At 49.2% G+C, this 57,268-nt stretch carries 46 protein-coding genes, 3 tRNA genes, 4 pseudogenes and 1 other annotated feature (1 of these 54 running past the window's edge); of the genes and pseudogenes, 40 read left to right on the top strand and 13 right to left on the bottom strand.

The genetic code is table 11. The annotated features are described in order from the left end of the window. Positions 1-572: 572 nt before the first annotated feature. From glmS to glf, 9 genes are all read left to right on the top strand, one after another. The gene (gene glmS, locus DWZ16_RS02980; RefSeq protein WP_107000865.1) at positions 573-2,414 is read left to right on the top strand and encodes a glutamine--fructose-6-phosphate transaminase (isomerizing); all 1,842 of its coding nucleotides are present in this window, start codon (positions 573-575) and stop codon (positions 2,412-2,414) included. A gap of 33 nt (positions 2,415-2,447) precedes the next feature. Beyond that, positions 2,448-3,362: a nucleotidyltransferase family protein gene (locus DWZ16_RS02975; protein ID WP_107000864.1), complete on the top strand. Its 915-nt coding sequence runs from the start codon at positions 2,448-2,450 to the stop codon at positions 3,360-3,362. A gap of 31 nt (positions 3,363-3,393) precedes the next feature. Next, complete coding sequence (locus DWZ16_RS02970) at positions 3,394-4,983, top strand: hypothetical protein (RefSeq protein WP_107000863.1); 1,590 nt, start codon at positions 3,394-3,396, stop codon at positions 4,981-4,983. Between the two features lie 8 nt (positions 4,984-4,991). Next, the gene (locus DWZ16_RS02965) at positions 4,992-5,975 is read left to right on the top strand and encodes a glycosyltransferase family 2 protein (protein ID WP_107000862.1); all 984 of its coding nucleotides are present in this window, start codon (positions 4,992-4,994) and stop codon (positions 5,973-5,975) included. Positions 5,976-5,992: 17 nt separating this feature from the next. Beyond that, positions 5,993-7,306: a glycosyltransferase family 4 protein gene (locus DWZ16_RS02960; protein WP_118293319.1), complete on the top strand. Its 1,314-nt coding sequence runs from the start codon at positions 5,993-5,995 to the stop codon at positions 7,304-7,306. 7 nt (positions 7,307-7,313) lie between these two features. Continuing rightward, complete coding sequence (locus DWZ16_RS02955; RefSeq protein ID WP_118522249.1) at positions 7,314-8,321, top strand: hypothetical protein; 1,008 nt, start codon at positions 7,314-7,316, stop codon at positions 8,319-8,321. Positions 8,322-8,653: 332 nt separating this feature from the next. Then, the gene (locus DWZ16_RS02945; protein ID WP_233430220.1) at positions 8,654-9,622 is read left to right on the top strand and encodes a MarR family transcriptional regulator; all 969 of its coding nucleotides are present in this window, start codon (positions 8,654-8,656) and stop codon (positions 9,620-9,622) included. Beyond that, the gene (locus tag DWZ16_RS02940; RefSeq protein WP_107000858.1) at positions 9,622-10,389 is read left to right on the top strand and encodes a hypothetical protein; all 768 of its coding nucleotides are present in this window, start codon (positions 9,622-9,624) and stop codon (positions 10,387-10,389) included. The genes DWZ16_RS02945 and DWZ16_RS02940 overlap by 1 nt, the downstream gene beginning before the upstream one ends. A gap of 265 nt (positions 10,390-10,654) precedes the next feature. Further along, positions 10,655-11,767, top strand: coding sequence for a UDP-galactopyranose mutase (gene glf / locus DWZ16_RS02935; RefSeq protein WP_107000857.1), 1,113 nt, complete (start codon positions 10,655-10,657; stop codon positions 11,765-11,767). Positions 11,768-12,313: 546 nt separating this feature from the next. Here the strand turns inward: glf and DWZ16_RS02930 are convergent. Genes DWZ16_RS02930 through DWZ16_RS02920 form a run of 3 tightly spaced genes read right to left on the bottom strand, consistent with a single transcriptional unit; the run spans position 12,314 to position 16,722 of the window. After that, a complete protein-coding gene (locus tag DWZ16_RS02930; protein ID WP_243021904.1) occupies positions 12,314-13,426 on the bottom strand; it encodes an alginate O-acetyltransferase AlgX-related protein in 1,113 nt (370 codons plus the stop codon). Positions 13,427-13,437: 11 nt separating this feature from the next. Further along, on the bottom strand, positions 13,438-15,981 hold the full coding sequence (locus tag DWZ16_RS02925) for a sensor histidine kinase (protein WP_118522247.1): 2,544 nt from the start codon (positions 15,979-15,981) through the stop codon (positions 13,438-13,440). Positions 15,982-16,026: 45 nt separating this feature from the next. Continuing rightward, positions 16,027-16,722 (bottom strand): response regulator transcription factor, encoded by a 696-nt coding sequence (locus DWZ16_RS02920; RefSeq protein WP_022360531.1) that lies wholly within the window; start codon positions 16,720-16,722, stop codon positions 16,027-16,029. A 444-nt stretch (positions 16,723-17,166) separates the two neighbouring features. On the opposite strand from DWZ16_RS02920, the gene DWZ16_RS02915 reads away from it, so the two are divergent. The 9 genes and pseudogenes from DWZ16_RS02915 to DWZ16_RS02875 all read left to right on the top strand — a co-directional run bounded on the left by DWZ16_RS02915 (position 17,167) and on the right by DWZ16_RS02875 (position 26,134). After that, on the top strand, positions 17,167-18,129 hold the full coding sequence (locus DWZ16_RS02915; RefSeq protein WP_118522246.1) for a beta-ketoacyl-ACP synthase III: 963 nt from the start codon (positions 17,167-17,169) through the stop codon (positions 18,127-18,129). Between the two features lie 131 nt (positions 18,130-18,260). Then, a complete protein-coding gene (acpP, locus tag DWZ16_RS02910) occupies positions 18,261-18,494 on the top strand; it encodes an acyl carrier protein (RefSeq protein ID WP_022360533.1) in 234 nt (77 codons plus the stop codon). Next, a complete protein-coding gene (gene fabK / locus DWZ16_RS02905) occupies positions 18,494-19,420 on the top strand; it encodes an enoyl-[acyl-carrier-protein] reductase FabK (RefSeq protein WP_022360534.1) in 927 nt (308 codons plus the stop codon). The genes acpP and fabK overlap by 1 nt, the downstream gene beginning before the upstream one ends. Before the next feature lie 17 nt (positions 19,421-19,437). Beyond that, positions 19,438-20,370, top strand: a complete 933-nt coding sequence (gene fabD, locus DWZ16_RS02900) for an ACP S-malonyltransferase (protein WP_118522245.1) — start codon at positions 19,438-19,440, stop codon at positions 20,368-20,370. Next, positions 20,364-21,104 (top strand): 3-oxoacyl-[acyl-carrier-protein] reductase, encoded by a 741-nt coding sequence (gene fabG / locus DWZ16_RS02895; RefSeq protein ID WP_118471598.1) that lies wholly within the window; start codon positions 20,364-20,366, stop codon positions 21,102-21,104. The genes fabD and fabG overlap by 7 nt, the downstream gene beginning before the upstream one ends. A gap of 159 nt (positions 21,105-21,263) precedes the next feature. After that, a pseudogene (gene fabF, locus DWZ16_RS02890) lies at positions 21,264-22,507 on the top strand (beta-ketoacyl-ACP synthase II). 124 nt (positions 22,508-22,631) lie between these two features. Then, a complete protein-coding gene (gene fabZ, locus DWZ16_RS02885) occupies positions 22,632-23,054 on the top strand; it encodes a 3-hydroxyacyl-ACP dehydratase FabZ (protein WP_022359380.1) in 423 nt (140 codons plus the stop codon). 20 nt (positions 23,055-23,074) lie between these two features. Next, positions 23,075-24,966 (top strand): annotated as a pseudogene (gene accD / locus DWZ16_RS02880) (acetyl-CoA carboxylase, carboxyltransferase subunit beta). Positions 24,967-25,027: 61 nt separating this feature from the next. After that, positions 25,028-26,134: an NAD(P)H-dependent flavin oxidoreductase gene (locus DWZ16_RS02875; RefSeq protein ID WP_107000849.1), complete on the top strand. Its 1,107-nt coding sequence runs from the start codon at positions 25,028-25,030 to the stop codon at positions 26,132-26,134. 117 nt (positions 26,135-26,251) lie between these two features. On the opposite strand, the pseudogene DWZ16_RS02870 reads toward DWZ16_RS02875, so the two are convergent. Continuing rightward, positions 26,252-28,125 (bottom strand): annotated as a pseudogene (locus DWZ16_RS02870) (ABC-ATPase domain-containing protein). A 280-nt stretch (positions 28,126-28,405) separates the two neighbouring features. On the opposite strand from DWZ16_RS02870, the gene DWZ16_RS02865 reads away from it, so the two are divergent. The 4 genes from DWZ16_RS02865 to DWZ16_RS02850 all read left to right on the top strand — a co-directional run bounded on the left by DWZ16_RS02865 (position 28,406) and on the right by DWZ16_RS02850 (position 31,072). Continuing rightward, on the top strand, positions 28,406-29,047 hold the full coding sequence (locus DWZ16_RS02865; protein ID WP_118468868.1) for a nucleoside recognition domain-containing protein: 642 nt from the start codon (positions 28,406-28,408) through the stop codon (positions 29,045-29,047). A gap of 164 nt (positions 29,048-29,211) precedes the next feature. Then, on the top strand, positions 29,212-29,748 hold the full coding sequence (locus DWZ16_RS02860; protein WP_118522244.1) for a spore maturation protein: 537 nt from the start codon (positions 29,212-29,214) through the stop codon (positions 29,746-29,748). Between the two features lie 238 nt (positions 29,749-29,986). Next, on the top strand, positions 29,987-30,433 hold the full coding sequence (locus tag DWZ16_RS02855) for a MarR family winged helix-turn-helix transcriptional regulator (protein WP_022358468.1): 447 nt from the start codon (positions 29,987-29,989) through the stop codon (positions 30,431-30,433). A 105-nt stretch (positions 30,434-30,538) separates the two neighbouring features. Then, positions 30,539-31,072, top strand: a complete 534-nt coding sequence (locus DWZ16_RS02850) for a GerMN domain-containing protein (protein WP_022358467.1) — start codon at positions 30,539-30,541, stop codon at positions 31,070-31,072. A gap of 73 nt (positions 31,073-31,145) precedes the next feature. Here the strand turns inward: DWZ16_RS02850 and DWZ16_RS02845 are convergent, their stop codons facing one another. Next, complete coding sequence (locus tag DWZ16_RS02845) at positions 31,146-32,990, bottom strand: DUF885 domain-containing protein (protein ID WP_118522243.1); 1,845 nt, start codon at positions 32,988-32,990, stop codon at positions 31,146-31,148. Between the two features lie 222 nt (positions 32,991-33,212). Here DWZ16_RS02845 and metG point away from each other — a divergent pair, with 222 nt between their 5' ends. Genes metG through rsmA form a run of 3 tightly spaced genes read left to right on the top strand, consistent with a single transcriptional unit; the run spans position 33,213 to position 36,889 of the window. Beyond that, entirely contained in the window at positions 33,213-35,204 is a 1,992-nt protein-coding gene (metG, locus tag DWZ16_RS02840) for a methionine--tRNA ligase (protein WP_118468863.1), read from the top strand. A gap of 21 nt (positions 35,205-35,225) precedes the next feature. Continuing rightward, the gene (locus DWZ16_RS02835; protein ID WP_107000843.1) at positions 35,226-35,993 is read left to right on the top strand and encodes a TatD family hydrolase; all 768 of its coding nucleotides are present in this window, start codon (positions 35,226-35,228) and stop codon (positions 35,991-35,993) included. A 38-nt stretch (positions 35,994-36,031) separates the two neighbouring features. Continuing rightward, positions 36,032-36,889: a 16S rRNA (adenine(1518)-N(6)/adenine(1519)-N(6))-dimethyltransferase RsmA gene (gene rsmA, locus DWZ16_RS02830; protein WP_118522242.1), complete on the top strand. Its 858-nt coding sequence runs from the start codon at positions 36,032-36,034 to the stop codon at positions 36,887-36,889. A 92-nt stretch (positions 36,890-36,981) separates the two neighbouring features. Here the strand turns inward: rsmA and DWZ16_RS02825 are convergent, their stop codons facing one another. From DWZ16_RS02825 to DWZ16_RS02815, 3 genes and pseudogenes are all read right to left on the bottom strand, one after another. Next, a complete protein-coding gene (locus tag DWZ16_RS02825; RefSeq protein WP_022358462.1) occupies positions 36,982-37,782 on the bottom strand; it encodes an ABC transporter ATP-binding protein in 801 nt (266 codons plus the stop codon). Further along, positions 37,776-38,695: pseudogene (locus DWZ16_RS02820) on the bottom strand (ABC transporter permease). The gene DWZ16_RS02825 and the pseudogene DWZ16_RS02820 overlap by 7 nt, the downstream one beginning before the upstream one ends. Positions 38,696-38,927: 232 nt before the next feature. Further along, positions 38,928-39,908 carry an ABC transporter substrate-binding protein gene (locus DWZ16_RS02815; RefSeq protein WP_243021903.1) on the bottom strand — a complete coding sequence of 327 codons (981 nt, stop codon included), beginning with the start codon at positions 39,906-39,908 and terminating at the stop codon, positions 38,928-38,930. Positions 39,909-40,097: 189 nt separating this feature from the next. Continuing rightward, positions 40,098-40,348: a binding site (T-box leader), on the bottom strand. Positions 40,349-40,634: 286 nt separating this feature from the next. Here DWZ16_RS02815 and DWZ16_RS02810 point away from each other — a divergent pair. Further along, positions 40,635-40,707 (top strand) — tRNA-Phe (locus DWZ16_RS02810). A 22-nt stretch (positions 40,708-40,729) separates the two neighbouring features. Next, positions 40,730-40,800: transfer RNA gene (locus tag DWZ16_RS02805), tRNA-Gly, on the top strand. 183 nt (positions 40,801-40,983) lie between these two features. Here DWZ16_RS02805 and DWZ16_RS02800 read toward each other — a convergent pair. From DWZ16_RS02800 to DWZ16_RS02790, 3 genes are all read right to left on the bottom strand, one after another. Then, the gene (locus DWZ16_RS02800) at positions 40,984-42,117 is read right to left on the bottom strand and encodes an SLC13 family permease (protein WP_107000838.1); all 1,134 of its coding nucleotides are present in this window, start codon (positions 42,115-42,117) and stop codon (positions 40,984-40,986) included. 101 nt (positions 42,118-42,218) lie between these two features. Continuing rightward, positions 42,219-42,291: transfer RNA gene (locus DWZ16_RS02795), tRNA-Gly, on the bottom strand. Positions 42,292-42,387: 96 nt separating this feature from the next. Further along, positions 42,388-43,071 (bottom strand): YitT family protein, encoded by a 684-nt coding sequence (locus DWZ16_RS02790; RefSeq protein ID WP_243021902.1) that lies wholly within the window; start codon positions 43,069-43,071, stop codon positions 42,388-42,390. 139 nt (positions 43,072-43,210) lie between these two features. Here DWZ16_RS02790 and DWZ16_RS02785 point away from each other — a divergent pair, with 139 nt between their 5' ends. Together DWZ16_RS02785 and DWZ16_RS02780 are read left to right on the top strand one after the other, a co-directional pair. Further along, positions 43,211-44,101 (top strand): DMT family transporter, encoded by an 891-nt coding sequence (locus tag DWZ16_RS02785; RefSeq protein WP_118522241.1) that lies wholly within the window; start codon positions 43,211-43,213, stop codon positions 44,099-44,101. Positions 44,102-44,238: 137 nt separating this feature from the next. Continuing rightward, entirely contained in the window at positions 44,239-45,048 is an 810-nt protein-coding gene (locus DWZ16_RS02780; protein WP_107000835.1) for a hypothetical protein, read from the top strand. A 297-nt stretch (positions 45,049-45,345) separates the two neighbouring features. Here DWZ16_RS02780 and DWZ16_RS02775 read toward each other — a convergent pair whose 3' ends face one another. Together DWZ16_RS02775 and DWZ16_RS02770 are read right to left on the bottom strand one after the other, a co-directional pair. After that, positions 45,346-46,056, bottom strand: a complete 711-nt coding sequence (locus tag DWZ16_RS02775; RefSeq protein ID WP_118469028.1) for a response regulator — start codon at positions 46,054-46,056, stop codon at positions 45,346-45,348. 1 nt (position 46,057) lies between these two features. Next, complete coding sequence (locus tag DWZ16_RS02770) at positions 46,058-47,323, bottom strand: DUF4118 domain-containing protein (RefSeq protein ID WP_118469030.1); 1,266 nt, start codon at positions 47,321-47,323, stop codon at positions 46,058-46,060. Between the two features lie 295 nt (positions 47,324-47,618). Between DWZ16_RS02770 and DWZ16_RS02765 the strand changes: the two genes are divergently transcribed. The 11 genes from DWZ16_RS02765 to DWZ16_RS02720 all read left to right on the top strand — a co-directional run. Next, on the top strand, positions 47,619-48,491 hold the full coding sequence (locus DWZ16_RS02765; RefSeq protein WP_022358671.1) for a methionyl aminopeptidase: 873 nt from the start codon (positions 47,619-47,621) through the stop codon (positions 48,489-48,491). A 424-nt stretch (positions 48,492-48,915) separates the two neighbouring features. Beyond that, a complete protein-coding gene (locus DWZ16_RS02760) occupies positions 48,916-49,857 on the top strand; it encodes an AEC family transporter (protein ID WP_118522240.1) in 942 nt (313 codons plus the stop codon). A gap of 335 nt (positions 49,858-50,192) precedes the next feature. Then, a complete protein-coding gene (locus tag DWZ16_RS02755) occupies positions 50,193-50,501 on the top strand; it encodes a hypothetical protein (protein ID WP_107000830.1) in 309 nt (102 codons plus the stop codon). Positions 50,502-50,520: 19 nt separating this feature from the next. Further along, positions 50,521-50,835, top strand: coding sequence for a hypothetical protein (locus DWZ16_RS16495; protein ID WP_412694271.1), 315 nt, complete (start codon positions 50,521-50,523; stop codon positions 50,833-50,835). A gap of 17 nt (positions 50,836-50,852) precedes the next feature. Next, positions 50,853-52,535, top strand: a complete 1,683-nt coding sequence (locus tag DWZ16_RS02750; RefSeq protein WP_412694270.1) for a V-type ATP synthase subunit I — start codon at positions 50,853-50,855, stop codon at positions 52,533-52,535. A 2-nt stretch (positions 52,536-52,537) separates the two neighbouring features. Further along, entirely contained in the window at positions 52,538-53,005 is a 468-nt protein-coding gene (locus DWZ16_RS02745; RefSeq protein WP_022358667.1) for a V-type ATP synthase subunit K, read from the top strand. 45 nt (positions 53,006-53,050) lie between these two features. Continuing rightward, positions 53,051-53,644, top strand: a complete 594-nt coding sequence (locus tag DWZ16_RS02740) for a V-type ATP synthase subunit E (protein ID WP_118469034.1) — start codon at positions 53,051-53,053, stop codon at positions 53,642-53,644. A 27-nt stretch (positions 53,645-53,671) separates the two neighbouring features. Further along, positions 53,672-54,646, top strand: coding sequence for a V0D/AC39 family V-type ATPase subunit (locus DWZ16_RS02735; RefSeq protein WP_118522239.1), 975 nt, complete (start codon positions 53,672-53,674; stop codon positions 54,644-54,646). Beyond that, a complete protein-coding gene (locus DWZ16_RS02730; RefSeq protein WP_118522238.1) occupies positions 54,639-54,959 on the top strand; it encodes a V-type ATP synthase subunit F in 321 nt (106 codons plus the stop codon). Before DWZ16_RS02735 ends, DWZ16_RS02730 begins: the two co-directional genes overlap by 8 nt. Before the next feature lie 24 nt (positions 54,960-54,983). After that, entirely contained in the window at positions 54,984-56,753 is a 1,770-nt protein-coding gene (locus tag DWZ16_RS02725) for a V-type ATP synthase subunit A (RefSeq protein ID WP_107000825.1), read from the top strand. Further along, positions 56,754-57,268, top strand: partial view of a V-type ATP synthase subunit B gene (locus tag DWZ16_RS02720; RefSeq protein WP_022358662.1) — the start only. Its footprint extends 859 nt past the window's final position; the window shows 515 of its 1,374 coding nt (coding positions 1-515); the start codon lies at positions 56,754-56,756; its stop codon lies off the right edge, out of view.

Below are 57,268 nucleotides of genomic sequence, written 5' to 3'. Positions count from 1 at the left end.
AAACTTGATTATTCGAGAAAAACGTTTTATATATAGATATTATTTTATTCGATACGCTGAACCAAATATTTTCAACAAACAAAGACTCAAAAAGTCTTATTTATACTATCTATAAAGATTTGCAGCCATTATTAGAGAATGATTTACATTATTGGTTGCAAAGAGCAAAAAGTATATATAGAACCCAAGACAATGTTGAGAGCTTTGAAGAAGCGTATACGTATGCTAAAAAAGCTATATAGATGGTAAAGGAGCTTTGGTAGTAAAAGCAGCTCTTACTACAGCACTTATTTCGTGCGCAATAGCAGAAAAAAAGCCTGAAAAGGACAAAATGGGTTATTATATAGAATGTGTTTTCTTAGCTCATACGGCGGTTTTTTCGGATTATTTTCATTTATATCCAACATACTTAAATTCGGAATTACCGATAGGAAAGAACACGACAAGTGAACGAAGAATAACTGAAGCGTGTGAATATATATGTAAAAATTGCGAACAATCGGGGTGTGAAAGAGAAAGTAGGGAACTGCTGGAGTATTTTGAACGAAAAGAATATATAGGAGAAAAATATAATGTGCGGAATAGTAGGATACACAGGAGATAAACAGGCAGCGCCCATTCTTCTTGCCGGATTAGAAAAATTAGAGTATAGAGGATATGATTCAGCTGGTTTGGCGGTTAGAAAAGGGAAATCATTGCCGGAAATCGTAAAGGCGAAAGGTAGGCTGATTGCTTTAAAAGAAAAAACAAATGCTGGAAAAGCAATACATGGAAACTGCGGAATTGGACATACCAGATGGGCGACCCACGGTGAACCGTCAGAATTGAATGCACATCCTCATGCAACGGAAGATAGAGAGGTTGTAGGTGTTCATAATGGAATTATTGAAAATTATCAGGAGTTAAGAGAAAAACTGATAAAGAAGGGATACTCCTTTTATTCTGATACGGATACGGAAGTGGCTGTAAAGTTGGTTCATTATTATTATGAAAATTATGGTCAGAATCCGATTGATTCATTAGCAAGAGCTATGACTAGAATTCGTGGTACCTATGCACTGGCTTTTATGTTTAAAGAATATCCAGAAGAAATATATGTAGCCCGTCAGGATAATCCAATGATATTGGGGCAGGGAGTGGGAGAAACATTTGTAGCGTCGGATGTACCGGCGCTTCTTCCATATACGCGCCAGGTTTATTATATTGGGAATCAGGAAATGGCTCGTTTGCATAAAGGAGAGATTACTTTTTACAATATCGACCAGGAAGTGATTGAAAAAGAACTGATTGAAATTAAGTGGGATGCAGAGGCTGCAGAAAAAGGCGGATATGAGCATTTCATGATGAAAGAAATTTATGAGCAGCCAAGAGCAGTTCGTGATACAGTCAATGCAGTTTTAAAAAATGGGAGAATTGATTTATCAGATGCAGGTTTAGATGAAAAAACAATCCGTTCAATTGGACGAATTTATATTGTGGCGTGTGGTTCTGCGTATCATGCAGGAGTGGCGATGCAATATGTAATGGAAGAATTGGCAAGAATTCCGGTACGTGTGGAACTGGCTTCTGAATTTAGATATCGGAATCCAATTTTGGAAGAGAATAGTTTTGTTATTATTATTAGTCAGTCGGGGGAAACAGCAGATAGTTTGGCAGCTTTGCGTTTGTCAAAAGAGCAGAAAATCCCAACACTTGCGATTGTGAACGTAGTCGGTTCAACGATTGCGCGTGAGGCAGATCATGTATTTTATACATTAGCTGGACCGGAGATTGCGGTAGCAACGACGAAAGCGTATAGTGCACAGCTGATTGCCGGGAATTTGTTGTCGATTCAGTTTGCTTATGCAAAAGGAAAACTGGATGAAAAGAGATATAAGGAACTAATAGAAGCGCTTCAGAAGCTTCCAGAACAAATTCAAAAAGTGCTGGATGATGAAAAAGAGCGAATTCAGTGGTTTGCTTCAAAATATGCAAATGCGAAAGATGTATTTTTTATCGGCCGCGGCATTGATTATGCTGTCGGCATGGAGGGAAGTTTAAAATTAAAAGAGATCAGTTACATTCATTCTGAGGCATATGCAGCAGGAGAGCTAAAGCATGGAACAATTAGTTTGATTGAAGATGGGATTTTAGTAGTCAGTGTATTAACGCAGAAAGAACTATATGAAAAAATGATCAGCAACATGGTTGAAGTGAAGTGCCGTGGAGCTTATCTTGTAGCAGTGACAATGGCAGGAAATTATAAAGTAGAAGATACAGTAAATTTCGCTTTGTATATTCCAGAAACAGAAGAGTGCTTTACACCGAGTTTAGCAGTGATTCCGTTGCAACTTTTGGGATATTATGTAAGCGTTTCGAAAGGTCTGGATGTGGATAAGCCGAGAAATTTGGCGAAGAGCGTAACGGTGGAATAGGGGGAGAGTAATGGATTATTTGCGGAGGAACATATGAATACAACCCTCATCATCATGGCTGCTGGCATCGGTTCCCGTTTCGGAACCGGTATCAAGCAGCTTGTAAAGATGGCTCCCAATGGGGAGATTATTATGGACTTTTCGATTTACGATGCAAAAGCAGCTGGATTTACCAAAGTTGTTTTTGTGATTCGAAAAGCAATCGAAGCGGAATTTAAAGAAGTGATTGGAAATCGCTTATCGAAAGTTATGCCAGTAGAATATGTCTATCAGGAATTGGAAGATTTACCGGATGGATATGAGGTTCCAGCAGGGCGCGTGAAACCATGGGGAACTGGACAGGCAATTTTAGCTTGCAAGAATGTAGTAAAAGAGCCATTTGTGATTATTAATGCAGATGATTATTATGGAAAAGAAGCATTTATAAAGCTTCATGATTTCTTGATTTCCGAGAATGAGAATAAAGAGAAGATGAACCTTGCCATGGCTGGATTTTCTTTGAAGAACACGCTGAGTGAGAACGGAGCTGTAACTAGAGGTGTCTGTGTGGCAGATGCAAATGGATATCTGGAGAAAGTGATTGAGACAACGGGAATTCAGATAGTGGATGGAAAAATACAGTGCGATAATGCGGAAGTCAGCAAATGGATTACATCAGATGCAATGGTATCTATGAATATGTGGGCGGGATATCCGGATTTTTTGCGGTATATAGATGAAGGATTTGCCAGATTCCTTGATACATTAGGGGAAAATTCAGAGAAGAAAGAATATCTTCTCCCGAATATTGTGGCGGAATTGCTGGAAAAGAATTTGGCGGCTGTAAAAGTCCTGAATACATCGGATAGATGGATTGGTATTACATATAAGGAAGATATAGAACCGGCACAGGAGAAGTTTCGATTTATGATGAAATCTGGCATATATCCGATGCAGTTATGGGAGTAGTAATGTATAAAAAATTAAGAAGGTTTAGATTATGAATTTTTTTGAGAAGTTGAAATTATTAAAAAAGAATAATGCTACTGAAATGAATTACAAGATGTTATTTCAAAACATTATAAAGGGTATATATCTGTCCGTATTTTTGATAATAATTTTAATTTGTGTTTTTTTCCCTAAGATTGAATATGCAAATAAATCTCTTTGTGCGAATTTTTTGTCGCCATGGGTGCTAATGTTTTTGGGAACGATTTTTTTTGCTGTAGTATATACTGTGGCAAATTGTTTTAACTTTAAAAACAGTAAAAAAACTATGATAGTCGTTTCGATACTGTTTTTCTTTTTGAACCTTTTTTGTGTGTATAATTATTATTTTTATACAGGGTGGGATTCTTCCGAATTAATAAATTTTTCTAATTCATATATACACCATCAAAATGCAAATGATTATCAATGGTATTTTTCAAGATACCCTAATAACCTGTTTTTGGCAGAAATTTTCTCTATAATCCGATTTGTGGCACATAATATAGGATTCCATGATTATGAATATTTTGCTATTTTGACAGTTCAATGTTTTTTAAATGCCGTAACAGGCTATTTATTATTTCATATAATTAAGTATTTATTTGATGATACAAAAATTTCGCTGTTTGGGTATGTTGTTTATGTTCTTTTGGCTGGAATATCTCCATGGATTTCTATACCGTATTCGGATTCTATGGCATTGATATTTCCTACGTTGATTTTATATCTTTATATTCATAATAAAAAGAAGAATTCTATGTTAGTGTGGTTCTTCATAGGTCTTTGTTCAACGGTGGGATATAAAATAAAACCTCAAACATTTATCGTTTTTATTGCAGTTATTTTAGTTGAAACATTTTGCGTTGCAGGAAAGAGAGAATTGAAAAAAAGTTTCTTGAATGATTTGATTGCTATTTTTGGCGCTTTCATGGGGCTGTGTATAATTAAAGTTGGAATTTCGGCGATGAATTTTCCGGTTGATAAAAACATGTCTTTTGGAATTGCACATTATTTTATGATGGGTATGAATCCTGCTGATATGGGAAATTTTTCTGATAAGGATGTTGAATTTTCTGCATCATTTTCAACTTGTGCAGAAAGAAACGCAGCAGATTTGTATGTGGCAATTAATCGTATTAAAAATATGCATGTACTAGGCTTGGTGCAGCAATTTGCGCGAAAAATATTATCCAATTATTATAATGGTACATTTAGCTGGGCTGCAGAAGGTGGATTCTTTTTGGAAGTATTTCCTCCGAAAGCGACACCAATATGTGAGTTTTTGCGTGGTTTGTATTATACGGGACAATATGGAGACATCGGAAAATACTATATTTTATGGTCAAATTTTGAACAGATGATATGGTTGACAATTATATTTTTAAATGTGTTTGCATGGCATGCAACTAAAAACAATCGTGTATGTGTGATTATGTTAAGCATCTTAGGGCTGACACTGTTTGAATTAATTTTCGAAGCACGTGCAAGATATTTATTCACATATATTCCACTATATATTATATTGTCTCTCTATGGATTCCAATATATAAGATCAAGATTAAATACTTTTAGAGAACGATATAAAAGATCGGAAAGGTAAAATTTAAAATGAATACCATATTATACATTATTATTCCTTGTTACAATGAGGAAACAGTTCTTCCAATTACATCAAAGATGTTTTTGGATAAGCTGACTTCTTTGATTCAGTCTAATACGATTTCTAACAGCAGCCGTATCCTTTTTGTGAATGATGGAAGTAAGGATAAGACATGGGAAATCATTTGCAATCTGGCAAAACAAGATGAACATTTTATAGGAATCTCTCAGAGCCGTAACCGAGGCCATCAAAATGCGGTTCTTGCGGGTTTGATGGAAGCGAAAGATAAATGTGATATTACAATTTCCATTGATTGTGATGGTCAGGATGATATTAATGCTATGGACGAGATGGTGGAGCAGTATAAGCAGGGATGTGAAATTGTCTATGGCGTCAGAAGTAAACGTGATACAGATACATTTTTTAAACGTTTTACAGCAGAAGGATTTTATAAACTTTTAAACTGGATGGGTGCGGAGGTTGTCTATAATCATGCGGATTATCGCCTTGTCTCAAGTCGGGTGTTAAAGGAGTTTGCTAATTTCAAGGAGGTAAATCTTTTTTTGCGTGGGATGTTTCCGCTGGTTGGCTTTAAGAGCACAAGTGTTTATTATGAGCGTCATGAAAGAATTGCAGGAGAAAGCCATTATCCATTAACGAAAATGTTGAGCCTTGCGTTTGATGGTATTACGAGCTTGAGCATAAAACCTATTCGAATTATTACAGCGCTTGGTACGGTGATTGCAGGACTCAGTTTTCTTGGAGTTATTTGGTCGATCGTGATGCGTTTCATGGGAAATGTAGTTGCCGGATGGTCGAGCATGACATGTATTATTTGCTTGATTGGCGGAGTGCAGCTGGTTTGTCTAGGGATTTTAGGTGAATATATCGGAAAGATTTATATGGAAGTCAAGCATCGGCCGAGATATATTATTAGTGAACGGACAGAAGTAAAAGATACTTCTAATTCACATAAGAAGGTTCACTATTAAGTCTGGGGGGTGCCTGAATGGAGAGACAGGAAATGGAAGGAAAGCAGCGCAGGAAGGCTCTTCTGGTTACCCATGTCAGCGGCTTTGTCCCGCAGTTTGAGATGAACAATGTCCATATTTTACAGAAAATGGGATACGAGGTTCATTATGCCTCAAATTTTCATACGCCGTCCTATGGAACGGATAATCACCGTCTGGATGGAACCGGGATTATCTGTCACCAGATTGATTTTGTACGGAGTCCGTTTGATAAGCGGAATTTTCAGGTGTACCGTCAGATGGTTGAGCTGATGCGCCGGGAAAATTTTTCGCTGGTGCACTGCCACACACCGATGGGAGGTGTGATGGCGCGCCTGGCGGCCCATGCGACGGGGACTGGCCCGGTGATTTATACGGCGCATGGATTCCATTTTTTTAAAGGGGCGTCGTGGAAGAACTGGCTGTTTTATTATCCGATGGAAAAGTTTTTATCGAGGTATACGGATCAGCAGATCTGTATTAACCGAGAGGATTATGAACTTGCGAAACGGAAATTCCATGCGAGGTATGTGGATTATGTGCCGGGTGTGGGGATAGAGGAAGATAATTTTTTTAAAATGGGGGAAAAGGAACGTCAAAAGAAGAGAGAGAGTCTGGGCGTGCCGCCGGGACGGGTAGTGCTTTTGACGTCCGGGGAGATGATTCCGAGGAAAAATCAGGAAGTGCTGTTTCGGATGCTGGCGAAGCTGAAGGATTCGGAAAAGGAGTCAGTTTTATCGTTGGAACGAAATGAAACGGCAGATGAGCAGGAGGATGCTGGAACAGGCAGGCGAGTTGAGAGATGCAGCTATGAACGGCTGCATCTTTTATTATGCGGACATGGCGAATTGAAGGAGTATTTGCAGGATCTGGCAGCGCAGCTTGGGATAGCGGATCATATATCATTTTTGGGTTATAGGGAAGATATGGCGGAGATTTTTGGTGCTTCGGATATCTTCCTTTTTCCGTCTTTCCAGGAAGGACTGCCGCGTGCGATGCTGGAGGCGATGGCGAGCGGACTGCCGGTGGTTTGTTCGGAGATCCGGGGCAATACGGACCTGATGGGAGAGGAGTGGACTTTATCTGAGGATGGAAGCCAGAAAATCTGTCCGGGCGGAATGATGATTGAGAAGATGCAGGATGAAGAAGTCTGGGCGCGGGCACTTTTGTATATGCTGGAACATATGGATGAATGGGACCGGATGGGCGAGGTGTGCAGAAAGCGAAGCCGTCTGTTTGGCCTGGATGCAGTGGGGGAAAAGATGGAGAAGATTTACAAGAGACTGCTGGGAAGAGAGTCGGAGAGAGGATAAAGGAGTCATGAAGGAGAAGATGGTATTTGCGCCAGCCAGCGTATTGTTTTTATTGTTTGTTTTTTTGAAACAGTTTTATCTATTTCCTTCGGGAGGAATGGGAGCGGCGGATGTTTGTCTGCTGCTCTCTTTTTTTATTTTACTGGCTGGATGCTTGAAAAAGAAGGAACGAATCGGACGGGTTCGGGAAGATGGTTTTTTCTATGTGTTTTTGCTGTTTGTGATAGGGATTAATGCATATTATGGTATACGGCTGGGGCGGAATGAGTTTTTCCGGTATACGTTTTTCTGGATTTATAATGCCTGTGCGATATGGACGTTTCGGAAGCTGGTGGATCAGGAGAATGAAACGTTTTTATTGTGGATGAACCGGGTGGTGAAGGTAAATATCGTTTTGCAGCTTCTGGTATATGCATCGGGCCATGGACGGATTTTTCATGAATACTGGGGCGCGGTGCGGTACCAGGGAACGTTTAATGATCCGAATCAGCTGGCGTTTTTCTTATTTATGATGGTGCTGCTTTTGTACCTGTACCGGTGTCGGTTCGGCGATCGGAGCTTTCTTATTTTTTACTTGCTGGCTTTACCGGTGCTGGCGGCATCGAAATCGACGGGAATTCTGCTGGGCTTTCTGGTTTTTACCTTGCTGGCAGGAGCGCATGCACTCTATCTGGAGGGATGCAGGAGAAAGGTTCCGTCGAAGGTGTGGATCGTGGGAATCTGTGGTGGATTTCTTTTGTTGGGCGTGTTTTTGTGGTGGATATGGCCAGCGGCGGATTTCGATGTGAAGACCGTGGATTACAATATGCTGACCCGGATTCAGGAGAAGATCTGGAAAGTTGCACATGGCGGACTTTTGGGACTGTTTCTGGATCGCGGCATGGAGAAGCTGGTGCTTTACCCACAATACCTGTTATACGGCGCAGGCGAGGGCGGATTTGACCGTTTCACGCTGACCAGCAGATCAATGAGATTCATTGCTGCCTGTTCAGTGTATTATTCTGCTATGGAATAATCCCGACGGTTTTCCTACTTATCTGGCTGGTCCGGAATCTGCGGTATATGAATGCGGCGATGATGTGTGCGGTGGCAGGGATTTTGGCGGAGAGTTTCTTTTTGGTGAATTACCGGCAGCCGATGTTTTGGATGATTTTGGTGTATGGGAGTGTGATAAGGGAGAAGGAGAGTGAAGGTAGGCTTTTTTCTTAACAAATGTGGTTAGGAAAAAAATTTACATTTGGAAATATTTAAAATTTGCTGCTCCTAGTTGATTTTTTTTGAGGATTGAAATTAGCAATAAACTTAAAATAACTCGAAAACTTGACTTTTAACATTGGCTAAGTTAAAATGAAAAAAATTGAGTTAAAAAGGGGAATGGGAAATATGCTTACAAGCGTATTCGGGATTTCTACAAAATATGAAGCATGGAATCATCAGGATTCTTTGCCTGTTTATATTGCAGGGAGTTATAATTTTCACACAGCATATATTGGAAACAGACGCTGTATAATGCTTACTCCGACAGAAGAACTTGCCACACTTCCGGCATTGAAAAAACAGATTACAAAAATACAGCAGATTGATAATGTACCAGTCGTATTTGAACTTGCGTCGGTATCTAATTATCGAAGAAAAAGCCTTATAGAAAATAATATACCGTTTATTACTGATAAGCAGGTCTTTCTTCCTTTCATTGGGACAATGCTTTCTGATGAGAAAGAACCCCAAAAGCTGACAGATAAGTTTGTTTGCTCAACACAGCAGTTGTTTTTGTTTTATCTGTATAGTAAGAAAAAACGATTGTATATTTCAGAAGCCGGAAAAGTACTTCCATTTACAGCAATGACCTTGACCAGAGCAGTAAAGCAGTTGGAAGCGACGGATTTGTTTCTTGTAGCAAAAGACGGTGTCAACAAGTTTATTGAGTCAAAATATAACAGAGATGAATTATTTGAAAAAGCAAAAGTATATTTGACAACACCTGTCCGCAAAGCAGGATATATAGATAAGACGCAAGTTACAGAAAATATGGTTTTTGCAGGGGGAACGGCACTTTCTGAAAAAACAATGCTAAATCCAAGCCGAGTTGCTACCTATGCAATCAGTGAGAAGGATTATGATAAAACTTTACTGACCGATGAATTGATAGACCCAGATAAGCAGGTAAGACTTGAATTATGGGCATACAACCCGAAACAATTTTCAGAGGATAACAGTGCTGACGATATTTCCATTGTTTTATCTTTTGGAGATACAAACGATGAGAGAATTGAAGAAGCAGTAGATGAATTGCAGGAAAGAAGGTTGAAGGAGTAATGGTCAGCGGATTTACAAAATTTAAGGAAAGATTTCAGGGTTTTGAAAATCAATATGTTATCATCGGCGGGACAGCTTGTGATTTGATTATGGAAAATGAAGAATTACCGTTTCGTGCTACAAAAGATGTAGATATTGTATTGATTGTCGAATCCATAACAGCAGAGTTCGGCAGGCAGTTCTGGGAGTATGTCAAGGAAGCAGGATATGAGCATTTGAATAAAAGTACCGGAAATGCACAGTTTTATCGTTTCACATCTCCGAAAAGCAAAGAATATCCATATATGATAGAAATATTTTCCAGAAATCCGGATTTTCTTATATTGGAAGATGATGCAGTTCTCACACCGCTTCCGATAGACGATGAAATCTCCAGCTTGTCGGCAATCCTTTTAAATGAAGCGTATTATGAATTGCTAAAAACCGGACAATTGATGGTTGATGGCATTCCGGTATTAAGTCCGACTTGTCTGATACCATTTAAGGCGAAAGCGTGGCTGGATTTAAAGGAACGCAAGCTGAATGGAGAGCAGGTTGACAGCAAAAATATAAAGAAACATAAAAACGATGTGTTCCGATTAGCACAGTTAATCACAGCCAATACAAGGCAAGTTCTCAGTCCGGAAATAGCAGAGGATATGAAAAAGTTCTTATCTGAAATAGCTGATGAAACAGTGGATTTAAAGTCCTTGGGTATAAGAGGAACAGATAAGAAGAAAATGACAGATATGTTGTACCAGTGTTATGGGTTGAAGGATAATACATAGTAAAAGTGTTCTTGAAGATTTTGGACTCGCCCTGAGAGGGGAGGGTGCGGACATTTTCTTGGACAGGTTAAACAGCCAATCCAAGTCTACGTCTGTACTCCATAGGACTCATGTATCCTAATGGAGTATTAATAAGGTATTGTGTCCAAATTGAGAGTTTGTTTTGGGGAATGCTTGAAGCTGACGGGATATTCTTGTTTAAATTGTCGTTGTATGTTATAAATAAATCACAAGTATAACAACACGTAACAAGGAGAAAACCAACATGTACGATTATTTAATAGTAGGCGCCGGTCTCTACGGTGCCGTATTCGCCCATGAGGCGAAGAAAGCGGGCAAGAAGGTTCTGGTGATTGACCGCCGCCCGAATATTGCAGGAAATGTGTATACAGAGCCGATGGAGGGCATCCAGGTTCACAAGTATGGCGCGCATATTTTCCACACGAATAATAAGGAAGTCTGGAATTATGTAAATCAGTTCGCGGAGTTTAACCGTTTTACGAACTCTCCGGTGGCGAATTACCACGGCGAGCTGTATTCCCTGCCGTTTAATATGTACACCTTCAACAAGATGTGGGGTGTCGTGACTCCGCAGGAGGCAGCGGCGAAGATCGAGGAACAGCGCAAGGCAGCAGGCATCACCGAGCCGAAGAACCTGGAAGAGCAGGCGATCAGCCTGGTTGGTACGGATATTTATGAGAAGCTGATCAAGGGATATACACAGAAGCAGTGGGGAAGAGAGTGCAAGGATCTTCCGTCCTTTATCATCAAGCGTCTTCCGGTTCGTCTGACCTTTGACAACAACTATTTTAACGCCCTGTATCAGGGAATCCCGGTTGGCGGCTATACGAAGATGGTTGCCAATATGCTGGACGGCATCGAGGTTCGCCTGGAAGAGGATTATTTTGAGAATAAGGCTGATTGGGATGCGATGGCAAAGAAAGTAGTTTACACCGGCGCGATCGATGCGTATTTTGAGTATTCGCTGGGCGTTCTGGAGTATCGTTCTGTGCGCTTTGATACCGAAGTGCTGGATATCCCGAATTTCCAGGGCAATGCGGCAGTGAACTATACAGATGCGGAGACTCCGTGGACGCGTATTATCGAGCATAAATGGTTTGAGTTTGGCAAGGATGCGGATGGCAATGATCTGCCAAAGACGGTTATCAGCCGTGAGTACAGTTCTGAGTGGAAGTTAGGCGATGAGCCGTATTATCCGGTCAATGATGCGAAGAATGGTGCGCTGTATGAGAAGTACAAAGAGCTGGCCAAGAAGGAAGAGAAGGTAATCTTTGGCGGACGTCTGGGCGAGTATAAGTATTATGATATGGATGCGGTGATTGCTTCGGCGTTGGAGCTGGTGAAGAAAGAGCTGTAGGAGAATTTTTGATTTTTATTCGGATCGGCGGATGGTTTCGGAATCATGGATTAGATGGGAAGCTACCTGCTGATTCAGATAAAATGGTGAAATGAAAATTGCAAAATTTAGTATTTCAAAAATAAGGCATAATAAAACATCTTGAATACAGAAAAAAGATATGCTATAGTAAAAATAGGAAAGCCAGAGACATACGGCCTGCCGAAATGAAACAGTTAATCTCTTATGAGACCAGCCGCCCCTATTGCAGTAGTGGCGGCTATTTTCTTCTCGTGAAGATTGTATAACACAATCCTACGAGAGCGACAATGAATATTCCAGACTGAATTAAATCCGAATATGTAATATACATTGTTATCGCCCTCCTTTCTGTCATTGGTATGACGAGATGCTGGAGGGGAAGCCCTCCAAAAGTAGGGGCAGGCCGCCTTTCATATGCTCTGACTTTCCATAATTTTAATTTATCATAATTATAATGTGAGATCAATAAAAAAACACATCTAAACTGTGCAAATGATACTTTTGAAAATGCACAAACTATGCACGTCATTGATTCGGCATCAATTTCTCCAAATCCTCCATCATTCTCCCCAAATCCCGTTCCACCACCTCATACACCAGCACATCCGGCTTATTTTCGTTCAAAAATTCCGGCTCGAATGCCTGCCAGTGATAGAAATCGGTATGCGCGAAGTATTTCGGCAGTCCTGCTAACAGGGCGGTTCCGAAGGAGTCACGGTAGATCGTGATGCGTCGCGGGTCGGGCGCCTGGTCTGCTGAGATGTGGGCGATGTTGCCATTGTCGGAGGCGCTGTCGTAGTGGATGGTTACGTTGTTTCGATACCCGGATACATCTGCTTTGGTATCGTCGCACATGGATTCTGGCATGTGGAACAGGTTCGCCAGATCGCCCGGATCGCGTGGCTCATAGGTGACAGTGACGTCCTCGATCGGCGTGGAGGTGCCGCCAGCGGCATCGATGATCTGCCCGGAGACGAGAAATCCGGCAGCATCGTTCCAATGGGTGTCGGTTTTGAAATACCACTGATAGTCCCGGCGGTTTTTGAGCTCCGGGTATGGATTGACAACTGGGACATTTGTGTGTATTTCCAGATAATCGAGCAGTTCACTGCGGCGGGTAGGTCCGTCCGGTGCGGTGAAGCCATCCGGGAGGAATTCGCTGTATACACCTTCTTTGTTGGGCGCACACAGGAAGATAAATTCAGTTCCCTGTTTTTCCCAGGCATCGTGAACGGTCTGGAGTTTTTCGGCCAGCATACGAAGTTCCCCGGCGGAAAAACGGTTGGTGCCGAGGAAGTCCTCGACAGAGCTTCCGAGCGTGTAAAAGTACCAGCCATCTTTTCCGGTGATGACGTCCTGCGAGTCTCCGAACTGGAATAAGGAGAGGTTTAAGCGGGCGTTCAGGCTTAAGAAGCGGTTGCGGAACGCCGCGTGGTCGTTGATCCAGTCCTCAACACCGGATGGAAAGGTATCGATGGTTTCCAGCGACAGAGTTGGAAATGCCGCCAGACTGCGGTTTTCGCCGGTGCCCTCATCGGCTGTGGTTTTCAGGATAGGAACAGCAGGTTGGGGGAGAGGATGCAGGCGAAGAAGACTGCGATCATGATATGAGTGCGTTTCATAGGATAAAGTCCTCAATTCATAAATTTTTATTCATTTCTTGAATTTTCCGTAGTGTTTATGGTTTCATTGATAGCATTTTCGGAAGATTCGCCGTTTACCTCTTTTGGAATAGTAGCTTCTTCCGGTATATTTGTTTTTTTCAGTTCATCGTCCTTTTTCGGCTTTTCAGCCGCTTCGGAAGCATCGGTTTCTTCTATTATTTCTGCGTCCTCCACCGCCTTCTCCGTCGTTTTCTCCACCAAATCAAACGTTACCTGCGCCTTAAACAGATCCCCATCGATATACAAACTAAACTGCCCGTTCTGCAATTCCGTCAGATCTTTGGCGATCGATAGTCCCAGCCCGCTTCCCTCGGTGGTGCGGGCGACGTCGCCGCGCACGAAACGTTCGGTCAGCTCGTCGGCACGGATGTTGAGCGGATTGGCAGATATATTTTTGATGGTGAAGACTGCCTGGCCAGCAGTACCGGTTTCTGGCTTTCCGGGAACGCGGGCGAGGTCTACGTAGACGCGGCTGCCCTCCATCGCATATTTACAGACATTGTTGTACAGGTTTTCAAGTACGCGCCACAGGCGGCGTCCATCGGCGCGGATCATCAGCGGTTCCCGCGGGGCATTGATGATGAGCTGCAGATGTCTGGCATCCAGTTTTTCTTCAAATTCGCCGTTGGTCTGAAATGCCATCTGGACGAGGTCAATGTCGGTAAATTCAAGCTTCACATTGCCGGAGCTTGCCTTGGATGCCTCGACGAGGTCTTCAATCAGTGTTTTGAGACGCTGTGATTTCTGGTCGAGCACATCAAGATAGGCGTTGATCCGCGCATCTTCAATATGTTCCCGTTTCATTAGGTTTACATAATTTATAATCGAGGTCAGCGGCGTTTTGATGTCGTGTGAAACGTTGGTAATCAGGTTGGTTTTGAGGCGTTCGCTCTTCATTTTCTCCTGAAGGGCGGTTTCAAGACCGGAACTGATGTTGTTGAGTCCCTCTGCCAGCGTGAGCTCCGGACCGTCAAATTCATCGAGATCAAGCTGATAGCTGGTCTCCCCGGCGGAGAGCTGGCGGACGGCATCGCGGATGGATTCCTGTTCGCTTGCCTGCCGGAACAGTATGTAAAAGATCCACAGGTTAAACAGCAGAAATACCAGCACAGTCAGACCTGTCAGCAGGTAAACAACGTATAAATTTGCATACACGCGGTCCCAGAAATACCAGGCAAGGCTGATAAGCGCTGTGTTGATTGCAAGATAGAGAACAAATCCGATGCCTAGGCGGCTGCGGAAGTTCTGCCGTGTTTTGAGGATCAACATTTTCTTCTGAATCCGGCAGATCAGGCTGGAGGTCCACAGGGTACCGGCGCGGTAGCGGCGCAGGAGGCTGAAAAAGAGCAGCAGTCCGCCCAGATACAGGACCAGCGCCTGCAGGCTGTGATCGGAGAAGTACCAATACTGCGATGGAATGACCAGATGCAGGATGCGGATGAGAATCAGGTCGCTTACAACCAGGGCGATCGCGGTCATGGCGGCAAAAAAGACGATGCCGGTTTCAGTGCCGCTCTTGTCGAAGCCGTGCAGCGTCACGTCGAAGCTGCGGTAACTCTGGTAGCCGGACACCCGGAACAGAAACAGGAAGCTTAAAAGCAGTCCGATCGTTGCAAAGATTGTCAGTGCAAATCCGGTCAGATACAGGTGCTGCCGGTGCAGGTATGCGGTATGCGTGCGCGCGTAAAGGTCAGTGACTGGATAATTTGTATCGATTCCGATCAGCAGATAATAGTCGCTGCCGGTGTACGGGTTATTGGATGCCAGTGCGGAAATGCTGCTGAGCGGGATCGCTTTCATGTTGGTGTCGTAGAAAACGGAATTGCCCGGCAGGTACGCGTAGCGCCCGTATTCCTTGACATTTTCCGGTGTCAGGGAATCGGTGTTTGTAAACTGGGTTGTTTCGCTCTGATCCGAATCTGGCTCCGTGTACTGGATTTTAAAATGCAGGTTGGATGGATTGGCGACGAAACGGTTATACACTGTGTAATAACGATGCAGTGTGTCCATGATCTCGACCGCCGCATCCTCCAATGTGCTGCGCTTCCGGCTGGCAGAACGGTAGCTGTAGATCCGCTGCGGCTCTTGAACCGACCATTCGACGTAGCCTTCGCGGCTCTTGACGCCGTCTGCCGGTTCAGAAACTTTCTGGCAGTTAAAGTCGTCGTCGAGCTGGTACCCCATGGATTCCAGATAGGAAATCAGGGAGGACAGGGAGAAATTTTCGGTCTCGCTTGGTCCAAAGGTCATTTTGAGCATCCGGCGCGAGAGGTCGATCGAGCTGTCGGCACCGAAGACGTCCTGATATTCCATATATAGGAAGATATCGTTCAGATCGTTATTAAATTGTGTGTTAAATTCCGCGGTGTCCTCATAAGGAACCGAGCCAATGCCGGTCAGCCCCAGCCCGAAATTTCCATTGATATACATGAGGCTGATACCGATGAGTCCCAGAATCAGGAAAAACAGATGCGCGAGGCTGGCGATCCATTTCTGGATCTGCATCGGAATATGTGAGAGTTTTGTCATAAATTTTGCAACTCCTAACTTCTGTTAGATGGATGATTCACATTTTTACTGCTTCTCAATTTTATATCCAACACCCCAGACAACCTTCAGATAGCGCGGCTCCCTCGGGTTAATTTCGATCTTTTCGCGGATATGGCGGATATGAACCGCAACTGTATTGTCCGCGCCGATCGCCTCCTCATTCCATATCGCCTCGTAGATCTGGTCGATGGAGAAGACTTTTCCGGCGTTTTTAACGAGCAGAAGCAGGATGTTGTACTCGATCGGTGTCAGCTTGATGAGCTCGCCGTCCACGGTTACTTCCTTATTTTCATCGTTGATCTGCAGGCCGCCGCATTTGAATACGTGGTTGCCCATCTGATTGTTCATATTTCCCAGCTGCGTGTAGCGGCGGAGCTGAGATTTCACGCGGGCGACCAGTTCCAGTGGGTTAAACGGCTTCGTGATATAATCATCTGCCCCGATATTTAAGCCCAGAATCTTGTCCGCATCCTCAGACTTCGCGGAAAGAATAATGATCGGGATGCTGCTGGTCTCACGCACCTTCAGCGTCGTCCGGATTCCATCTAACCCCGGCATCATAACGTCCAGAATCATCAAATTCACGGTGTGCGTTTTCAAAAGCTCCAGCGCCTCTGCGCCGTCATACGCCTTGATAACCTCAAATCCCTCACCGGTTAAGTATATGTCAATTGCTTCTACGATCTGTTTATCATCGTCACATACAAGAATACTCTGCATAGCAACTCCTCCTTTTAATAGGGTAATATATAGATAATATAGTATACAAATTTCTGTATAGATACAATAAAGATACCTATGTCTTATAATTATACAACGAAAAAGAAGACCGCGGTATCCTAATTTTTATGTATTTCAAGTGATGCGTATTTCAGGAGAAGAGCCGCCCCCAATCTGTAGGAAACATCACTCGCGCCGGCACTTAGCGAGGTTTTTTCGAGCTTAGTGTCCGCTGCAGCGAGTGCAAGAGCGAGAGCGTTTTCCGGAAGATTGGGGGCGGCTCTTCTCTGTCCGGGTTGCGTCTTCTCACCAGAATCCTGCCGTTCATTTACAAGTTACCCTTGACAAACCCCACATTCTCCGCTACACTCTAAATTAATTTGAATATCAAACCATTTGAAATTAAAACTATCTTTTATAGAAGAAGCGGAGTTAAACGAGAAAATGACAGCTAGAATCATTGGAATTGGCGCGTATGCGCCGGAGCAGGTTGTGACGAATCAGGATTTGACGAAATTTCTTGATACAAATGATGCCTGGATCCGGGAACGGACGGGTATTGGAGCCAGACATGTCTCGACGAGCGAGGGAACCTCGGCGTTGGCGACAGAGGCGGCGAAGCGCGCGATCGCGGACGCGGGCATTTCTCCGGAGGAGATTGAGATCGTGATCGTGGCGACTTCTTCCCCGGATCGGGCGTTCCCGAGTGCGGCGGCGGATGTACAGGGAGCCATCGGGGCGAAACATGCGGTGGCGTTTGACATCACGGCGGCATGTTCCGGATTTATTTACGCCTTACATATTGTGCAGGGATTTATTCAGGCGGGCATCTATAAGACGGCGCTGATCATCGGTGCGGAGACATTGAGCAAGGTGTTAGACTGGACGGACCGCAGTTCCTGCATCCTGTTTGGCGATGGCGCGGGCGCGGCGGTTGTCCGGGCGGACGAGACGGGTGTGGTGAAGACGCTGGTCGGCAGCGACGGAACGAAGAACGACGTTCTGTACTGCCAGGCGAGAAGTCTTGAAAACTGCCTGACGGGAGGTAAGCCGGAGCTTGGTTTTATGCAGATGGACGGTCAGGAAGTCTTCAAGTTTGCGGTGAAGAAGGTACCGGAGATTGTGAATGCGATTCTGGAGGAGACCGGAACGGACCGCGAGGCGGTACAGCATTATCTGCTGCATCAGGCGAATATCCGGATTCTGGAAGTGGCGTCGCGCCGTCTGAAGGTTCCGATGGACAAGATTCCGGTCAATATCGAGCGCTACGGCAATACGTCGGCGGCTTCGATTCCGATTCTCCTGGATGAAATGCACCGGGACGGACGCTTAAAACGCGGCGATACGCTGGTGATGGCAGGTTTTGGCGCGGGTCTTACCTGGGGCGCGGCATTGATGACCTGGTAGGTGTCTGGAGAGGCAAAAAAATATATAGCAAAACTAATGTACATTATCCCATTTTTTGATAAAATATAAGAACAGTGATTGCATTTTTGCGGTCACAAAAAGAAAATTCATTTAAAAAGGAGATTGAAACGATGTTAGAGAAAATGAAAGAAATTATTGCAGAGCAGCTGAGCGTAGACGCAGATTCCATTACCGAGGCTTCCTCTTTCAAGGATGATCTGGGTGCTGATTCCCTGGATCTGTTTGAGCTGGTTATGGCTCTGGAGGACGAGTACTCCGTAGAGATCCCGGCTGAGGATCTGCAGAACCTGGCAACTGTAGGCGATGTTATGAACTACTTAAAAGAAAAAGGTGTAGAGGCATAATGAAAACAAAGATCACAGAAATGTTGGGGATTGAATACCCGATTATTCAGGGCGGCATGGCATGGGTGGCAGAACATCATCTGGCAGCAGCCGTTTCTGAAGCTGGCGGTCTGGGCTTAATTGGCGGCGCCAATGCACCAGGTGAGGTTGTCCGCGAGGAGATCCGCAAGGCGAGAGAGCTGACAAAGAAGCCGTTTGGTGTCAATGTCATGCTGATGAGCCCGTATGCGGATGACGTGGCAAAGGTAGTTGTGGAAGAAGGCATCAAGGTCGTAACGACCGGCGCCGGTATTCCAGGCAAATACATGGGCATGTGGAAGGAAGCCGGCATTAAGGTAATTCCGGTTGTCGCTTCGGTTGCACAGGCACGTCTGATGGAGAAGAGTGGCGCAGATGCAGTCGTTGCAGAAGGCATGGAGTCCGGCGGACACATTGGCGAGGCGACGACGATGACGCTCGTTCCGCAGGTGGTTGATGCGGTTTCGATTCCGGTGATTGCGGCTGGAGGTATCGCAGATGGACGCGGCATTGCGGCGGCATTTATGCTGGGCGCAGAGGCGGTCCAGATGGGAACCCGCTTCGTCGTATCGAAGGAATCTATCGTAAGCCAGGCTTACAAGGACAGAGTCATCAAGGCGAAGGACATTGATTCGACCGTAACCGGTATGAGTCACGGACATCCGATCCGCTGTCTTAGAAATAAGATGACGAGAGAGTATCTGAAGCTGGAAAAAGAGGGACGCCCGTTCGAGGAACTGGAGTATTTAACACTTGGAACGCTTCGGAAGGCAGTCATGGAAGGTGACGTGGACAACGGAACCGTGATGGCTGGACAGATTGCAGGTATGGTGAAGAAAGAGCAGACCTGTAAGGAAATGATTGAAGAAATGATGGCCCAGGCGGAGGCGCTTTTGGGCAGAAAGTAGAGAGTGAGTGTAACGCTATGAGCAAAATTGCATTTATTTTTCCGGGTCAGGGCGCACAGACCACTGGCATGGGACAGGATTTTTATCAGGAAACGGAAACGGGACGCGAGATGTTTGAGAAAGCAAGCGAGATCCTTGGGTTTTCAATGACCGATCTTTGCTTTGATCCGGCGCAGACGGACCGTCTGAATATCACGGAGTATACGCAGCCGGCGATGGTAACCGCCAGCCTTGCGATGATGCGTGTATTCATGGAACGTACCGGAATCCGCCCGGATGTGGCTGCGGGCCTGAGCCTGGGAGAATATCCTGCAATGGCGGCTGCAGGCGTTATGTCTGACGAAGATGCCATCCGTACCGTGCGGCAGAGAGGTATCCTGATGCAGGGCGAAGTCCCGGTTGGTCAGGGCGCCATGTCTGCCGTACTGGCGATGGATGCAGAGAAGATCGAAGAGGTGATCGCGCCGATCGAGGGCGTGCAGATTGCCAACTATAACTGCCCGGGACAGATTGTTATCTCTGGTAAGACAGAGGCGGTTGCCGAGGCAGGAGAGAAATTGAAGGAAGCGGGCGCAAAACGCGTTCTTCCGTTAAAGGTAAGCGGACCGTTCCATTCCAAGATGTTAGTGGGAGCTGGCGAGAAGCTTGGAAAGGTACTCGATACCGTTGAGATTCATACACCGAAGATTCCGTATATTGCGAATGTGACGGCAGATTATGTGACCGATGCAGCCGATGTAAAGCCGCTTCTGATGAAGCAGGTTTCTTCCTCCGTCCGCTGGGAGCAGACGATCCGGAAGATGTTAGCAGACGGTGTGGACACATTTATTGAGATCGGACCGGGTAAGACCCTGACTGGTTTCATGCGTAAAATCGACAAAAACGCGAAGGCGTTCAATATAGAGAAACTGGAAGATATCGACAAAGTAAAGGAGGCGCTTGGATGTTAAATGGAAAAGTAGCAGTTGTGACAGGTGCCAGCCGCGGAATTGGCCGTCAGATCGCTATTTCGATGGCGAAAGAGGGCGCTGTGGTGATCGTCAATTATAATGGCTCTGCGGCAAAAGCAGAGGACGTTGTGAAGGAAATTACCGAGGCGGGCGGACAGGCGGAAGCCGTTCAGTGCAATGTTTCGGATTACAGCGCGGCGGAGGTGTTCTTAAAGGACATTATCAGCCGCTATAAGAGAATTGATATTTTAGTCAACAACGCGGGCATTACCCGTGACAATCTTCTGATGAAGATGAGTGAGGAAGAGTTTGACGCCGTCATCGATACGAACTTAAAGGGCGCATTTAACTGCATTAAGCACGTATCCCGCCAGATGTTAAAGCAGAAGGGCGGACGCATCATCAATATTTCCTCTGTTTCCGGCGTGATGGGAAATGCGGGACAGGCAAATTACTGTGCGTCCAAGGCGGGCGTGATCGGACTGACCAAATCCGTGGCAAGGGAGATTGGAAGCCGTGGTATCACGGTCAACGCGATTGCACCGGGATTTATTGATACGGAAATGACCGCCGTTCTTCCGGACGATGTGAAGAAGGCGATGGGCGAGCAGATTCCGTTAAAACGTTTCGGTACGACCGAGGATGTAGCGCAGGCAGCCGTATTTCTGGCTTCTGACCGCGCAGCTTACATCACAGGACAGGTTCTGTGCGTGGACGGCGGAATGGCGATGTAGGGAAAAGGTGCTTTACAGATAGGCACTTTTGGAACCGAAAGTGGCGTACGATAACGTAGTGGCAGCAGATTTTGCCGATTTGGAATGCGAAGCATCGGCAAAATCGTGTCGCAGTTTGCACAACGTGTGAACTGTGACGATAGAAAGGCAGGTTTTTAGATGGGAAATAAGACACGTGTAGTAGTAACCGGTCTGGGAGCGATCACTCCGATTGGAAATGACGTAGCAAGCTTCTGGCAGGGATTAAAGGATAAAAAAGTCGGTATCGCGCCGATCACATATTTTGATACAACCGATTATAAGGCAAAGCTGGCAGGCGAGGTGAAGGATTTTGATCCGAAGAAATACATGGATCCGAAGGCAGCGAGACGTATGGAGCCGTTTTCCCAGTATGCGGTAGCGGCAGCCGGTGAGGCGATCGCACAGGCGGGTCTGGATATGGAAAAAGAGGATCCGTTCCGCGTGGGAACCAGCATCGGTTCCGGTATCGGAAGCTTACAGGCGATGGAACGTGAGCACAAAAAAATGCTGGAAAAAGGACCGAACCGCGTGAACCCGCTGCTCGTTCCGATGATGATCAGCAACATGGCAGTCGGCAATGTGGCAATGCATTATGGTTTAAAGGGCAAATCCATCAACGTGGTAACTGCCTGTGCGACCGGTACGAACTCTATCGGTGAGGCGTTCCGCTCGATCCAGTACGGCGAGGCAGACGTGATGGTAGCCGGTGGTACCGAGTCTGCGATCACACCGCTCGGTATGGCAGGTTTCGCGGCTCTGACGGCTCTTTCTACCAATGATGACCCGGAGACGGCATCCCGTCCGTTTGATAAGGACCGCGATGGTTTCGTCATGGGCGAGGGCGCTGGTATCGTAGTTCTGGAGTCCTTAGAGCACGCGCAGAAGCGTGGCGCAAAGATTCTGGCAGAGGTAGTCGGCTACGGCGGAAGCAACGATGCATTCCACATCACTTCCCCGGCAGAGGATGGAGCGGCGCAGCGTATGCGATGGAGATGGCGCTCAAGGATGCAGGTATCGCACCGGAGAAGATTGATTACATCAATGCACATGGAACCAGTACACACCATAACGATCTCTTCGAGACGATGGCAGTGAAAAAAGCGCTGGGCGACCACGCTTACAAGGTAAAAATTAACTCCACTAAGTCGATGATTGGACATCTTTTAGGTGCAGCGGGCGGTGTTGAGTTTATCGCCTGCGTGAAATCCATTGAGGATGGATTTGTACACGCAACCGCAGGTTTAAAAGAGGCAGGCGAGGGCTGCGATCTGGATTACACGATGGGCGAGGGTGTTCCGATGGATATCCACTATGCCCTGACCAACTCCCTGGGATTTGGTGGTGTCAATGCCAGCCTGGTAATCAAGAAATTTGAGGACTAAATATAATTTGAGGACGTTTTTGTGTGGATGATTGAATGATTGGAAGCAGCGCACTGGAGCTGGCGGAAGAGACTTGCAGCATACAAAAATGATGTCTGGGAAAGCGAAAGAGGTAACTGAAATTATGATGGGAATTAAAGAGATCCAGGAGATCATCCCGCACCGTCATCCGTTTCTTTTGATCGACTGTATCGAGGAAGTGACACCGGGCGAGGGTGCGGTTGGATATAAAAATGTAACATACAACGAGCCGTGGTTTGCAGGTCATTTTCCGCAGGAGCCGGTCATGCCGGGCGTCCTGATCGTGGAGGCGCTGGCGCAGGTCGGCGCGGTTGCGATTTTAAGTGAAGAAGGAAATAAGGGCAGGACGGCATATTTCGGGGCAATCAACAACGCAAAATTCAAGAAAAAGGTAGTTCCGGGCGACAAGTTAAAGCTGGAGTGCCATATCATCAAGAGAAAAGGACCGGTCGGCATCGGAAGTGCGACGGCAACCGTCGATGGCAAGCTGGCTGTTTCCGCAGAGCTGACGTTTATGATTGGCTAATAAGTGAGGTTGAATAAGAGATGTTTAAAAATCTGTTTAAGAAATCGTATACTTCGATCAATACAAACGACCACGGTTCTGCCGGCGTAAGCCGTGCGGAGAGCGCGAAAGCAGATAAAAGGGCGGCAGAGGCAGCACAGGAAAAACCGGAGAAGATTCCGAGCCGTCCGACGGCGATGACGCCGGAAAGTCTGCGTTCTTTATGGCGTAAGTGTAATAAATGTGAGAAACCAATTCTGGTGCAGGATGTCAAGGACAACCTGTATGTGTGCCCGCGCTGCGGCGGATATTTCCGGATGCATGCGTACCGCCGGATTGAGATGCTGATCGATGAAGGTACCTTTGAAGAGTGGGATAAGGAGATGTCTGTGGTCAATCCGCTTGCATTTCCGGGCTATGAGGCAAGGTTGAGGCAGCCAGAGAGAAAACTGAGTTAAATGAGGCGGTTGTCACTGGTAAAGGAAAGATTCACGGTTATGAGACTGTGATTGCGGTCTGCGACTCCCGTTTCCTGATGAGCAGCATGGGTCACAACATGGGAGAGAAGATTGCCCGTGCGGTAGAGCGTGCGACCGAGGAACGGCTTCCGGTTATCATCTACGCGGCTTCCGGCGGCGCGAGAATGCAGGAGGGCATGATCTCCCTGATGCAGATGGCGAAAACTTCCGCAGCCTTAAAACGTCATTCCGAGGCGGGACTTCTCTACATAAGCTTTATGACGGATCCGACCACCGGCGGCGTAACGGCAAGCTTTGCGTCCCTGGGCGATATCATCCTGGCAGAGCCGGGAGCGCTGATTGGATTTGCGGGTCCGCGTGTCATCGAGCAGACGATCGGCCAGAAGCTCCCGGAGGGCTTCCAGAGAGCCGAGTTCCAGCTGACACACGGTTTTGTGGATCAGATCGTGGAAAGAAAAGATCAGAAGCGTGTTCTGGGACAGATTTTGAAGCTTCACAGCCAGGAGCATGGCTGGGAGAAATGGAACGACGAGGCGGAGAACCACACAGAAGCGGCATCTGCATCCAAGGCAGAAAAAGCAGCTTCTGTGGCGGAAGGCAAGTTAAAGAGCCGGAAAGCACCGTTCTCCGGTATCATGCGCCAGAAGACCTTAAATAAGATCGCAGGTCGAGAGAGAGACGCCTGGGAGGCAGTACGCCAGTCCCGTAGCGCCGGACGTCTGAACGCCAGCGATTATATCCGGATCCTGTTTGACGATTTTACCGAGTTCCACGGCGACCGGTATTATGGCGATGATATGGCGGTCATCGGCGGTGTGGCATCTTTCTATGGAATGCCGGTCACGGTCATTGGACAGGAGAGAGGTAAATCCCCGAAAGACAGCATGAAGCACAACTTCGGCATGCCGTCTCCGGAAGGATACAGAAAGGCGCTCCGTCTGATGAAACAGGCGGCGAAATTTAACCGTCCGATCATCTGTTTTGTCGATACGCCAGGTGCATTCCCGGGTATGGAGGCAGAGGAGAGAGGCCAGGGCGAGGCGATTGCCCGCAACCTCTTTGAGATGTCGGATATGAAGGTGCCGATTCTGGCGATTATCACCGGTCAGGGCGGCAGCGGCGGCGCACTGGCGCTGGCGGTTTCCAACGAGGTATGGATGATGGAGAATGCGACCTACTCGATCCTTTCTCCGGAGGGCTTTGCTTCGATTCTGTGGAAAGATGCCAAGAGAGCCAGCGAGGCGGCGAAGGTCATGAAGATGACGGCAGAGGATCTGTATGAGCTTGGCATGATCGAGCGCATTATCTGCGAGGATGAGCCGGCAACCGATGACAACATCGAGGAGATCGGACGCATCATCGACCGCCATATGCGTGAGTTCTTCCAGTCCTGCGCGGAAAAGACACCGGATGAGATCGCGGAGCAGCGGTATGAACGTTTTAGAAAAATCTAAAAAATAGATATTGAAAGGGGGTTGCCGCGCGGCGGTCCCCTTTGTGAATATAGGAGATCGTATGAGTACAATTTTATCACAGTTAAAACCGCTGAAAATTGGTGATCTGACGGCGAAGCTTCCGATCATCCAGGGCGGTATGGGGGTTGGCATCAGCCTGTCCTCGCTGGCAGGAGCCGTGGCGGGGGCTGGCGGCATCGGCATTATTTCCACTGCCCAGATCGGTTTCCGGGAGCCGGATTTTGCCGAACATCCGCAGGAGGCAAACCTGCGCGCGATCGGTTCAGAGTTACAGAAGGCGCGCGCGATCGCGAAGGGCGGCATCGTGGGCTTTAATATCATGGTGGCAACGAAAAACTATGCGGAGTACGTTAAAACGGCGGTCAAGGCGGGCGCTGACCTGATCATATCGGGCGCAGGACTTCCTGTTTCCCTGCCGGAGTATGTGAAAGGGACGGCGACGAAGATTGCGCCGATCGTTTCCTCCGTTAAGGCGGCGACGGTCATCTGTCGGATGTGGGACCGCAAGTACCAGACCGCACCGGATCTGGTGGTCGTTGAGGGACCTCTGGCGGGCGGACATCTGGGATTTGACCGTGAGAAGCTGACCGAGCTGGAGGTAGACACGCCGCACGCAGCCGAGACATTCCATCAGGCGGAATATGACGAGGAAGTGCGGGGAATTATCGCGCTGGTTAAAAAATACGCGCAGAAATATGGCAAATCGATTCCGGTTGTGACGGCTGGCGGCATCTACGACCATGCGGATGTGATGCACCAGATGGAGCTTGGCGCGGACGGCGTGCAGGTGGCAACCCGTTTTGTGACAACCGAGGAATGCGATGCACCGATGGCATATAAGCAGGCATATCTGGATGCGAAGGAAGAGGACATCGTGATTGTCAAAAGTCCGGTCGGCATGCCGGGACGTGCGATCAAGAATGCGTTCTTAAAAGAACTGGAAAAAGGAAGACAGGCAGTGACACACTGTTACCAGTGTCTGGAACACTGTGATCCGGCGAAGATCCCATACTGCATCACGCAGGCACTCGTCAATGCCGCCCGCGGTGATGAAGATCATGCTCTGATTTTCTGCGGCGGAAACGCGTGGAGAGCAGAGAAGATAGAGACGGTTGAGGGCGTGATGCGGGCGCTGTGCGAAGGGTAGGATAGATTTTGGCAGGGTTCAGGGATGAGCCAAGATGAAATTTGCAAATAGTTCAGTGTAAAATGCAAAAATATAAAGAGAGGGCTTGCAAAATGCAGCCCTCTTTTGTGTATCCAATCATCCCCTAAAACGATTTAAACAAGCATAAATCTCCTGCACGCGCGGCATTGCCAGTCCCATGGCGGCATATGAAGCATCGCTGAACACAGAGAGCCCGTCTGCTTCATAGGCTTTTAAGAGTGTGGCAACCGTTTCCTGTACGGTGCAGCGCTCCAGAAGCCCTTTTTCCAGGCAGTAGCGCACCATCTGGGCAAGTGCGGCGGTCTGCTCGCTGTCGGCAAGCTGTTCGACGAAGCGCAGATCGACCGGCTCTTTGGCAACCTGGAAAGAGTGTTTGTCGTGGACACGGACTTTGATACGCGTGTTCCGGTCGGAATTTCGATCAGCTTCGCGGCGTCCTCCGCGACCGCGTTCAAAGCGTCCTGCATCGGAGGCGCTGCCGCCGCGATTGCCAAACCGTCCAGAACGACTGCTGTTTTCGCCCTCTTCCTGAGATTCACCGCCTGCTTCTGCGCGGCTGTCGCCAAAATTCAGCGCCATCGCGCCCACAGCCCGCCCTGTTCCGCCAGCCGCCAGCTTCCGTCCAGCTGTCGGGAGCTTGAACCCAGGCGCCTGGATGGCGGGTTTGGAAGCCTCCTGTTCGCAGGCATTTTTTACCATCTCCGTGATATCAAACGGGCGGTATGCATCCATCTGGATAATAGTGTCTGCGATGAAGAAGTAGGCGCCGGAGCTTCCAGCTACGAGGACGGTGGAGATGCCTGCCTGCTTGTAGAGATCGCGGGCGCGTTCGATGAACGGGGTGATCGGCTCTTTATCGCGGCTGACGATGCGCTGCATCAGGTCGTCCCGCAGCATGAAGTTGGTAGCGGAGGTGTCCTCGTCGATCAGGAAAGCGCGGGCTCCTGCTTCAATGCTTTCGATCACGCTGCCGCCTGGGAGGTACTGCCGCTGGCATCGGCGGTGGAAAAGTAGGTGGTGTCTTTTTTGTTCGGCAGATCCCGGATAAAGAGGGAAATATCAACGTGGTTGATGCTGCGTCCATCCTCGGCGCGCAGCTTGACTGCGGTTTCATCGGTGATGACATATTCACGTCCATCCCCCGGAATGTGGTTGTAGACGCCGGATTCCAGCGCTTTTAGCAGTGTGGATTTGCCGTGGTAGCCGCCGCCCACGATCAGGGTGATGCCGCGGTGGATTGCCATGCCGGAGATCGGACCGTGTCCCGGAAGATTCAGAGTGATTCTTAAGGAATCTGGAGAATGGAACGCCACACTGCCCTTCATCGGACGGTCGGAGACGCCGGTTTCACGCGGCAGGATTGAGCCGTCTGCGACGAAGGAGACGAGGTCCAAGCGTTTCAGCTCATTGCGGATAAATTGCTGGTCGTCTGCCAGCGTGATGCGTTTTTTGATTTCGGCGTTGTTCTGGCGGCGGTAGAAAAAGACGTTTTCGACACAGCCTGGAAGAAAATCAAAGAAAATCCGGATCAGTTCACCTGAGTTGATGGTGCGCCCGAATGCCGGGAAACCAACCTCAAAACGGGCTGTAATCTCATTTCTCCCGATCTCGCAGGCGGTCCGGGAGAGGACCTCCTGACCGGGGCGGCTGGTGGCGATCAGACCACTTTTTCCAGAACCTTTTGCCTTGAAAGAAAGACGACCGATTTCACGGGAAAAACAGCGGAGCAGGTAATCTTCAAGCGCTGTTTTTTTCCACGGCGTATCAAAGAGTTCTGCCGGAAATCCGGCTTTCGCGTGGCGGACCTGGACACTGACCTTGGAAGGAGATGCAAACGGGTCACCCTGTACATGGTCGATGGATAAAATATACGTATTAAAATCATAAGCGCCGCGCACATCCTTGTAAGCCGGATAGCTTTTGTGATCGATGGAGGTGAGGAGACGCTTTAAATCTGCGGATTGTTTCATTCTGAATACCTCGTTTTCATAATATTAAATCATATTTCAATGCCTTCACGGTTTTTGGCAGGAGAATCCATATAAAATGACCTTTTTCAAAGAATGTCTGTCATGTGAAGGAGATGATAGTTCTTATTTTAAAGATCCAAATTCTGAAATGCAAGCGGAATGGACGAAAAGAAACGATATAATTGTATCTATTTATGATGGTGTATATTTGGCGTCTTTTTATACTTGTCTGAGTATAAAATGTTCTGAGCGTACCATATGACAGCAGGGAGGTAGATGCATGTTAAATGCACTCTGGGCGTTTATGATGCTTACGGGGCTTGGCTGGGCGGCGGTGCATGGGACGCTGGGGGCGGTGACGGAGGGAATGCTTGCAGCGGCGGGGGATGCAGTCTCGCTGGGAATCACGATGCTGGGGGTGATGGCGTTCTGGACGGGAATTTTGGAGATCGGACGGCGGGCGGGGCTGATTGAGCAGTTGTCGGTGGGGATGCGGCCGGTGCTTCATTTCCTCTTTCCACGCATTCCAGCGGGTCATCCGGCGCTTTCTTCGATGGCCGCCAATATGATTGCCAATATGCTGGGGCTTGGCTGGGCGGCGACCCCGGCGGGGCTTACGGCGATGAAGGAGCTGGAAGAACTGGAGGAGGAACGGAGAGCGGCGGGGGATCCGGCGGCGGTCACACAGGGAACGGCGAGCGATGAAATGTGTACGTTTCTGGTCGTAAATATTTCATCGCTGCAGCTCATTCCTATCAATATGATCGCCTACCGGAGCCAGTACGGATCGGCGCATCCGCTGGCAGTGGCCGGTCCGGCGTTCCTGGCGACCTGTGTCAGCACGCTGGCAGGAGTGGCGGTGTGCCGCGTGATGTGCAGGAGAAAGCAATATAAATCAATAAAAAAGGATGGCTGGAAATAGAAAACGCAATTTGGCGTCATGTAGGGGAAAAATTTCACACAAAAAACAAATTTATCCCCTATAATGCCCTTGTTAAAATAAGGGGCTCTGGAAACAGATCCGTTATCATAGAACGCGGATTCAAACCATACATATAAAACAAGTATAGACACGGGAGCCGTCAAATGCGCTGCATCAATTACCTCTCTGAATACCTGGTTCCGGTTGTTTTGTTTTATATCGTTGGGTTTGCGGTGCTTCAGAAACGCCCGGTTTTTGATGATTTTATCGAAGGGGCGCTTGCGGGGATTAAAACGGTGGCTGGAATCCTGCCGACGCTGGTGGGACTGATGGCGGCGGTCGGCGTGCTTCGGACCTCCGGTTTTCTCGATTTCCTCTCCGGGGTGCTGGCGGGACCGGCGGCATTTCTGCATATACCGGCGCAGGTGGTTCCGCTGCTTCTGGTGCGTCTGGTGTCCAGTTCGGCGGCGACGGGGCTGCTCTTAGATATTTTTAAAACGTATGGACCCGATTCGCGGCTCGGCATGATGGTGTCGGTTCTTGAGAGCTGCACGGAGACGGTTTTTTATACGATGAGTGTCTACTATCTGACCGTGCGGATCTCAAAGACGCGATGGACGCTTGCGGGGGCGCTGATTGCAACGTTCGCGGGGCTTGTGGCGAGTATCTTATGTAGTGCTATGGTAACTGTTCACGGGTAGGCACTTTTGGAACCGAAAGTGCCGTAAGAAAACGTGGTGGCAGCAGGAATTTGCCGTATTTAAATGCGAAGCCACGGCAAATTCCGTTACTGGGCACGTGTGCGTGAACAGTAACAAGTGCTATGGTATAAGAGAAGATGTAAGAAATTTGCTAGTTGTCTTGCCGCACAGAATATTGTATAATCGGTAGGGTAAATTGCCGTTTTGCGCGCTGAAACCAAGGATGAGAGGGAAAACTGTGGGAAATTATGAGACGCTGAATGAGCTTCTGGTGACGCTGTTCCGCGATGTGATGGACATAGAACAGAAGGTAATCATTACGCCGGAGTTTAAAGACATCACGAATAACGATATGCATGTGATCGAAGCGATCGGGATTGGTGAACCGAAAAATATGTCATCGATTGCCAGAGAACTGTCCGTTACGGTGGGAACGCTCACGATTGCCATGAACAGCCTGGTCAAAAAGGGCTATGTGGAACGAAGCCGGGGACTCGAGGATCGGCGGGTCGTATATATTTCTCTTTCAGAGCGGGGCAGAAAAGCGTATGGGCATCACGCCCGGTTCCATCGGGAGATGATCGAGAGCCTGACAAGCGATCTGTCGGAAGATGAGATGCAGACGTTAGTAAAGGCGCTGATGAAGCTGAATCAGTGGTTTAGGAGTAAGGATGGGCAGCGGTAAAAAGAATGGATGTAGTCTGCACTGGATGGAAACAGGTGTGAAAGACAAAAACGGTTGCGAAAACCGTGAAGCAACTGCTGCGAGGAGAATACAAGGAGGTACATTATGAAGAAATTTATGGTAATGGCAGCTGGTCTTATGATGGCAGCTGTTCTGGGCGCATGTGCGCCGACGGCAAGGAATACAGGAGAAACCAGCGAACATGGAACTGCCCCGGCAGGTGCGGCGCAGCAGGAGACTGTAGACGGCGTGGCTGAGAAAGAAAGCATGGTGGTAACGGATGCAGATCCGACGGTAACGGTTTGCGTATATTCTGTAAAATCTGATAAGAGCGGCTTAAAACAGAATATGGATGGCATTGACGGCGATGAGCTGGATGCACAGGAACTGCTTGATAAGATGGCAGAGGTGGGCGTCATTGAAGAGGGAATCACCGTGGATAAATTTGAGCAGAAGGACGGCGCCCTGACGCTGGATCTCTCCTCCTTAAAGGAGTCCTCTGACAAGCTGGTTGTCATGGCCATTGCCAATACATTTATCCAGAACTACGAGGCAAAGACGCTGGAGTTGAGCGTAGCAGGCGAGAAGATCGGCGACGGTCCGATGAGCTTTGAGAAGAATTACAAGAAAGTAAACTAAAGCATGAAAATGCGAAAAGAGCGGGATCCCTGAAGTCTGCGGATGCATACAGGGAGATACCGCTCTTTTTCTCTTATACGTGTAATTTCTCCGTCATCAGCCATGTTTGAAAATACGGTTTGATGACCCGGAAGGAAGCGCCGTCCATGTTCAGGATGAACTGGTGGAAGCTCTTGGCGTTGAATTTGTTTCCAAGTACCTCCTCGGCTTCCTGGCGCATGGTCAGGATTTCCAGATAGCCGGTATAGTATTTCAGGTAATTGCCCGGATTATCAATGATTGCCAGGTATATCTCGCGCGCGGATTCCGGATCCGTAAATCCGTAGGAATTTTCCAGATAACTGGTTGTTGTGGCGAGATCCCAGCCATCATAGTGGATGCAGATGTCGAGAAGCGCGTACAGCCCGTAGCTGCTGGCTTCGCTGCAGCGCATCAGTGGTTTGACCGCTTCCGGCAGTCCGTTGTCGAAGGAGTAGGCGTACAGTTCGCTGTAGAGTCCCCAGCCTTCGTTGTAGCCGCCGCAGGCAAGAAGCCGCCGTACCGGAACCGGCTCCCGGTCATTGAAATAAGCCGACTGGTAGAGATGCCCCGGATAGCCCTCGTGCGCCAGCATGGTGTAGAGGTTCTGCTCAGTGCTTGCTTTTTCGTTGATGTAAATGGTGTTGGAACCGTCGGAATCGATCGGCGGTACGAGGAAAAATGCCGGGGACAGGGAGGATTCCAGCGCTTCCGGGACGTATTTGAGCGTGTAGGAGGTATCTGTAAGCGCCGGGAAATCATCCTGAATCTGCGTCTGTAAATTCTGAAGGATCTCATCCGGATCGGAGAGTGTGATGGCAGAGTCGGTCATCTGCCGGACGAGTTCCGTATGTTCCTTTAAGCGGACGCGGATTTCGGATAAATCTGCCTGCATCTGCTTCTCAATCCGCGTTTTGAGCGCATCGACCGAAGAATCTGTGCCGGTCAGCGCCGCCGCAAGATAGGCATAATACTCCCTGCCGTGTTCGTAGGTGCTAAGTCCTCCTGCCTCCGGATGGGAGCCCTTGAGCGATTCCAGTGCTTTAGAGAGGTTTGTATATGCCGGGATAAAGTGTTCCTTTAAAATGGTCAGATGTTTTGCTTTGTAGGATGCCTTTTCTGCATTGCTTAAGCCCTCAACCGCATTTAAGCGGGAGGCAAATGTTTCCGTCAGCAGGCTGTTTTCCGGGCGGATGAGGTAGCTTTTACAGGATTTTAAAATCCGGTCGATGGTGTCGTCGGACGGTGCGAGACCGGCGTCTGCCTGCGCCTGTTCATATGCTGCGAGCTGCTTGTAATATGTGTCGATCTGCGAAAGCAGTGTCAGGTAATGGTCGATGTCGGCACGGTTGTAAAATGTATATTCGGCTAATAAGGTCGGAAGTTCCGCCTGCGTGCCGATCAGGGCGCTTAACGGCTGATTGTAGAGTTCCAGTCCCTTCGAGCCGGCTTCCGTCTCCAGTGTGTCCTTCATCATCCGGTAGGTGAAGAGCTGGTCGGAGGTCAAGAGAGAGGTATCGAAGGAAGAAAGTTTCTCAAGAACGGCCGCGTTTTCCTCGGAATCCTTTTGAAGCTGTTCCAGGGAATATTCTGGAAATTTCATCTCCGGTTCGGTGATACCGTAATTTTCCGGATTTCGGACAAGAAAATGAAGGGAGAGCGGATCGTCCTGCACGCTTTCTTGAAACTGGTGTGCCAGAAACGCATCAAAACGCGCCTGTTCGCTGGCAGCATCGGACGATGCATTGGAAGGAGAACCAGTCTGCCCGGAAGCGGCGTAGGATTCGGCGGGGGTTCCTGAGCCGGAAGAACCAGCGCATCCGGAGAGCGCCAGGGCAGCAGCTGCAGCGATCGCGAGCGCTGTGCGCGGCAGGGGCGGGAAGGAAAAGCGTTTCTGCATAATATAATACCTCCAAAACAAATATATATGTCTGCAAGTATACCATACTTGACAAAGGGATGCAAAACAGATAGACTTAATCTATATATTTATATATGAAGAAAAGGCAGAGAAAAGAAGGTGGCTTGCCTTTAATCGCAGATGGAAAACCATGGGCGGTTAGAGGCTTTTTTTGTGAAGAACACAATTTAAAGCGCAATTTTAATAAGGAGGGCATGATAAATGTGTCAGAACTGTAAGAAACCTTACTATATAACAACTGCGATTGCCTATACATCGGGCAAACCGCATATCGGAAATACCTATGAGATCGTGCTGGCGGACAGCATTGCGCGCTACAAGAGAGCGCAGGGCTACGATGTGCGTTTCCAGACGGGCACCGATGAGCATGGTCAGAAGATCGAGTTAAAGGCAGATGAGGCTGGCATCACGCCGAAGCAGTTTGTCGATAACGTGGCGGGTGAGATCAAGACGATCTGGGATCTGATGAATACATCCTACGACAAATTTATCCGCACCACCGACGAGGATCATGAGGCGCAGGTAAAGAAGATTTTCAAGAAGCTCTATGATCAGGGCGATATTTACAAGAGCTGCTACGAGGGACTTTACTGTACCCCGTGCGAGTCCTTCTGGACCCAGTCCCAGGTCGTAGACGGCAAATGCCCGGACTGCGGACGCCCGGTACAGCCGGCGAAGGAAGAGGCGTATTTCTTCCGTATGAGCAAATATGCGCAGAGACTCATCGATTATATCAATGAGCACCCGGAGTTCATCCAGCCGGTTTCCCGTAAAAATGAGATGATGAACAACTTCCTGCTTCCGGGCCTGCAGGATCTGTGTGTTTCCCGTACTTCCTTTAAATGGGGGATTCCGGTTGATTTCGACCCGAAGCACGTTGTATATGTATGGCTGGATGCACTGACCAACTATATCACCGGTCTTGGATATGACTGCGACGGTGAGAGCGGCGAGCTGTTCAAGAAATACTGGCCGGCAGACCTGCATTTGATTGGTAAGGATATTATCCGTTTCCATACCATTTACTGGCCGATCTTTTTGATGGCACTCGACCTGCCGCTTCCAAAGCAGGTATTTGGTCATCCGTGGCTGTTACAGGGCGACGGCAAGATGAGTAAATCCAAGGGAAATGTGATTTACGCCGATACACTGGTTGATTTCTTTGGCGTGGATGCAGTCCGCTACTTCGTTCTGCATGAGATGCCGTTTGAGAACGACGGCGTTATTACCTGGGAGCTGATGGTAGAGAGACTGAACTCGGATCTGGCAAATATCCTCGGCAACCTCGTAAAGAGAACGGTATCGATGACGAACCAGTACTTTGGCGGCGTGGTAGCCGACAAGGGCGTGACGGAGCCGGTGGACGAGGATCTGAAGAAGGTAGTGCTGGAAGCAGTCCGCAAGGTTGATGAGAAGATGGATAAGCTGCGCGTTGCCGATGCGATCACCGAGATCTTCAATATTTTCCGCCGCAGCAACAAATACATTGACGAGACAACCCCGTGGATTCTGGCAAAGGAAGAGGACAAGCAGGATCGTCTTGCGACTGTTCTCTACAACCTGGTTGAGTCTATCACGATCGGTGCGTCCCTGCTTGAATCCTTCATGCCGGAGACCTCTGAGAAGATCTTAAAAGAGTTAAATACCGTAAAACGTGAACTGCCACAGATGGATGAATTTGGCCGTTATCCGTCCGGAAATAAGGTGACTGAGGAGCCGGAGGTTCTCTTTGCCCGCCTGAAACTCGACGATGTGATGAAGAAAGTCAAAGTTATCCAGGAAGAGCAGAAGAAGGCAGTTGCTGCAAAGGCAGAGCCGGAGAAGGAAGAGGACGAGAAAGCCGAGGGCATCGATATCGAGCCGAAAGCAGAGATTACCTACGATGATTTTGCAAAACTGCAGTTCCAGGTTGGCGTGATCCTCTCCTGCGAGGCTGTTCCGAAGTCCAAGAAGCTTCTCTGCTCCCAGGTTCAGGTCGGAAGCAAAGTGCGCCAGATCATCAGCGGCATCAAGCATTCCTACTCCCCGGAGGAGATGGTCGGCAAGAGAGTCATGGTTGTGACCAACTTAAAACCGGCGAAATTGGCAGGTCTGCTCTCCGAGGGCATGATTTTGTGTGCCGAGGATGCAGACGGAAAGCTGTCCCTGATGACAACGGAGAAAGAGATGCCGGCGGGTGCGGAGATCTGCTAAGAAAAAAAGGATATAACTTATATGATATTTGATACACACGCTCATTACGATGATGAGGCGTTTGACGGGGACCGGGAAGAACTGCTTTCCGGTCTGGCAGCAGGCGGGATCGGCACGGTCGTCAATGTCGGCGCGGATATGGAAAGCACGAAGACGACGATTGCCCTGACGGAAAAATATCCGTTTATCTATGGGGCAGCAGGTGTCCATCCGAGCAGCACGGCGGAGCTTGACGAGGAAAAATTTGCCGAACTCCGTGTGCTGGCACAGTCCGGGAAGATCGTGGCGATCGGTGAGATCGGTCTCGACTATTACTGGGAAGAGCCGGATCATGAGACCCAGAAGAAATGGTTCCACCGCCAGTTAAATCTGGCGCGGGAATTAAAACTTCCAGTCATCATCCACAGCCGCGACGCGGCGAAGGATACGCTCGATATCATGAAGGAAGAGCACTCCGGGGAGATAGGCGGTGTGATTCATTGCTTCTCCTATGGAAAAGAGATGGCGGCAGAGTATTTAAAGATGGGCTTTTACTTAGGCATCGGCGGCGTACTGACCTTCAAGAACGCGAAAAAGCTTCTGGAAGTAGCCGAGATGGCGCCGCTCGACCGTCTGGTACTCGAAACCGACTGCCCCTACCTCGCTCCGGTTCCCAACCGCGGCAAACGCAACTCCTCACTGAACCTGCCATATGTGGCGGAAAAGCTGGCAGAAATCAAGAAATGTACACCGGAAGAGATCGTCCGTGCGACTGAAGAGAATGCGCGGAGGCTGTACCGGTTACCGTAAAAAGGGGTGTCCCGGACACCCGGGAAAGGATTTTCGGAATGGATCTTGGAAACCCGAAGAATACAATCGAAGTAATACAGAAATACAATTTTGCTTTCCAGAAAAAATTCGGTCAGAATTTTCTGATTGATACGCACGTGCTGGACAAGATTATCTCAGCGGCGGGCATGACCAAGGAGGACACCGTCCTGGAAGTCGGTCCTGGCATCGGTACGATGACACAGCGCCTTTCACAGGCGGCAGGACAGGTCATCGCCGTGGAGATCGACACAAATCTGATTCCGATCTTAAAAGATACGCTTCAGGACTGCGAAAATGTAACTGTTATCAATGAAGATATTTTAAAGATTGACATAAAAAAAATGGCGGAAGAAAAAGGCGGCGGACGTCCGGTTAAGGTCGTGGCGAACCTGCCGTACTATATCACGACCCCGATCATCATGGGGCTGTTTGAGAGCGGCGCGCCGATCGACAACATTACGGTTATGGTGCAGAAAGAGGTCGCAGACCGGATGCAGGTAGGTCCGGGCTCGAAGGATTACGGCGCCCTGTCGCTGGCGGTTCAGTATTATGCCGAGCCGTACATCGTGGCAAATGTGCCGCCGAACTGCTTCATTCCGCGTCCGAATGTCGGCTCAGCGGTCATCCGCCTGACCCGCCATGCGAAGCCGCCGGTGGAGGTAAAGGATAAAGATTTAATGTTCCGCCTCATCCGCGCGTCCTTCAACCAGCGCCGGAAAACCCTGCAGAACGGGCTTTCCAACGCGCAGGATCTCTCCTTTAGCAAGGAAGAGATCGCAGCCGCAATCGAGTCGCTGGGACTTTCCCCGTCCGTGCGCGGCGAGACGCTGACGCTGGCGCAGTTTGCAGCGCTTTCGGATGTGCTTGGGAAATAGAAATTGGATAAGAGAAATATAAAAAAGTCCCATCCTTATGCAGATTCAAATCTGAAAGGATGGGACTTTTTGAATTTTTTGCTTTTTTAAAATTATTCCGACAATAAAATCCGGTCATTATCCAGCGCGTGGCCTGCGCCGGTCTTGAAGCGGGCGATCAGATCCTCGACAGTCATGGAAGCGCGCTCTGCGCCGCCGACGTCGAGCACGATATTTCCGTTTGCCATCATGAGCGTGCGGTTTCCGAGCTCCAGAGCCTGGTTCATATTGTGGGTGATCATCAGGCAGGTGATTTTCTCCTCAGCAACGATATTTTTCGTCAGCTCCAGTACTTTTTCAGCTGTTCCCGGATCGAGGGCGGCAGTGTGCTCATCGAGCAGCAGAAGCTTCGGCGTGATGAGGGTTGCCATGAGCAGGGTGAGCGCCTGGCGCTGACCGCCGGAGAGAAGTCCGACCGGCTGGGTCATCCGGTCTTCAAGCCCCATATTTAAGAGGGAGAGGCGTTCGCGGAACGCATCCTTATCTTTCTTGGAAATGCGGGAAAATGGCGATTTCCCCTTTGCGGTCCGCAGATAGGCGAGGGCAAGATTTTCTTCGATCGTCATGCCCGGCGCCGTTCCCTTTAACGGGTCCTGGAAGAGGCGGCCGACCATCAGGCTGCGCTTGTGCTCCGGCATATAGGTGATGTCCTCGCCGTCCAGCTCGATAAAGCCGTCATCGACGTAGAAGCTGCCGGCAATCGCATTGAACAGGGTCGATTTTCCGGCGCCGTTGGAACCGATGATTGTCACGAAATCGCCGTGATCCAGATGCAGGGACAGCCCGGAGAGCGCCTGTTTGGCGTTGACAGTTCCCGGATTAAAGGTTTTTGATATCGACTGAATATTTAACATGCTCCGTGTCCTCCCTTCCGGCGTGCCGCTGCATTTTTACGTGTCTGGAATGCCGCCCATTTCCGGATCGTCGGAAATGCGATTGCCAGCGCTACGATCACAGCGGTGACCAGTTTCAGCCCCTGTACAGGCATGATTTTTGTATACAGGACGATAGCGTAGATAAAACGGTAAATAATCGAACCGATGACGGTGGCGATGACACCTCTTGCCACGCCGCGGCGTCCGAGGACGGTTTCACCGATGATCAGGCAGGCAAGACCGATCACGACGATACCCGTGCCGCCGTTGATGTCGGCGGTATTCTGGTACTGACCGACCATTGCGCCGGAGAGTGCGGTCAGCGCATTGGCGATGCATAAGCCGACCGTAATGGTAAATGTCGGGTTGATCGAGGAGGCGCGCACCATGTCAATGTTGTTGCCGGTTGCCCGGATGGAGAGTCCCAGACGGGTACCGAGAAAATAGACGAGCAGTGCGCCCGCAAGCACAGTTACGCAGATTGCCAGAAGTGCTTCATACCAGTCACCCCCGATACCGGTTTTCTGAAGCAGGGAAAAGATGGTCTCTGTCTTTAAAAGACTCACGTTGCACTCCAGCCCATTACCATCAGATTGATGGTGTAGAGTCCCATATTGGTGATGATACCGGCGAGAATGGACGGCACGCCGAGACGGGTCTGCTGAAATGCGGTGACAAATCCGGCGCAGATGCCTGCAAGCATGGCAGCCGGAACCGCGAGGAATGGATGCCCTGCCGCAGCCATTGTGACGGATACCGCTGTGCCGAGGACGAAACAGCCGTCCGTCGTCATATCCGCGATGTCCAGTATGCGGAAACTCAAGAACAGCGCCATCGGCACCAGCGCATACAGAAATCCCAGTTCCAGAGCGGTTTGTAAAATATGAAGCATGGGAAATTACCTCCGTAGAATGATTTGTACTCCCAGAGCGTTCATAAGGCAGATGCGCCAGCCGCGTGGTAAGCGGGGGATGCGGCTGGCGTCTGGTCTGTCTTACGGTTCTGAGAGTACATGAAAGTCAGTCAAATGAAAATCAAAGTGCCGCCGGATGAGGGGTATTAGTCCTCGGTGGTCGTAACCTCTACAACATCGCCAAAATCTTTGAATACAGCTGTGTCGATATTCAGGCTTTGGCAGTCTCGGTATTTACGGTTACGATGCCGCCTTCTGCGGTGTAGTAGTCTTCCATGCTGTCCATGCCTTCGGTGATTGCCTGATAAGCAAGGTCAGCGGTCTGTGTACCAAGAGCCGTGTAGTTGACGCCGCAGGTGGCAAATGCACCATTGCGGACGAAGGAATCAGCGCCGGCATAGTGCGGGATGCCTGCATCGGCCAGATCCTTGAAGATAGCCAGCTCAGCTGCCATGATGACATTGTCGGTAGGAGTGAAGACAGCGTCTACTTTGTCAGCAACCAGGGAGGAGGCAGCGGTAATTACTTCGTCGTTGGTATTTGCAGTCTGCTCGGTGTAGGAGATACCTTTTTCATCTAAGTATGCCTTTGCATCCGCGATCGGTTTAGTTGAGTTTGCCTCGGATAAGGAATATAAAAGCCCCACATTTTTAACATCTGGGTTTGCGGCAAAAATCATATCCATGATTTTCTCAGTGTTCAGCGCATCGCTGGTACCGGTTACATAGTCGATGCCGGTCAGCTCAGCGGCTTCCGGATCGGAAACAGCGGCGTAGACAACCGGTGTCTGGGTCTGCTGTGCGGATACGGTCGCTACCTGTGCAGCCAGGGTTGCAATCGGGATGATGGCGTCAACACTGTCAGCAACCGCCTGATCACCAATCTGCTTTAAGGTTGTCTGGTCATTCTGGCCGGAGTACAGTTCGTAGTGAATGGTTACATTGTTATCCTCGGCGATTTTATCTAACTCTGCCTCGACTGCATTTGCAATCTCATCGAGGGAAGCGTGGTCGAGCTGTTTGACAATCGCTACATTATAAATTTCTTTGTCCGCGGAAGCTTCCTGAGAGGTTTCGGCGGTGGTGTCTGCTTCGGAAGCGTTGCTGGATGTGCTGGAAGAGCATCCTGCGGTTGTCAGTGTCAGGGCTGCGGTGCATCCAAGTGCAAATAATTTTTTCAGATTCTTTTTCATAGTCATTTTCTCCATTCTTTATTCTTATTTTGATATTTGTTTTGGATGGCAGATGTATCAGTCTGCCTTGCCGGAGCAGAGTAAAGAATGTGTCTGGAAAGAAGATTCTCGTTGGTTTGGCGCCGCGCGCCGTGATGAAAGATTTTACTGAGAATGTTTCCAGAAACTAAAAAACGCCTCTGTCCCCATACATGGGACAAAAGCGTAAACTTCTGCGATACCACCCAAATTGACATTTGTGAAAATGTCCACTCGCTTACACGTACCATCATACGTGCCCCGATGGATAACGGGTGGGGTCCCGTCAGCCCCTACTGAAACAATCGTTCAAGGCTGCCCTCGGAAGTCCATTCACTGACGGTAAGGCGTTCCGTTTCCACCATCCGGAACTCTCTGTGGCGATACATAGGTCAGATACTCCTCTTCCTCATCGGTTTATCTGTGTTCTTCGTTACATGCATTATAAACACACCCAAAAGGATTTGTCAACCATCAAAATCAAAAAGATGCAGGAAAATGAAAAAGAGTCGGTTTTTCCATTGTTTACGGAAAATTTGGAGATGAAGATGTGGACGCTGGCTGTGCGGCAGGAACAGCAAGTTGAAAAAGTTTTTGAAAAAATTTAGAAAAGTAGAAAAAAATAGTTGACATTTAAAAGACTCTCTAGTATAATAACTCATGTCGCTGAACAAGAGCGAACATGAGAATCACAGGATTCCTCAGGATGCCCAGATAGCTCAGTTGGTAGAGCAGAGGACTGAAAATCCTCGTGTCACTGGTTCGATTCCGGTTCTGGGCATTACAATTTCATAATTTATCATGCGGGTGTAGTTCAATGGTAGAACACCAGCCTTCCAAGCTGGATACGTGGGTTCGATTCCCATCACCCGCTTTTTTGTTGTTTAAAATTAAGAAAGCCCCCAGAGTTGCCGCTCTGGGGGCTTTCTTGTTTCATAGGAAATTACGTCCTATGAAACAAAAAACGCTCCGCGAGGATGTGCACTCGCGCGAAGCAGGAACATGTCGCAAGCGACCGCGCGAGACGCCCGGATGTGCCAAGGCACATTCTTTTTTATCAGATGCTATAAAAAACCAGAAAATATACCGCCATCAGGACTGCTAGAAATCCCGCATTTGCAATCGTGAACCAGCGGAAGTAGATTCCTTTTTTCTCTGGGCAGGAGCGGACGATATATTTGTAAGAAATAAGACTCGCCATGGATGCGATCAGGGTGCCGAGACCGCCGAGGTTAGTTCCGATCAGAAGGGAAACTCCTTTTTCGGTAAATCCGGACAACAGGATGGCGGCCGGAACGTTGCTGATTACCTGGCTGGCCAGAACGGAGACTATCACTTCGTGTCCCGTGATCATACTGGAAAGCAGGGAGCTTACCGCAGGAATGTGTTTCAGATTCCCGATGAAGATGAAGAATCCGATAAAAGTCAGGATGAGAGAGTAATCCACCTGACAGAAGATCTTCGGGTCTGCCAGACAGCCAATCGCCAGAATGCAGATAAACAGGATTGGAAGCGGCAGAAGACCGGCTACGGTGCAAAGGCACAGGAAAAACATTCCCAGACAGCAGAAAAGGCAGCGTTTAGGAAAGGTCTCATCGGAGGTTGTATCTCTACCGGCTGTATCTAGTGAGATAGTCTCCCTTGGTGTAAACATTGTGACGAGCAGCAGCAAAACCAATGAAAGCAGCGAAAATGGACCGATGCTCCGGATAAATGTATCAAGTGAAAGCTCAAAGTGGGAATACAGATACAGGTTCTGGGGATTCCCCACCGGAGTTGTCATGCTGCCGAGATTGGCTGCCAGTGTCTGGCAGACGACAACCGGAACGATCCGGTCTTTGCGGTTTACCATCCGCAGTAGTTCCAGAGCAAATGGAACGAAGGTAATTAAGGCCACATCGTTGGTGATCAGCATGCTGGAAAAGAAACACAGAAGAATCAGAAGCTGTTCCAGCTGCCTGAGTGAATGGATTCGAAGCAGCAGTAATTCCCCGAGCTGTCGAAAGAAACCGATGTTTTGGAGGCCTGTGGTTGCTGTCATCAGGCCAAAGAGCAGGATCAGTGTGTGCAGATCCAGATATTTCAGGTATCCGGCGGACGGTGGTATGATAAACATGGAAAGGACAGCCAGAGCCAGGGCGATGGTTAAAACGGTATCCTTTTTGAGAAAAGAACTTACTTTTTGTATCATGGTAAAATACTCCCTTGAAAAGAAAAAGTGTAACTGTGACCAGTAACGAAAATAGCGGAAACCCTCATGAAAATGAAAAGGTTTCCGCTATAAATAAAAAGAGCGCGAGACGGGACTCGAACCCGCGGCCTCGACCTTGGCAAGGTCGCGCTCCACCAACTGAGCCACTCGCGCATTTCTGAAGCATCGCTTCAACGAGTTATATAATATCATAGGTCGGTTGATTTGGCAAGCGTTTTTTTAAAAAAATCAAAAAATATAGAAAATTCATTACTGTTCACGGGTAGGCACGTTTGAAACCGGGAGAACCGTATGAAAACGATCAAGTTCCATATTTTCCACTGGATGTGTTCCCGCGGTCTGCACAAACCCGATGATCTGTCCGGACAGGAGTACCGTGAGGATGGAATATACCATGCGGTTTAACGGAATGTAGCTCAGTGAAAGCACCAGTACAGCAAAATCGGACAGGAGGTAGATCCACTGGATTTTGATGTGCGTCACGTGGGAAAGGCTCATCGCAAGCGCATCGTCTCCGCCCGGGGCACCGCCGATCCGCACGCAGAGCCCGGCACCGATGCCGACGAAGACCGCGCCGAGCAGGGATGCGGCAAGCGGCATATCGGCAAGCTGCGGCCACAGGGGCGGAAACTGCTCACAGATCCGGTAAGACAGGGAGAAGCTGGCGCTGGAAAGAATGGAGTAGGCGATGAACTGCCGCCCCAGAAGTTTCCATCCCATCGCGTAGCAGGCGAGGTTCATGATGAAGCCGGACACGGATGGGGAGATATGGAACCAGTGATCGAGCAGAAGCGTCATTCCTAAGACACCGCCCTCGGTGACACCGGAAAAGGAATGGACATGGTACAGGCCAAATGCCAGAAATGCACTTCCAAACAGTGCAATCAGGCAGGATTTTAGTTTTAAATCGAGGGAATGGAATAATTTCAGCAAAATAACAGGCTCCTTACAAATGATAGTGTTGTTAATGGTTTCTCTATTTTAGTATGGAAACAAATTTGTGTCAAGAATAGACAAAAATGTGGGATGTGCGTATACTGGAAGATAGGAAGACGGAAAGGGGAATGAAAACATGGTAGAAAATCATCCGGACACCCGGAAGCAGGAATACCGCGGAATTGCCTGCCTGGTGCTGTCTGCGTTCTGTTTTGCGCTGATGAGTATGTTTGTACATTTGGCGGGCGATCTGCCGTCGATGCAGAAGAGTTTTTTTCGCAATCTTGTGGCGGCGCTGGCAGCGGTTGTTTTGCTTTTGCGGGCGGGAGAGCCGTTTCGTATCCGCAGGGAAAATCTGCCGTATTTTCTGATGCGGTCAATTTTCGGCACGATGGGAGTGCTGTGTAACTTTTATGCGGTGGATCATCTGGTGCTGGCGGACGCATCGATTCTAAATAAAATGTCGCCGTTTTTTACAGTGCTGTTCAGCTGGCTGATCTTAAAGGAAAAAGTTATGCCAATTCAGCTTTCGCTGATCTTCGGTGCGTTTCTCGGCAGTATATTCGTGGTAAAGCCGACATTCTCCAATCTGGCACTTGTGCCGTCGCTGCTGGGCTTTTTCGGCGGCATCTGCGCGGGCGCGGCGTACACGATGGTGCGGAAACTGGGAGAGGCAGGAGAAAAGGGACCGGTGATCGTGCTGTTTTTCTCGGTATTTTCCTGTGTGGTTGTGCTGCCGTGGCTGATTTTTGACTATCATCCGATGACCTGGCAGCAGATGGGGATCCTGCTTTTGGCGGGCTGCGCGGCGGCGGGCGGACAGTTTGCGATCACGGCGGCATACCGCTATGCCCCGGCGAGCCGTATTTCCATCTACGATTATTCGCAGCTGATCTTCTCGACGATGCTCGGTTTCTTCATCTTCGGGCAGGTGCCGGACGGCTGGAGTTTCCTAGGATATGGAATTATCTGCCTGATGGCAATTTTCATGTTTGTGTATAACAATCGGAAGGAAAAGTGCCCGTAGATACGCTTTACAAGCGTTGTCAAATTATATATACTGGAGATAAAGCCGGTGTGAGTTCCATGTTTCAGAGAATAAAGTTCTGGAATAAAGTGGATTGCCGACATGGTTCGAAAAATGGTTTACAGGAGGGAATAGGAATGAAAAAATTAGCAACCGCACTTGTGAGTGCAGCAGCCATTATGACAATGTCAACAACCGCATTTGCAGCCGAAAATCCGGCGGAGGTATTTGACCGGGTGATGGAGAAGAACAATACGATTCAGTCCGCGGAGATTCAGAGCGGCGTCCATTCGGTCATACTTGCAAAGGATGTCATTCCGGACGGTCAGATGAAAGTTGATATGGCGATGCATGCAGAGATGGATATGCAGGATACCACCGATCTCAAGTACCTGGCACAGGTCGCTTCCTCGATTCTGGGACAGGACAGCTATTCACAGGTTTTTTATACGGACGGCTACTATTACGTAGATGCCAACGGTGTCAAACTGAAATACCCGATGCCATTAGAGCAGATCATATCCTCCGTCCAGACCGGAGTCAACACCAGCAATATGGAATCCAGCTATATGAAGGGCATTTCCTTAAACGAGGTCAATGGAAAACGTGTGCTGGCATATGAGGCAAATCCAAAGAAGCTAAACAAGAACGTCAAAGAAGCCCTCGGAACCGTGATGAACACACTCGGCACCGATGTCAATCTGGACATGAACATCCAGGAAATGAAAGGCGCTTACGTGCTGGATGACAACGATTACATTATCTATATGACAAACTATATCGTATACAACATGGAAGTCCTCGACCAGCCGATGACCTGCATTACTCTGATGGAGACCGAAGTCCAGAACCCGGGCGAGCCGGTCGTAGTGACACTTCCATCCACGGATGGCTATGAAGACTTAATTGGTTTATACGATGGAGTCATTGAAAGCGAAGTAGAATAAAAAACAGACAAAAACAAAAATAGACAATCAAAAGCCAGCCGAGCAAAGCAAAGGCTGGCAGGCAAAAGCGATCCATAACATAACAAGAGGAAAGTGGCGTCCGGGAATCTGTAGAGCCAGCGTTCCAATTATCGATTGTACGCATCCCACGCCAGCTGTCCGGCTGGGGCGGACATTTTTGTCCGATCCAGACGAACAGATGTAGCGAAAGCAAGCGAACAATGATAATTGGAGACGCAGGCGGCGCAGATTCCCAGACGCCTCTTTTTGCATCACGACAATCAATCAATCTATCTATTACTGCATCTCATCCTCAATCATCCGATACCCAATCCCGATCTCCGTAAACACATACTGCGGTTCCGCTGGATTCTGCTCCAGTTTCCTTCGAATATGTGCCATATTCACGCGCAGAATACTGTTATCATCGTCCGCATACGGCCCCCAGATATTCGAAATAATCGTATCATACGTCATGACTCTGCCGGAATTCTGTGCCAGCAGGGAGATAATCTTAAACTCGATCTGCGTCAGATGGACATCCCTTCCATCAACCGATACCAGATGTTTTTCAAAATCGATCGTCAGTCCCTTTGCATGGAATGGGCGCTTATAAAGCGGAGAAGCTGTGTTTAAGCGGTTGCTGTGGCGCAGGGCAGTCCGGATGCGCGCGAGAAGCTCGGAGGTGCCGATCGGCTTGGTCAGATAATCATCCGCGCCAAGGTCGAGCGCACGTACCTTTTCCTGTTCCTGCGTGCGGGCGGAGAGGACGATGATCGGGACGCTGGACCAGGTGCGGACCTGGCGGATGATCTCTATGCCGTCCATGTCTGGAAGCCCCAGGTCGAGGAGAATCAGATCCGGGCACTGGGACGTGATGATCGGAAGTGCTTCTTTTCCCGTGTGTGCGGTGGAAATGCGGTAATCCTGTGCGGACAGGGAGGTGGAGATGAAGTCGCAGATGTTTTTTTCATCTTCTACTAATAAAATAGAAAGTTTATGTGTCATGTTATTTGTCCTCCTTTGGAAGGGTAAAGTAAAATTCGGCACCGCGCGTGTGGTTGATTGCCTTGATTTCGCCGCCGTGGGCGAGAATGATCGTTTTACAGATGGAAAGCCCGATTCCCATGCCCTTTCGTCCATCCGGCGAAGTGCTGGTCGTCGAAGAAGAGCCGTCAAAGATGGTTGCCAGCTTCTCCGGCGGGATGCCGACGCCGTAATCGCGCACGTGGAAAATCGCATAGTCGGAAAGTGATTCCACATAGCACTCGATCGGCTCGGTGCTTTCAGCATGGACAACGGCATTTTCCAGCAGGTTGATGAGAACCTGTTCGATGAGGACGGCGTCCATCGGGACCATCAGGAATTCCTCCGGCACGCGCACATGGATATTGGCATCTGGAAGTCTCTTTTTTAAGCGGATCATCGCCTCGGAGAGAACTTCCTCGACCGGTTCTGAGGTCTTAGTTACCTTTGCCGTCTCATTGTTGATACGCGTGACGGAGAGCAGGTTTTCAACCATGTTTAAGAGCCAGTTAGAGTCCTCAAGAATATGGCGCACCAGCGCATTTTTCTCAACCTCCGGGAGGCTGCTTCCATTTTCCAGATATACGGTACTGGAACCGATGATGCTGGTAAGCGGGGTGCGGAGATCATGGGAGATTGCCCGCAGCAGGTTCGCCCGCATCTTTTCTTTTTCCGCTTCCATCAGCATCTTTTCACGTTCTGCCAGCACGCGCGCCTGTGTTTTCATGTTGCTTGTGATGGCGCTTGTAATGCTGGAAATTGAAAACATTGCCACGAAGGTAATCGGATAGCCGGCCATCGTGAAATCCAGCGCGAAATACGGATACGTGAACAGAAAATTGACGCAGACAACGCCGACAAAGGAGGAGAACAGACCGAAGCTGTATCCGTCCGTAAAACGCGCTACCAAAAAGACCGCCAGAATGTATGTTAGCGCGATGTTGGCAGTCGGATTTTTGAGCGCATGAAAAAAGCAGAACGCGATGATCGTGGCGGTACCCATGAAAAACAGGGTAAGTCCCCAGCTCTGTATGTATGTCGGAAGCGCACAGAATTTTTCAACGATCGGGCGGGTCCGGAACCAATTTTTTAAGGCGTCAATTTTGTGTGGATATGTTTCGCTGCCATTGGAAGTGCTGGTATCCGGAGAGTTGGGTTCGGCTGAACCTTGAAGGCTGCTGGCTGATTCTGTTTTCAGGAAAGTTTCATTGGAAGTTCCAGAAACAGAAGGTTTACTTGAATGTTTCATTTAAATAAAGAAAGTCTCCTTTCAAAAAATTCATATGGATGCTTCTATTATACAATGTTTCTTCTGAAAAATAGAGAGGAAGACTGTTAAAAAGTTGAAAAAATCGTGAAAATTTGGGATAAAAACAGTAACACAATTATTGAGAATCTGGCTGGATAAGGGCGATTTCATTGCATTTTCAGCGTCGGTGTGTTAAACTCCAAACAGTCTCCCGAATGAGGGAAGCAGGCTGACCCGCCTGTTAGAAAGTGACAAACGGGCTGCCGGAGTGCAGGGCGAAAGGAATGAAAATAAGATGAAAAAATTAGGAAGAAATGATCTGTGCTGGTGTGGAAGTGGAAAGAAGTACAAACATTGCCATGAGGCATTTGATGAGAAGCTGATGGAGGCGGCGGATGCCGGACACCAGATTCCGGATCACGACATGATCAAGACCCCGGAGCAGATCGAGGGGATTCGCGAGAGCTGCAAGATCAATGTGGCAGTTCTGGATTATGTGGCTGAGCATATCAAGGCCGGCGTCACAACCGAGGAGATCGATCAGTGGGTATATAATGAGACGACCCGCATGGGCGGAATCCCGGCGCCGCTTGGCTATGAAGGATTCCCGAAGAGCGTGTGCACGTCCATCAATGATCAGGTCTGCCACGGCATTCCGTCAGCGGATGTCGTATTAAAGGATGGCGATATCATCAACGTGGATGTTTCGACCATTTATCACGGCTATTATGCGGATTCTTCCCGTATGTTCTGTATCGGAAATGTCAGCCCGGAACATAAAAAACTGGTGGACGTTGTCAAAGAGTGCGTGGAATTAGGTCTGGAGCAGGTAAAACCGTGGGGCTTCATGGGCGATATGGCGGAAGCGGTCCAGAAGCATGCGGAAGAAAATGGTTATTCTGTGGTTCGTGAGATCGGCGGTCACGGCGTTGGTATCGAGTTCCATGAGGACCCGTGGGTTGGATATATTGGTCAGAGAGGCACCGGCATGATGTTTGCACCGGGCATGATGTTCACGATCGAGCCGATGATCAACGAGGGAACCGAGGAAGTATTCGTGGACGGCGATGACGACTGGAGTGTATACACGAAGGATGGAAAAGCATCCGCCCAGTGGGAGATTCAGGTGCTGGTAACCGAGGATGGCCATGAGGTGCTTTCCTGGTAGTTTGCAGAGTACATAAAAAGAGACGGCGTCAAACCGTCTCTTTTTTGTACCCAAGGTGGGTGTTCTTCACAGCCGAAGGGGGATAAAAGACTGCGAAGAAATATCTATATAAAGGAAATTGTTGTTAGTCGAGCCAGATAACGATTGCGCGCATCTTGTAGTGTCATCTGCCTCATTGATATTATGCCATTATAATACTGGATAATTGTGTCCATATTTTGACCAATATCTAAAATAAATCTAAACGAGTATTACATAATTCGAAACTTTTTCGGAACTGTTTATGAGGCTGGCACGCTTGAATTTTTCTTGTCGATTTCTTGGATGGGGTATATAATAAATCTGGTGATTAAAGGGGTGCGGCCTGACTGGATAGAAACCGCGTCCAGAACAAAGCAATTAAGAAGAAAGTGGCAGGAATTATATGGAAAATTTTTTATTTGCACTTAATACAGTCCTTCCGTTTCTGCTCTATATCGCATTTGGATATGGAGTCAGGAGGTCGGGGCTGGCGGATGAGGATTTTATGAAGCGCCTGAATAAAGTGATCTTTCAGGCATTCTTTCCGATTCTGATGTTTAACAACCTGTATTCCATTCCGGAGGGAATGACATTAAATCTGCGTCTGGTGGCAGTCGCCATTATCAGCGTGCTGCTTTTGCAGGCGGTTCTGCTTGCTGTGGTTCCGCGTCTGGTAAAGGAAAATGAGCGGCGCGGCGTTATCATCCAGGCGATTTACCGCAGCAATTTCGTCCTGTTCGGCATTCCGCTGGCAACCAGCGTGTTCGGTGAGGAGGGAACACTGCTGGCGACGATGATGGTGGCGATCGTGATCCCGGTCTACAACATAACGGCGGTCGTGATTCTGGAATTGTTCCGGGGCGGCAAGGTCCCGGTTTCCGTTTTGATTAAGAATATCCTGAAAAATCCGATGATCCGCGGCGCGCTCCTGGGCTTTATCTTTCATATATTAGGAATTAAACTTCCGGTTTCCGTGGAAGGACCGATCAAGCAGTTTGCCAATCTGACAACGCCTCTGGCACTGTTCGTACTGGGCGGAACGCTGCATTTCAATGCGATCGGCGGCAATCTGAAATATGTGGTTCCGTCGATGACCTTCAAGATGGTGATCCTGCCCGCAGTGATTCTGGCGGTTGCGACGCTGCTCGGCTTTTCCGGTGTGGAACGTTTTGTTTACTTTGAAATGTACGCGACTCCGGTTGCGACGGCGTCCTATGCGATGGCGCAGAACATGGGCGGCGACGGCGAGCTGGCGGGACAGTTTGTCGTGCTGAGCACGGTCGCCTCGGTTGTGACGATCTTTTTGTGGGTCTATTTCCTTAATTCGATCGGATGGCTCGCATAAAAATAAATATATAATAGGGGACTGCCAGACAGTGGTTTGTGGAAGAGCAACAATTGTCTGGCAGCTTTTTTGTGTAAACAAACACTGTTTTTCATGAAAACCGAAAATTTTTTTCATAAATTAAGGTGTATGTATAATCTTTTCAAAATCAAAACATTTAATAGACAAAACTGATTGAAAAAGTTATAATAGTATACAAATGCGAGAAAACTTATTTATTTTCCATGTGCTTTTGATGCTTCGAATCAGCGAATTGTATGGAATGGGAGGATGTGAAACATAATAAGGATATTGCATTATTGCTGAAAAAAATTAGGGGAAAAGGAGGTGGTTCAATGATTAAGGAGACGATCCAGGCGGTCGAGGACGCAGAGGCGAAGGCATCGGAACTGGTCGCGCAGGCTTCGGAGGATGCACGCCGCGTTAAGGCGGAGGCGGAGGCAGAAGCGGATCGAATGCTCGCAGATGCACAGAAAAGGGGGAAAGAAGCAGCTGTGAAGCAGGAAGAAGAACTGACTCTCAGAGGGGAGGAGTACGTAAAACAGGCACTGGCAGAAGCCGAGGCGGAGTGTCAGACGCTCAGAGAGACGGCGGACAGACGGAAACCAGAGGTGGTTGACCGGCTCATAGCGGAACTGGTCTAGTGAATGGAGGGATGTAGATATGGCAGTATTGCAGATGCAAAAGCTATGTATCTGTGCCCTGAAGAAGGACCGTAAGTCCCTGATGGAGTTTCTGCAGGCTGCCGGAGTGCTGGAGCTGACAGCGGAGGCGGAGCCGGACGAGGTATTTAAGCGGACGGACACGCTGGAGGATCGGCAGAAGTTTGAGCGGAATGCGGCGACGGCGGACCGCGCATTGGAAGTGCTTGCCGCGGTGGTTCCGGAGGAAACATCGAGCTTGCTGGGCTTGCCGGAAAGCCGCTTGCAAAGGCAGGCGCGTACCGGGAGACGGAGGCGAACGCAGAGGCGCTTTTAGGTCAGGCGGAACGCATTTTGAACCTGCAAAAGCAGATCACGGAGGAAAAGACTGCGGCGCTTAGACTGCTGGCGGAGGCGGAAAGCCTGAAACCGTGGCAGAAGCTGGAGATTCCACTTGCGTATCAGGAGACGAAACGGTGTGCTATCTTAGCCGGCGCGGTCGGCGGAGGCGCTTATACGCAGGAAGAAATTTACGCTTCGGTGGCAAAACAGGAGCCGCAGCTTGAAAAATGGGAGCTGGAGGTTGTCGGAAGCGACGCCGACCAGACCTGCATTGCGGTAATTTGCCTGAAAGAGGACGAGGAGAAGCTGGAGACAGCACTCCGGTCGATTGGATTTGCCCGTCCGGCGCGTCCGGTGGAGGAAGTTCCGGCAGCTTACGCTAAGAAACTCAAAGCGCAGGCGGCAGAGCATGAGGGATGCGCGGCAGCGACGGAAGAAGAACTGAAACAGTGCGCTCCGGCGCGGGAAGATTTGAAATTGTTATCCGACTATTACCGCCTGAGGGCACAGAAGTATGAGGCGCTCGGCGAGATCTTACAGTCGGAAAAAACGTGTATGATCACGGGATTTATCCCGAAGCGCGATGCGAAAGGACTGGAGGAGAAGCTGAATAGCCGGTTTGAACTTGCAGTGGAAAGTTCGGATGTGCCGGAGGATGAGGAAGCACCGGTGCTTCTCTCCAACGGAACCTTCGCGGCGTCGGCGGAGGGCGTGACCGCGTCCTTTGGCTTACCGGCGAAGGGGGAGATGGACCCGACCGGCATCATGGCAGCGTGCTATGTATTTTTGTTTGGTCTGATGCTTTCAGATGCGGCATACGGATTTATTGTATTTTTGATGTGCTTCCTGGCACTTAAGAAATTCCCAAGGATGGAAGAAAACCTGCGGAAATCACTGCGGCTCTTTATGTACTGTGGACTTTCGACCCTGTTCTGGGGCGTCATGTTCGGCGGTTATTTCGGAGATGCGGTGGACATCGTGAGCCGGACGTATTTTGGACATACGGTGACAATACCGGCGCTCTGGTTTGTCCCGCTAAATGACCCGATGAAGCTTTTGGTTTATTCGATGTTATTTGGCGTGATTCACTTATTTCTGGGGCTGGGACTGAAAGGATATATGCTCTTAAAGGATGGCAAGGTTGTGGATTTTATCTGCGACGTGGTACTCTGGTACCTCCTGCTTCTGGGGCTGATCCTGATGCTGCTTCCGACGGAACTGTTTGGTTCCATCGCGCAGATGAATATCGTATTCCCGCCGGTGCTTAATTCGCTGGCAAAGGGAATGGCGATCGTGGGCGCGCTGGGAATTCTGGTGATGTCGGCGCGCGACAAGAAGAATCCGATCCTGCGGCTGGCGCTTGGCGCATATGATTTGTACAATATTACCGGATGGGTGTCGGATGTGCTTTCCTACTCGCGCCTTCTGGCGCTCGGACTGGCAACCGGCGTTATCGCATCGGTTATCAATCAGATGGGAAGTATGGTTGGAAATAATGTATTTGGCGTGATTGTATTTATACTGGTATTCTGCTTCGGACACCTGTTTAACCTGGCGATCAACCTGCTCGGTGCGTATGTGCATACCTGCCGTCTGCAGTACGTCGAGTTTTTCGGAAAGTTCTATGAGGGTGGCGGAAAGGCATTCCGTCCGTTTAAGCAGATAACAAAATACGTGGAAATCAAGGAGGATTAAATATGAGCGGAATTGTATTTGCATTGTTGGGAGTTGCAGTGGCGGTTATTCTTGCAGGTATGGGTTCAGCCTACGGCGTAGGCGTGGCAGGTCAGGCAGCAGCCGGAGTCGTAACCGAGGATCCGGATAAATTCGCGAAGGTGCTTCTGCTCCAGCTTCTTCCGGGTACCCAGGGTATCTACGGTCTGCTGGTTGGTTTCATCGCTCTTTCTAAGATTGGTCTTCTTGGCGGCGGCGCTGACATGAGCATGTCGATCTCCCAGGGACTCTTATATCTGGCAGCATGCCTTCCGATCGGCGTGGTTGGTCTGGTATCGGCGAGACATCAGGGAAGAACGTCGGTTGCTTCCATCGGTATCGTAGCGAAGAAACCGGAACAGTTTGGTAAAGCGATGCTGTTCCCGGCGATGGTTGAGACCTATGCGATTCTGGCACTTCTGGTTTCGATTCTGGCAATCAATGCACTGTAATCTGGCACGGCGGAAAGAATCAAAATCAGTTAAGGAGTGAAGCGTATGAATGGATTAGATAAGATTATTGCTCAGATCCTTGACGATGCAAAGCAGGAATCGCTTGCGATTCAGGAAAAAGCAGCCGGTGAAGCGGAGACGACCCTTGCGGCAGCCGGTGAAAAAGTAAAAAAGCTGGAGGAAGAGCAGGCGAAATCAGCGGCGCAGCGTGAAAAAAGCTATGAGGAACGGCTTCGTTCTTCGGCGGCGCTAAAGAAGCGCCAGGCAATCCTTGCGGCAAAGCAGGCGATCATCGAGGAAATGCTTGCGGCGGCACACAAGGAGCTGCTGGCAAAGCCGGATGAGGCGTATTTTGCATGGATGGAGCAGCTTCTTTCCCGGTTCGTGACGGATCGGGCAGGAGAAATCTATGTTTCAAAACGTGATTTAGAGCGGATGCCGGATGATTTTCCGGCAAAGATAGAGAAGACGGCGCAGGAAAAGGGCGGAAGTCTGGTACTGAAAAAAGAACCGAGGGAGATCGACGGGGGCTTTGTTCTGGTGTATGGCGGTGTCGAGGAAAATTGTTCTGCCGGGGCGTTGTTTGCGTCGCAGCGGGATGAGCTGGCGGACAAGGTACATGCGATGCTGTTTGGATAACGGCGGGAGAAGGTAAGGAGGGCTTATATGTCTGATACAAAATATGCCTACGCGGTCGCCCGGATCCGAGCGCTGGAAAATGGGCTTTTTTCCTCCGCACAGATTGAACAGCTGCTGTCCGTAAAAAGCTACGAGGGGGCACTGCGTTTCCTGACCGAACACGGCTGGGGGGATGCAGATACACCGCTCAGCGCGGAGGCGATCCTGACCCGGGAGAAGACGAAAACCTGGGAGACGGTCCGCGACCTTTTGAAGGGCGACGACGCGATCCTGGCAGTGCTTTCCTACGGGGATCTCTACCACAATTTAAAGGCGGCGATCAAGGATGCGGCGGCGCCGGGCAGCCACGGCAATGTCTATTTTGACGACTGCGAGGTGGACGGCGCGCGGATGGCGAAGATCGTGGCGGAGAAGGACTGGCAGGCGCTTCCGGCACATATGCGGGAGGCGGCGAAGGAAGCCAGTGAGACATTTCTGCACACGAGCGACGGGCAGCTCTGCGATATCATCGTTGACCGGGCGGCGCTCGCAGCTATCTATGAGTGCGGAAAGAATGCGTCCGACGCGATCATCCGCGATTATGCCGAGACGACGGTCGCGGTGGCGGATATCAAGATAGCGGTGCGATCCCAGAAGACAGGAAAACATCTGGATTTTATGCGGCGTGCGATGGCACCGTGCGATAGCTTGAATATCGAGCGCCTGTCACAGGCGGCTCTTGGTGGCGCCGGCGCGATCTGCGAGTATCTGGAAGGAACCCGCTATGCGGGCGGCGCGCAGGCATTAAAGGAATCGCCGTCGGCGTTTGAGCGGTGGTGTGACAATCAGTTGATCGAGACGATCAAGCCGCAGAAATACAACCCGTTTACGGCGGGACCGCTGGTTGCCTATGTGCTGGCGAAGGAAAATGAGATTAAAACGGTCCGTATCATCCTGACCGCCCGTCTGAACGGTCTTGAGGAGGAACAGATTCGGGAAAGGATAAGGGAGATGTATGTATAAGGTTGCAGTAGTCGGAGATTACGACAGCATCTACGGATTTGCGGCGCTGGGACTGGAGACATTTCCGGTGTCCGATGTAAAAGAGACGGAGAAAGTATTTCTGGAACTGGCTTCTGGTTCCTACGCGGTGATCTATATCACCGAGGCGGCGGCTGCCGGGATTGAGACAGTTATTGACCGCTACCGGGAACAGCCGCTTCCGTCCGTGATCCTGATTCCGGGGATTTCCGGGAATACGGGAAAAGGCGTGGAGTCGGTCAAGCATTCGGTGGAACAGGCAGTTGGATCGGATATTCTGTTTGGAGATGCATGATAGAAAGGTGGGTGAAACCTTCCAATGAGCAAAGGAACGATAAAGAAGGTAGCAGGACCGCTGGTTATCGCCAGCGGGATGCGGGATGCCAATATGTTTGACGTCGTCCGCGTCAGCGACGAACGTCTGATTGGCGAGATCATAGAGATTCACGGAGATGAAGCGTCGATTCAGGTATATGAGGAGACTTCCGGTTTAGGACCTGGCGAGCCGGTAGAGTCGATGGATGTGCCGCTTTCGGTTGAACTGGGACCGGGACTCCTGACGAGTATCTACGATGGAATCCAGCGGCCGCTGGACGATATCATGAAGGAGACGGGCAGCAACAACTTAAAGCGCGGCGTTGAGGTTCCGTCTTTAAAGCGTGATAAGAAATGGCAGTTTGTGCCGACCGTGAAAGCGGGCGACAGCGTGGAAGCAGGCGACATCATCGGTACCGTGCAGGAGACGCTGATCATTGAGCATAAGATTATGGTGCCGTATGGTGTAAAAGGTACCGTCAAAGAGATCAAGAGCGGTGAATTTACGGTGGAGGAAACTGTAGCGGTCATTGAGACGGAAAACGGTGAAAAAGAGCTTACAATGATGCAGAAATGGCCGGTTCGGCGCGGACGTCCGTACCAGACGAAGCTGCCGCCGGTAAAACCGCTGATCACCGGACAGCGTGTCGTTGACGCATTCTTCCCGATCGCCAAGGGCGGCGTGGCAGCCGTACCGGGACCGTTCGGAAGCGGCAAGACCGTCATCCAGCACCAGCTGGCGAAATGGGCGGAAGCGGACATTGTTGTTTACATCGGCTGCGGTGAGCGCGGCAACGAGATGACGGATGTTTTAAATGAGTTCCCGGAGTTAAAGGATCCAAAGACCGGGCACTCCCTGATGCAGCGGACCGTGCTGATTGCCAATACTTCGGATATGCCGGTAGCAGCCCGCGAGGCATCGATTTACACGGGTATCACGATCGCAGAGTATTTCCGCGACATGGGTTATTCGGTGGCACTGATGGCGGATTCCACCTCCCGGTGGGCGGAGGCGCTGCGAGAGATGTCGGGACGTCTGGAAGAGATGCCGGGCGAGGAAGGTTATCCGGCCTACTTAGGAAGCCGTCTGGCACAGTTCTATGAGCGTGCCGGTCATGTCATCTGCCTTGGCAGGGACGGACGCGAGGGCGCGCTGTCTGCAATCGGAGCCGTCTCCCCGCCAGGCGGCGATATTTCCGAGCCGGTTTCCCAGGCGACGCTGCGTATCGTCAAGGTATTCTGGGGACTCGACTCAGCGCTGGCATACAAGCGCCATTTCCCGGCGATCAACTGGCTGACCAGCTATTCCCTGTATGTGGACAATCTGGGAAAATGGTTTGATGAGAATGTATCGGATGAGTGGATGAGCTGCCGCCAGGGTCTTATGAGCCTTCTGCAGGAAGAGGCAGAGCTGGAGGAGATCGTAAAGATGGTCGGCATGGATGCACTGTCCCCGATCGACCGCCTGAAAATGGAAGCGGCGCGCTCGATCCGTGAGGATTTCCTGCATCAGAACTCCTTTCATGAGATTGACACGTATACACCACTGCAGAAACAGTTCCGCATGATGAAGCTGGTGCTGGCGTTCTATGAGCAGTCGAAGAAAGCGCTGGAAGGCGGCGCTTCCATCCAGAATCTCATCAAGATGCCGGTGCGCGAGCAGATAGGACGTTTTAAATATACGAAGGCAGAAGACGTGGAGAAAGAGTATCAGGCGGTCCTCGATGAACTTGCGAAAGAGGTTGCCGATGCGGCTGGAAAGGGGGCATTCTAAATGCCGAAAGAATATAGAACCATACAGGAGGTTGCAGGTCCTCTGATGCTGGTGCAGGGCGTGGAAAATGTTACCTATGACGAGTTGGGTGAGATCGAGCTGGCGAGCGGCGAAAAGAGACGCTGCAAGGTGCTGGAGATCGACGGCGGCAATGCGCTGGTACAGCTTTTTGAGAGTTCCACGGGTATCAACCTTTCAAATAGTAAGGTGCGTTTTTTAGGCAGAACGATGGAACTTGGCGTATCGGAGGATATGCTGGGACGCGTCTTTGACGGTCTGGGCAATCCAATCGACGGCGGTCCGGAGATCCTGCCGGAGGAACGCCGCGATATCAATGGTCTGCCGATGAACCCGGCGGCGAGAAGCTATCCGCAGGAGTTTATCCAGACGGGTGTTTCCGCGATCGATGGTCTGAATACACTGGTTCGCGGTCAGAAATTGCCGATTTTCTCGGCGTCCGGTCTGCCGCATGCGAATCTGGCAGCCCAGATTGCGAGACAGGCGAAGGTGCGCGG

Origin of the sequence: Clostridium sp. AF29-8BH (assembly GCF_003478145.1) — a bacterium.
GTDB classification, from domain to species: Bacteria; Bacillota; Clostridia; order Lachnospirales; family Lachnospiraceae; genus Otoolea; species Otoolea fessa.
This window is presented reverse-complemented; position numbering and strand designations above follow the sequence as displayed.

Excerpts from the sequence above, each read along its gene's own strand:
- glmS (WP_107000865.1), top strand. The coding sequence starts at position 573 with ATGTGCGGAATAGTAGGATACACAGGAGATAAACAGGCAGCGCCCATT.
- DWZ16_RS02975 (WP_107000864.1), top strand. The coding sequence starts at position 2,448 with ATGAATACAACCCTCATCATCATGGCTGCTGGCATCGGTTCCCGTTTC.
- DWZ16_RS02970 (WP_107000863.1), top strand. The coding sequence starts at position 3,394 with ATGAATTTTTTTGAGAAGTTGAAATTATTAAAAAAGAATAATGCTACT.
- DWZ16_RS02965 (WP_107000862.1), top strand. The coding sequence starts at position 4,992 with ATGAATACCATATTATACATTATTATTCCTTGTTACAATGAGGAAACA.
- DWZ16_RS02960 (WP_118293319.1), top strand. The coding sequence starts at position 5,993 with ATGGAGAGACAGGAAATGGAAGGAAAGCAGCGCAGGAAGGCTCTTCTG.
- DWZ16_RS02955 (WP_118522249.1), top strand. The coding sequence starts at position 7,314 with ATGAAGGAGAAGATGGTATTTGCGCCAGCCAGCGTATTGTTTTTATTG.
- DWZ16_RS02945 (WP_233430220.1), top strand. The coding sequence starts at position 8,654 with ATGAAAAAAATTGAGTTAAAAAGGGGAATGGGAAATATGCTTACAAGC.
- DWZ16_RS02940 (WP_107000858.1), top strand. The coding sequence starts at position 9,622 with ATGGTCAGCGGATTTACAAAATTTAAGGAAAGATTTCAGGGTTTTGAA.
- glf (WP_107000857.1), top strand. The coding sequence starts at position 10,655 with ATGTACGATTATTTAATAGTAGGCGCCGGTCTCTACGGTGCCGTATTC.
- DWZ16_RS02925 (WP_118522247.1), bottom strand. The coding sequence starts at position 15,981 with ATGACAAAACTCTCACATATTCCGATGCAGATCCAGAAATGGATCGCC.
- DWZ16_RS02920 (WP_022360531.1), bottom strand. The coding sequence starts at position 16,722 with ATGCAGAGTATTCTTGTATGTGACGATGATAAACAGATCGTAGAAGCA.
- DWZ16_RS02915 (WP_118522246.1), top strand. The coding sequence starts at position 17,167 with ATGACAGCTAGAATCATTGGAATTGGCGCGTATGCGCCGGAGCAGGTT.
- acpP (WP_022360533.1), top strand. The coding sequence starts at position 18,261 with ATGTTAGAGAAAATGAAAGAAATTATTGCAGAGCAGCTGAGCGTAGAC.
- fabK (WP_022360534.1), top strand. The coding sequence starts at position 18,494 with ATGAAAACAAAGATCACAGAAATGTTGGGGATTGAATACCCGATTATT.
- fabD (WP_118522245.1), top strand. The coding sequence starts at position 19,438 with ATGAGCAAAATTGCATTTATTTTTCCGGGTCAGGGCGCACAGACCACT.
- fabG (WP_118471598.1), top strand. The coding sequence starts at position 20,364 with ATGTTAAATGGAAAAGTAGCAGTTGTGACAGGTGCCAGCCGCGGAATT.
- fabZ (WP_022359380.1), top strand. The coding sequence starts at position 22,632 with ATGATGGGAATTAAAGAGATCCAGGAGATCATCCCGCACCGTCATCCG.
- DWZ16_RS02875 (WP_107000849.1), top strand. The coding sequence starts at position 25,028 with ATGAGTACAATTTTATCACAGTTAAAACCGCTGAAAATTGGTGATCTG.
- DWZ16_RS02865 (WP_118468868.1), top strand. The coding sequence starts at position 28,406 with ATGTTAAATGCACTCTGGGCGTTTATGATGCTTACGGGGCTTGGCTGG.
- DWZ16_RS02860 (WP_118522244.1), top strand. The coding sequence starts at position 29,212 with ATGCGCTGCATCAATTACCTCTCTGAATACCTGGTTCCGGTTGTTTTG.
- DWZ16_RS02850 (WP_022358467.1), top strand. The coding sequence starts at position 30,539 with ATGAAGAAATTTATGGTAATGGCAGCTGGTCTTATGATGGCAGCTGTT.
- DWZ16_RS02845 (WP_118522243.1), bottom strand. The coding sequence starts at position 32,990 with ATGCAGAAACGCTTTTCCTTCCCGCCCCTGCCGCGCACAGCGCTCGCG.
- metG (WP_118468863.1), top strand. The coding sequence starts at position 33,213 with ATGTGTCAGAACTGTAAGAAACCTTACTATATAACAACTGCGATTGCC.
- DWZ16_RS02835 (WP_107000843.1), top strand. The coding sequence starts at position 35,226 with ATGATATTTGATACACACGCTCATTACGATGATGAGGCGTTTGACGGG.
- rsmA (WP_118522242.1), top strand. The coding sequence starts at position 36,032 with ATGGATCTTGGAAACCCGAAGAATACAATCGAAGTAATACAGAAATAC.
- DWZ16_RS02825 (WP_022358462.1), bottom strand. The coding sequence starts at position 37,782 with ATGTTAAATATTCAGTCGATATCAAAAACCTTTAATCCGGGAACTGTC.
- DWZ16_RS02815 (WP_243021903.1), bottom strand. The coding sequence starts at position 39,908 with ATGAAAAAGAATCTGAAAAAATTATTTGCACTTGGATGCACCGCAGCC.
- DWZ16_RS02800 (WP_107000838.1), bottom strand. The coding sequence starts at position 42,117 with ATGATACAAAAAGTAAGTTCTTTTCTCAAAAAGGATACCGTTTTAACC.
- DWZ16_RS02785 (WP_118522241.1), top strand. The coding sequence starts at position 43,211 with ATGGTAGAAAATCATCCGGACACCCGGAAGCAGGAATACCGCGGAATT.
- DWZ16_RS02780 (WP_107000835.1), top strand. The coding sequence starts at position 44,239 with ATGAAAAAATTAGCAACCGCACTTGTGAGTGCAGCAGCCATTATGACA.
- DWZ16_RS02775 (WP_118469028.1), bottom strand. The coding sequence starts at position 46,056 with ATGACACATAAACTTTCTATTTTATTAGTAGAAGATGAAAAAAACATC.
- DWZ16_RS02770 (WP_118469030.1), bottom strand. The coding sequence starts at position 47,323 with ATGAAACATTCAAGTAAACCTTCTGTTTCTGGAACTTCCAATGAAACT.
- DWZ16_RS02765 (WP_022358671.1), top strand. The coding sequence starts at position 47,619 with ATGAAAAAATTAGGAAGAAATGATCTGTGCTGGTGTGGAAGTGGAAAG.
- DWZ16_RS02760 (WP_118522240.1), top strand. The coding sequence starts at position 48,916 with ATGGAAAATTTTTTATTTGCACTTAATACAGTCCTTCCGTTTCTGCTC.
- DWZ16_RS02755 (WP_107000830.1), top strand. The coding sequence starts at position 50,193 with ATGATTAAGGAGACGATCCAGGCGGTCGAGGACGCAGAGGCGAAGGCA.
- DWZ16_RS16495 (WP_412694271.1), top strand. The coding sequence starts at position 50,521 with ATGGCAGTATTGCAGATGCAAAAGCTATGTATCTGTGCCCTGAAGAAG.
- DWZ16_RS02745 (WP_022358667.1), top strand. The coding sequence starts at position 52,538 with ATGAGCGGAATTGTATTTGCATTGTTGGGAGTTGCAGTGGCGGTTATT.
- DWZ16_RS02740 (WP_118469034.1), top strand. The coding sequence starts at position 53,051 with ATGAATGGATTAGATAAGATTATTGCTCAGATCCTTGACGATGCAAAG.
- DWZ16_RS02735 (WP_118522239.1), top strand. The coding sequence starts at position 53,672 with ATGTCTGATACAAAATATGCCTACGCGGTCGCCCGGATCCGAGCGCTG.
- DWZ16_RS02730 (WP_118522238.1), top strand. The coding sequence starts at position 54,639 with ATGTATAAGGTTGCAGTAGTCGGAGATTACGACAGCATCTACGGATTT.
- DWZ16_RS02725 (WP_107000825.1), top strand. The coding sequence starts at position 54,984 with ATGAGCAAAGGAACGATAAAGAAGGTAGCAGGACCGCTGGTTATCGCC.